Source organism: Chryseobacterium sp. LJ668 (assembly GCF_019613955.1).
Taxonomy (GTDB): domain Bacteria; phylum Bacteroidota; class Bacteroidia; order Flavobacteriales; family Weeksellaceae; genus Chryseobacterium.
Window position 1 is genome coordinate 2,075,977 of sequence record NZ_CP080443.1, and the last position, 57,671, is coordinate 2,133,647.

At 35.4% G+C, this 57,671-nt stretch carries 61 protein-coding genes (2 of these 61 only partly in view); 34 read left to right on the forward strand and 27 right to left on the reverse strand.

The features are described 5' to 3' along the window. A protein-coding gene (sppA, locus tag K0U91_RS09685; RefSeq protein ID WP_220180518.1) for a signal peptide peptidase SppA crosses the window boundary here: on the forward strand, positions 1–401 show its 3' portion. It extends 1,354 nt beyond the left edge of the window; only the last 401 of its 1,755 coding nucleotides appear in the window; its start codon lies beyond the left edge, outside the window; the stop codon is at positions 399–401. 68 nt (positions 402–469) lie between these two features. Here the strand turns inward: sppA and K0U91_RS09690 are convergent, their stop codons facing one another. From K0U91_RS09690 to lnt, 6 genes are all read right to left on the reverse strand, one after another. Then, positions 470–721 (reverse strand): GlsB/YeaQ/YmgE family stress response membrane protein, encoded by a 252-nt coding sequence (locus K0U91_RS09690; protein ID WP_219970503.1) that lies wholly within the window; start codon positions 719–721, stop codon positions 470–472. 56 nt (positions 722–777) lie between these two features. After that, on the reverse strand, positions 778–1,731 hold the full coding sequence (gene ftsY, locus K0U91_RS09695; protein WP_219970504.1) for a signal recognition particle-docking protein FtsY: 954 nt from the start codon (positions 1,729–1,731) through the stop codon (positions 778–780). Positions 1,732–1,917: 186 nt separating this feature from the next. Next, positions 1,918–2,070: a DUF4295 family protein gene (locus K0U91_RS09700; protein WP_082002123.1), complete on the reverse strand. Its 153-nt coding sequence runs from the start codon at positions 2,068–2,070 to the stop codon at positions 1,918–1,920. A gap of 19 nt (positions 2,071–2,089) precedes the next feature. After that, on the reverse strand, positions 2,090–2,272 hold the full coding sequence (rpmG, locus tag K0U91_RS09705) for a 50S ribosomal protein L33 (RefSeq protein ID WP_027373683.1): 183 nt from the start codon (positions 2,270–2,272) through the stop codon (positions 2,090–2,092). A gap of 3 nt (positions 2,273–2,275) precedes the next feature. Further along, positions 2,276–2,518, reverse strand: coding sequence for a 50S ribosomal protein L28 (gene rpmB, locus K0U91_RS09710; protein ID WP_034760742.1), 243 nt, complete (start codon positions 2,516–2,518; stop codon positions 2,276–2,278). A 196-nt stretch (positions 2,519–2,714) separates the two neighbouring features. Next, positions 2,715–4,355, reverse strand: coding sequence for an apolipoprotein N-acyltransferase (lnt, locus tag K0U91_RS09715; RefSeq protein WP_220180517.1), 1,641 nt, complete (start codon positions 4,353–4,355; stop codon positions 2,715–2,717). Between the two features lie 55 nt (positions 4,356–4,410). On the opposite strand from lnt, the gene K0U91_RS09720 reads away from it, so the two are divergent. After that, on the forward strand, positions 4,411–4,824 hold the full coding sequence (locus tag K0U91_RS09720) for a VanZ family protein (protein WP_220180516.1): 414 nt from the start codon (positions 4,411–4,413) through the stop codon (positions 4,822–4,824). Here K0U91_RS09720 and K0U91_RS16260 read toward each other — a convergent pair. The 5 genes from K0U91_RS16260 to K0U91_RS09740 form a co-directional block, all read right to left on the reverse strand. Further along, entirely contained in the window at positions 4,813–5,241 is a 429-nt protein-coding gene (locus K0U91_RS16260) for a pyrroline-5-carboxylate reductase family protein (RefSeq protein ID WP_258561915.1), read from the reverse strand. The two genes, K0U91_RS09720 and K0U91_RS16260, sit on opposite strands and share 12 nt — an antisense overlap. 2 nt (positions 5,242–5,243) lie before the next feature. After that, a complete protein-coding gene (locus K0U91_RS16265; RefSeq protein ID WP_258561914.1) occupies positions 5,244–5,615 on the reverse strand; it encodes a pyrroline-5-carboxylate reductase family protein in 372 nt (123 codons plus the stop codon). A 95-nt stretch (positions 5,616–5,710) separates the two neighbouring features. Beyond that, positions 5,711–6,724, reverse strand: coding sequence for a UDP-N-acetylmuramate dehydrogenase (murB, locus tag K0U91_RS09730; RefSeq protein WP_220180515.1), 1,014 nt, complete (start codon positions 6,722–6,724; stop codon positions 5,711–5,713). 37 nt (positions 6,725–6,761) lie between these two features. After that, positions 6,762–7,244, reverse strand: a complete 483-nt coding sequence (locus K0U91_RS09735; protein WP_220180514.1) for a hypothetical protein — start codon at positions 7,242–7,244, stop codon at positions 6,762–6,764. Between the two features lie 10 nt (positions 7,245–7,254). Beyond that, positions 7,255–8,460: a pyridoxal phosphate-dependent aminotransferase gene (locus K0U91_RS09740; protein ID WP_219970510.1), complete on the reverse strand. Its 1,206-nt coding sequence runs from the start codon at positions 8,458–8,460 to the stop codon at positions 7,255–7,257. 265 nt (positions 8,461–8,725) lie between these two features. Here K0U91_RS09740 and K0U91_RS09745 point away from each other — a divergent pair, with 265 nt between their 5' ends. From K0U91_RS09745 to K0U91_RS09770, 6 genes are all read left to right on the forward strand, one after another. Continuing rightward, a complete protein-coding gene (locus K0U91_RS09745) occupies positions 8,726–11,290 on the forward strand; it encodes a T9SS type A sorting domain-containing protein (protein WP_220180513.1) in 2,565 nt (854 codons plus the stop codon). 98 nt (positions 11,291–11,388) lie between these two features. Beyond that, positions 11,389–11,844, forward strand: coding sequence for a DUF1801 domain-containing protein (locus K0U91_RS09750; RefSeq protein WP_219970512.1), 456 nt, complete (start codon positions 11,389–11,391; stop codon positions 11,842–11,844). After that, complete coding sequence (locus tag K0U91_RS09755) at positions 11,804–12,472, forward strand: YiiX/YebB-like N1pC/P60 family cysteine hydrolase (protein ID WP_220180512.1); 669 nt, start codon at positions 11,804–11,806, stop codon at positions 12,470–12,472. The genes K0U91_RS09750 and K0U91_RS09755 overlap by 41 nt, the downstream gene beginning before the upstream one ends. A 166-nt stretch (positions 12,473–12,638) precedes the next feature. Then, positions 12,639–12,944, forward strand: a complete 306-nt coding sequence (locus K0U91_RS09760) for an NIL domain-containing protein (protein WP_220180511.1) — start codon at positions 12,639–12,641, stop codon at positions 12,942–12,944. A gap of 104 nt (positions 12,945–13,048) precedes the next feature. Next, positions 13,049–13,600, forward strand: a complete 552-nt coding sequence (locus tag K0U91_RS09765) for a LemA family protein (protein WP_220180510.1) — start codon at positions 13,049–13,051, stop codon at positions 13,598–13,600. Positions 13,601–13,603: 3 nt separating this feature from the next. Further along, positions 13,604–15,538, forward strand: coding sequence for a DUF2207 domain-containing protein (locus K0U91_RS09770; RefSeq protein WP_220180509.1), 1,935 nt, complete (start codon positions 13,604–13,606; stop codon positions 15,536–15,538). 96 nt (positions 15,539–15,634) lie between these two features. Here K0U91_RS09770 and murA read toward each other — a convergent pair whose 3' ends face one another. Both murA and K0U91_RS09780 read right to left on the reverse strand, forming a co-directional pair. After that, positions 15,635–16,942 carry a UDP-N-acetylglucosamine 1-carboxyvinyltransferase gene (gene murA / locus K0U91_RS09775; protein ID WP_219970517.1) on the reverse strand — a complete coding sequence of 436 codons (1,308 nt, stop codon included), beginning with the start codon at positions 16,940–16,942 and terminating at the stop codon, positions 15,635–15,637. After that, positions 16,942–17,613 (reverse strand): DUF4290 domain-containing protein, encoded by a 672-nt coding sequence (locus K0U91_RS09780; protein WP_219970518.1) that lies wholly within the window; start codon positions 17,611–17,613, stop codon positions 16,942–16,944. Before K0U91_RS09780 ends, murA begins: the two co-directional genes overlap by 1 nt. A gap of 188 nt (positions 17,614–17,801) precedes the next feature. On the opposite strand from K0U91_RS09780, the gene K0U91_RS09785 reads away from it, so the two are divergent. Next, the gene (locus tag K0U91_RS09785) at positions 17,802–19,238 is read left to right on the forward strand and encodes an alpha-amylase (RefSeq protein ID WP_220180508.1); all 1,437 of its coding nucleotides are present in this window, start codon (positions 17,802–17,804) and stop codon (positions 19,236–19,238) included. A 34-nt stretch (positions 19,239–19,272) separates the two neighbouring features. Here K0U91_RS09785 and K0U91_RS09790 read toward each other — a convergent pair whose 3' ends face one another. Together K0U91_RS09790 and K0U91_RS09795 are read right to left on the reverse strand one after the other, a co-directional pair. Beyond that, complete coding sequence (locus K0U91_RS09790; RefSeq protein WP_219970520.1) at positions 19,273–19,686, reverse strand: thiol-disulfide oxidoreductase DCC family protein; 414 nt, start codon at positions 19,684–19,686, stop codon at positions 19,273–19,275. 7 nt (positions 19,687–19,693) lie between these two features. Beyond that, entirely contained in the window at positions 19,694–20,158 is a 465-nt protein-coding gene (locus K0U91_RS09795; protein ID WP_220180507.1) for a heme-binding domain-containing protein, read from the reverse strand. 222 nt (positions 20,159–20,380) lie between these two features. Between K0U91_RS09795 and der the strand changes: the two genes are divergently transcribed. Both der and upp read left to right on the forward strand, forming a co-directional pair. Next, positions 20,381–21,691, forward strand: coding sequence for a ribosome biogenesis GTPase Der (gene der / locus K0U91_RS09800; RefSeq protein WP_219970522.1), 1,311 nt, complete (start codon positions 20,381–20,383; stop codon positions 21,689–21,691). A 105-nt stretch (positions 21,692–21,796) separates the two neighbouring features. Further along, positions 21,797–22,447: a uracil phosphoribosyltransferase gene (upp, locus tag K0U91_RS09805; protein WP_220180506.1), complete on the forward strand. Its 651-nt coding sequence runs from the start codon at positions 21,797–21,799 to the stop codon at positions 22,445–22,447. A 3-nt stretch (positions 22,448–22,450) separates the two neighbouring features. Here upp and K0U91_RS09810 read toward each other — a convergent pair whose 3' ends face one another. Together K0U91_RS09810 and K0U91_RS09815 are read right to left on the reverse strand one after the other, a co-directional pair. Beyond that, positions 22,451–23,140 carry an alpha/beta fold hydrolase gene (locus K0U91_RS09810; protein WP_220180505.1) on the reverse strand — a complete coding sequence of 230 codons (690 nt, stop codon included), beginning with the start codon at positions 23,138–23,140 and terminating at the stop codon, positions 22,451–22,453. Positions 23,141–23,195: 55 nt separating this feature from the next. Further along, positions 23,196–23,846 carry a ComF family protein gene (locus K0U91_RS09815; RefSeq protein WP_220180504.1) on the reverse strand — a complete coding sequence of 217 codons (651 nt, stop codon included), beginning with the start codon at positions 23,844–23,846 and terminating at the stop codon, positions 23,196–23,198. A gap of 95 nt (positions 23,847–23,941) precedes the next feature. On the opposite strand from K0U91_RS09815, the gene K0U91_RS09820 reads away from it, so the two are divergent. From K0U91_RS09820 to K0U91_RS09835, 4 genes are all read left to right on the forward strand, one after another. Then, positions 23,942–24,388, forward strand: a complete 447-nt coding sequence (locus K0U91_RS09820; protein WP_219970526.1) for a 6-pyruvoyl trahydropterin synthase family protein — start codon at positions 23,942–23,944, stop codon at positions 24,386–24,388. Positions 24,389–24,412: 24 nt separating this feature from the next. Next, entirely contained in the window at positions 24,413–25,186 is a 774-nt protein-coding gene (locus K0U91_RS09825) for a UDP-2,3-diacylglucosamine diphosphatase (RefSeq protein WP_220180503.1), read from the forward strand. 197 nt (positions 25,187–25,383) lie between these two features. Then, a complete protein-coding gene (locus K0U91_RS09830) occupies positions 25,384–26,379 on the forward strand; it encodes a LuxE/PaaK family acyltransferase (protein WP_220180502.1) in 996 nt (331 codons plus the stop codon). 25 nt (positions 26,380–26,404) lie between these two features. Then, the gene (locus K0U91_RS09835; protein ID WP_220180501.1) at positions 26,405–26,950 is read left to right on the forward strand and encodes a hypothetical protein; all 546 of its coding nucleotides are present in this window, start codon (positions 26,405–26,407) and stop codon (positions 26,948–26,950) included. A gap of 46 nt (positions 26,951–26,996) precedes the next feature. Here K0U91_RS09835 and aqpZ read toward each other — a convergent pair whose 3' ends face one another. Beyond that, positions 26,997–27,713, reverse strand: a complete 717-nt coding sequence (gene aqpZ, locus K0U91_RS09840) for an aquaporin Z (protein WP_220180500.1) — start codon at positions 27,711–27,713, stop codon at positions 26,997–26,999. Positions 27,714–27,945: 232 nt separating this feature from the next. On the opposite strand from aqpZ, the gene K0U91_RS09845 reads away from it, so the two are divergent. From K0U91_RS09845 to K0U91_RS09880, 8 genes are all read left to right on the forward strand, one after another. Continuing rightward, positions 27,946–28,563 (forward strand): DUF5715 family protein, encoded by a 618-nt coding sequence (locus K0U91_RS09845; RefSeq protein WP_220180499.1) that lies wholly within the window; start codon positions 27,946–27,948, stop codon positions 28,561–28,563. Positions 28,564–28,643: 80 nt separating this feature from the next. Further along, complete coding sequence (locus K0U91_RS09850) at positions 28,644–30,578, forward strand: ABC-F family ATP-binding cassette domain-containing protein (protein WP_219970531.1); 1,935 nt, start codon at positions 28,644–28,646, stop codon at positions 30,576–30,578. A 296-nt stretch (positions 30,579–30,874) separates the two neighbouring features. Then, positions 30,875–31,207 carry a hypothetical protein gene (locus K0U91_RS09855; RefSeq protein ID WP_258561913.1) on the forward strand — a complete coding sequence of 111 codons (333 nt, stop codon included), beginning with the start codon at positions 30,875–30,877 and terminating at the stop codon, positions 31,205–31,207. A gap of 388 nt (positions 31,208–31,595) precedes the next feature. Then, complete coding sequence (locus K0U91_RS09860; RefSeq protein WP_220180497.1) at positions 31,596–33,980, forward strand: TonB-dependent receptor; 2,385 nt, start codon at positions 31,596–31,598, stop codon at positions 33,978–33,980. 51 nt (positions 33,981–34,031) lie between these two features. After that, positions 34,032–34,604 (forward strand): hypothetical protein, encoded by a 573-nt coding sequence (locus K0U91_RS09865; protein ID WP_220180496.1) that lies wholly within the window; start codon positions 34,032–34,034, stop codon positions 34,602–34,604. Between the two features lie 143 nt (positions 34,605–34,747). Then, the gene (locus tag K0U91_RS09870) at positions 34,748–36,082 is read left to right on the forward strand and encodes a trigger factor (protein ID WP_220180495.1); all 1,335 of its coding nucleotides are present in this window, start codon (positions 34,748–34,750) and stop codon (positions 36,080–36,082) included. Positions 36,083–36,200: 118 nt separating this feature from the next. Beyond that, the gene (locus K0U91_RS09875; protein WP_220180494.1) at positions 36,201–36,887 is read left to right on the forward strand and encodes a hypothetical protein; all 687 of its coding nucleotides are present in this window, start codon (positions 36,201–36,203) and stop codon (positions 36,885–36,887) included. Positions 36,888–37,044: 157 nt separating this feature from the next. Then, complete coding sequence (locus K0U91_RS09880; protein ID WP_220180493.1) at positions 37,045–39,897, forward strand: M16 family metallopeptidase; 2,853 nt, start codon at positions 37,045–37,047, stop codon at positions 39,895–39,897. 91 nt (positions 39,898–39,988) lie between these two features. Here the strand turns inward: K0U91_RS09880 and K0U91_RS09885 are convergent, their stop codons facing one another. Together K0U91_RS09885 and K0U91_RS09890 are read right to left on the reverse strand one after the other, a co-directional pair. After that, positions 39,989–40,573 carry a DUF3109 family protein gene (locus tag K0U91_RS09885; RefSeq protein ID WP_219970538.1) on the reverse strand — a complete coding sequence of 195 codons (585 nt, stop codon included), beginning with the start codon at positions 40,571–40,573 and terminating at the stop codon, positions 39,989–39,991. 10 nt (positions 40,574–40,583) lie between these two features. Beyond that, positions 40,584–41,489, reverse strand: a complete 906-nt coding sequence (locus K0U91_RS09890) for a DUF6427 family protein (protein ID WP_220180492.1) — start codon at positions 41,487–41,489, stop codon at positions 40,584–40,586. Positions 41,490–41,531: 42 nt separating this feature from the next. Here K0U91_RS09890 and K0U91_RS09895 point away from each other — a divergent pair, with 42 nt between their 5' ends. Continuing rightward, complete coding sequence (locus K0U91_RS09895; RefSeq protein WP_219970540.1) at positions 41,532–41,765, forward strand: DUF6341 family protein; 234 nt, start codon at positions 41,532–41,534, stop codon at positions 41,763–41,765. Positions 41,766–41,830: 65 nt separating this feature from the next. Here the strand turns inward: K0U91_RS09895 and K0U91_RS09900 are convergent, their stop codons facing one another. The 5 genes from K0U91_RS09900 to K0U91_RS09920 form a co-directional block, all read right to left on the reverse strand. Beyond that, positions 41,831–42,268 carry a universal stress protein gene (locus K0U91_RS09900; RefSeq protein WP_219970541.1) on the reverse strand — a complete coding sequence of 146 codons (438 nt, stop codon included), beginning with the start codon at positions 42,266–42,268 and terminating at the stop codon, positions 41,831–41,833. Between the two features lie 65 nt (positions 42,269–42,333). Next, positions 42,334–42,939 (reverse strand): fumarylacetoacetate hydrolase family protein, encoded by a 606-nt coding sequence (locus K0U91_RS09905; protein WP_220180491.1) that lies wholly within the window; start codon positions 42,937–42,939, stop codon positions 42,334–42,336. 279 nt (positions 42,940–43,218) lie between these two features. Beyond that, entirely contained in the window at positions 43,219–43,620 is a 402-nt protein-coding gene (locus K0U91_RS09910) for a putative signal transducing protein (protein WP_220180490.1), read from the reverse strand. A gap of 4 nt (positions 43,621–43,624) precedes the next feature. Next, positions 43,625–44,389, reverse strand: coding sequence for a 3'-5' exonuclease (locus K0U91_RS09915; RefSeq protein WP_220180489.1), 765 nt, complete (start codon positions 44,387–44,389; stop codon positions 43,625–43,627). Positions 44,390–44,497: 108 nt separating this feature from the next. Next, positions 44,498–45,217 carry a CDP-alcohol phosphatidyltransferase family protein gene (locus tag K0U91_RS09920; protein WP_220180488.1) on the reverse strand — a complete coding sequence of 240 codons (720 nt, stop codon included), beginning with the start codon at positions 45,215–45,217 and terminating at the stop codon, positions 44,498–44,500. Positions 45,218–45,370: 153 nt separating this feature from the next. On the opposite strand from K0U91_RS09920, the gene K0U91_RS09925 reads away from it, so the two are divergent. The 9 genes from K0U91_RS09925 (at position 45,371) to K0U91_RS09965 (ending at position 56,205) form a co-directional block, all read left to right on the forward strand. Further along, a complete protein-coding gene (locus K0U91_RS09925; protein WP_220180487.1) occupies positions 45,371–47,299 on the forward strand; it encodes an LTA synthase family protein in 1,929 nt (642 codons plus the stop codon). 252 nt (positions 47,300–47,551) lie between these two features. Beyond that, positions 47,552–47,971, forward strand: a complete 420-nt coding sequence (locus K0U91_RS09930; RefSeq protein ID WP_220180486.1) for a DUF2147 domain-containing protein — start codon at positions 47,552–47,554, stop codon at positions 47,969–47,971. A 109-nt stretch (positions 47,972–48,080) separates the two neighbouring features. Continuing rightward, on the forward strand, positions 48,081–49,064 hold the full coding sequence (locus tag K0U91_RS09935) for a pyruvate dehydrogenase complex E1 component subunit beta (RefSeq protein ID WP_219970548.1): 984 nt from the start codon (positions 48,081–48,083) through the stop codon (positions 49,062–49,064). A gap of 108 nt (positions 49,065–49,172) precedes the next feature. Next, positions 49,173–51,164, forward strand: a complete 1,992-nt coding sequence (locus K0U91_RS09940) for a KUP/HAK/KT family potassium transporter (protein WP_219970549.1) — start codon at positions 49,173–49,175, stop codon at positions 51,162–51,164. Positions 51,165–51,240: 76 nt separating this feature from the next. After that, positions 51,241–51,714, forward strand: coding sequence for a Fur family transcriptional regulator (locus tag K0U91_RS09945; protein WP_219970550.1), 474 nt, complete (start codon positions 51,241–51,243; stop codon positions 51,712–51,714). Between the two features lie 3 nt (positions 51,715–51,717). After that, complete coding sequence (locus K0U91_RS09950; RefSeq protein ID WP_219970551.1) at positions 51,718–53,457, forward strand: OstA-like protein; 1,740 nt, start codon at positions 51,718–51,720, stop codon at positions 53,455–53,457. A gap of 96 nt (positions 53,458–53,553) precedes the next feature. Continuing rightward, the gene (locus K0U91_RS09955) at positions 53,554–54,729 is read left to right on the forward strand and encodes an aspartate aminotransferase family protein (protein ID WP_220180485.1); all 1,176 of its coding nucleotides are present in this window, start codon (positions 53,554–53,556) and stop codon (positions 54,727–54,729) included. Between the two features lie 198 nt (positions 54,730–54,927). Then, positions 54,928–55,314 (forward strand): START-like domain-containing protein, encoded by a 387-nt coding sequence (locus tag K0U91_RS09960; RefSeq protein ID WP_047444457.1) that lies wholly within the window; start codon positions 54,928–54,930, stop codon positions 55,312–55,314. Positions 55,315–55,389: 75 nt separating this feature from the next. Next, a complete protein-coding gene (locus K0U91_RS09965; protein ID WP_220180484.1) occupies positions 55,390–56,205 on the forward strand; it encodes an aminotransferase class IV in 816 nt (271 codons plus the stop codon). A 136-nt stretch (positions 56,206–56,341) separates the two neighbouring features. Here the strand turns inward: K0U91_RS09965 and K0U91_RS09970 are convergent, their stop codons facing one another. Continuing rightward, entirely contained in the window at positions 56,342–56,890 is a 549-nt protein-coding gene (locus K0U91_RS09970) for a YqgE/AlgH family protein (RefSeq protein ID WP_220180483.1), read from the reverse strand. Positions 56,891–56,914: 24 nt separating this feature from the next. Between K0U91_RS09970 and pdxH the strand changes: the two genes are divergently transcribed. Beyond that, the gene (pdxH, locus tag K0U91_RS09975) at positions 56,915–57,556 is read left to right on the forward strand and encodes a pyridoxamine 5'-phosphate oxidase (RefSeq protein ID WP_220180482.1); all 642 of its coding nucleotides are present in this window, start codon (positions 56,915–56,917) and stop codon (positions 57,554–57,556) included. A gap of 50 nt (positions 57,557–57,606) precedes the next feature. Here the strand turns inward: pdxH and K0U91_RS09980 are convergent, their stop codons facing one another. Then, positions 57,607–57,671: the final stretch of an HU family DNA-binding protein gene (locus tag K0U91_RS09980; protein ID WP_129536153.1), read on the reverse strand. Its footprint extends 226 nt past the window's final position; only the last 65 of its 291 coding nucleotides appear in the window; the start codon falls outside the window, past its right edge — the gene reads right to left on this strand; the stop codon is at positions 57,607–57,609.

Genomic DNA, 57,671 nt, shown 5'->3' on the forward strand with positions numbered 1-57,671 from the left:
TGACAAAAAGCGTAGAAGGCACATACAAAAGATTCGTGCACTTTGTAACTCAAAATAGGAAGAAATCTTTTGAAGATATTGATGCAATCGGTGGAGGTAGAGTATGGAGTGGTACCCGTGCAAAGCAGATTGGTTTGGTAGATGATTTAGGAAGTTTGGAAGATGCCGTGAAATTTGCAGCGCAAAAAGCAAATTTAAAATCGTATCATGTCTCTTCATATCCTAAAAAGATGACGGCATTTGAGCAGATTTTTGAAGACTTAAATGAAGATGACATCTCTGCAAGAGTGATTAAAAATAAAATAGGTAAGGCAAATTATGAAATTCTGGAGCAGATTACAGACAAGAAACTGAAGTCTGAAGTGAAAATGGAAATGCCATATCAAATTAAAATCAACTAAATTATATTGTTCATAAAAAAGCCCGGATCTGAAATTTCAGATCCGGGCTTTTTATTTCTTAAAGCTTCTTATTTCTTCGTTACCATTCTATAGATAGCAAGTAAAAGTACTGAACCCGCAATTGCTACAAGGAAACTAGATAGATTAAATCCTGATACATCTACTCCGAATATCATTGATCCGATCCATCCTCCAAGAATACTTCCCAAGATACCGATGATGATTGTTACGATCCATCCTCCAGGGTCGTTTCCTGGATGTAATGCTTTAGCGATTGCCCCTGCGATAAGACCGAAAATGATCCACGTTAAAATTCCCATAGCTTAAATTTTTAATGTTAATGAATTTGGTTTATTTTTCAAGAAATAAAGATTACTTATCTCTTCTTGAAGAATGAGTCTACAAACTCTATACCATTAAATAATTGCAGGTCCTGCATTTTTTCACCAACACCAATATATTTCACTGGAATCTGGAACTGATCAGAGATTCCGATCACTACACCACCTTTTGCTGTTCCGTCTAATTTTGTTACCGCCAGAGCGTTTACTTCAGTCGCAGCGGTAAACTGCTTAGCCTGTTCGAAGGCATTCTGACCCGTTGAACCGTCCAAAACCAATAAAATCTCATGAGGTGCATCAGGAATGACTTTTTGCATGACTCTTTTGATTTTGGTAAGCTCATTCATCAGATTTATTTTATTATGAAGTCTTCCTGCTGTATCAATAATCACCACATCGGCATTTTGAGCAACGGCGCTTTGTACAGTGTCAAATGCAACAGAAGCCGGATCAGAGCCCATTTCCTGTTTTACGATCGTTACTCCGGCTCTTTCGCTCCAGATCGTAAGCTGGTCTACTGCTGCCGCACGGAACGTATCTCCCGCTCCCAAAACCACTTTTTTCCCCTCTGCTTTAAACTGATGTGCCAATTTTCCTATCGTAGTGGTTTTACCGACACCATTGACCCCTACTACCATAATGACGTAAGGTTTTTTTGACGTGTCGATGTTTCCTGTGTTTGCCTGTGGGTTTTCTAGCAGTAGTCCTGAGATTTCTTCGCGCAGAATGCGGTCAAGTTCGCTCACGTTCACGTATTTGTCTTTTGCAACACGTTCTTCAATTCTCTGGATGATTTTGATAGTGGTAGATGCGCCAACATCAGAAGCGATAAGTATTTCTTCAAGGTCATCAAGCACCTCATCATCTACTTTGCTTTTGCCGACTACGGCTTTTGTCATTTTTTCAAAGAATCCTTGATTAGATTTTTCCAAACCTTTATCTAATGTTTCTTTTTCTTCTTTTTTAAAAATATTTTTAAACCAACTCATCTTATGAATTATGGAATTTAATTATTGTGGGATGCAGGGATGTTGGAAGATGGATATTTACAATCGTAATAGATATTCAATAAACATCAAGAATCAGACATCCGACACCCAGCGTACTAAAAGCAAAGATAACAAAAAAACTACCCAAAATATGAGTAGTTTCTGTATTGTAAATAAAGTAACTGATTATTTTTTCAAATAAGCATCCACTTCGTCTGCATTCATTACTTTTTCTTCGAAAACGTAAGCTTCTGATTTAGAAGACTTCACCATTTTCACCACTTTAGTCATTTTTTTTGACTGTCCGCTTTGTAGGGTTGCTACTACTTTCTTTGCCATGGTAAATTATATTTATAAATTACTTGATTTCTTTGTGAAGGGTAGATCTCTTAAGAACCGGATTGTATTTTTTCAATTCCAATCTTTCTGTAGTGTTCTTTTTATTTTTTGTAGAAATGTATCTAGACATTCCCGGCATACCGCTTTCTTTGTGCTCTGTACATTCAAGAATTACTTGAACTCTGTTTCCTTTTTTTGCCATGATTTAGTTCTTTTTAATCAATCCTTCTCTGATACCTCTTTCGATAGCCTCTTCGATTCCAATCTTGTTAATGATTCTCAATCCATGAGCTGAAACTTTTAGCGTAACGTGCTTGTCTTGCTCTGGAAGGTAAAATTTCTTTTCCAATAAGTTAATTTCAAAACGACGCTTCGTTTTGTTATTAGCGTGGGAAACGTTGTTACCAACCATTGCACGCTTTCCTGTTATCTGGCAAATTCTTGACATATCTCGATGTTCTTATTTGTATAATATTTGAGGTTGCAAAATAACGAATAATTTTTTAGACAGACAAGTTTTATATAAAATTTTATAATAAATATTTGTCTTTTTATTCTTATGATGAAACCTATTTCTTTTTATAATTGTCTAATAATGCGTTTTCTGATGTATTAAATTTAATAAACCTTATTAGTGAAAATATTTAAACCTTCTTTTTCTGCATTCTGTCCTGAAATTTTTTAATCAGAAAATAAAATAAGAGAAAGCCTAAGGAAAATATGGAAAATCTGGTCAGTAGATCTCCTGCCTTTACATAAAAAGTTTCGTTGTCATAAAGGTTTATTTTAGCAAACAGAGCCGTTTTATCACCATAAAAAGTATCTTCCAAGACTTCACCTTTAGCGTTGATGTGTGCAGAAATTCCGCTGTTGGCAGACCTTGCGATTTCTCTTCTTGTTTCAATAGCTCTTAGTTTTGCATATGATAAAAGCTGTTTGTGACCTTCTGTAACACCCCACCAGGAATCGTTGGTGACAATTGCCAGAAAGTTGGCTCCTTTTTTTACATAATCGGTGACGAATTCTCCATATATGCTTTCATAACAGATGATCGGAGCGATCTTTCCTTTATTATACGGATTTGAAAATGCTACACGTTCTTCGTCTGTTCCCAAAGATGCCACAGTTCCGCCTAAATTGATCATTGCATTACCTAAAAGCGGTTTAAAAACGCTCATGTAGGGAAATATTTCTACTCCGGGAACAAGCTTGCCTTTGTGATAAACCTCAACCTTCTGATTGGGAATAATCTGTACTGCCGAATTGTACCTTTCAACCCACAAATGAGTATTAAGCTGATAAGCTTCTCTGGGTAAATCTTCGCTGTTTGTATAATAACGGTGTGATGAAATTCCGGTTGTAAAAACAGAACCGGGATGTCTGGCTAAAAATCCTTTTACATCATTCAGAAGCGTGCTTTTCTCAAATGCTGTTTCAGAAATAGATCCGCTTCCCGGAATCGCTGTTTCGGGAGCAATATAATAGTCGATTTTTCCTTTTGTATTTTCTTCAGCAAGAGACAGAAGGTCTTTGACGATGGTTGTGCTATCGGTAGAATATTTTTCGGCATAAGGATCGAGAGCAGGCTGCAGCATCAGAACATTGACCTGACCGATCGGCTTTTCATCAAATTGATTAAATTTAACCAGAGAAATAATCATAGGAAGAATAATCAGCAAAGTCACAATTAATGTGTTTCTAATTAAATCTTTTCTTTTTCTTCCGGCCTCAAAAACTCTGATGGTGTAAAATATCAAAACATTAATCAATAAAATCCAGAAACTTCCCCCGGTTGAGCCAAGAGTGTCATACCACTGAATAAATTCAGGATAATCTGAAAAAACATTTCCTAAATTCAGCCATGGCCATGTAAATTCCCAATTCAGATGGAATTTCTCAAAACTCATCCAGATAGCGATGAAAAAAGCGAGTCCCCAGTAACTTCCCTGCGCATTTTTGTACCAGTGATAACATTGAAAAACCAATGAGTATAAAAATGAATTTACCAGAACCGGAAAAACGACTGCCATCATCGAATGGCTGCCGTCAGGATTTTTAGAACCATATAACCAGCCTGTTGTTATAATGTTCCAGATGACAAAACATAAATAGGAAAGCCCGAAAATAACCCAGCCTTTTCTTTTGAACTGAGAAAATTTAGACACACCATGTTCCATCATCAGAAGCGGAACAAGAGCGAAAAATATAAAAAACGGAATTCCGTATGTTGGCCAGGATACGGACAATAGCATCGCTGAAATGAGCGCAAGTAAAACGTATTTCATTCAATTATTTTAGCACACAAATTTAATGTTTTTGAAATGAATAACTTTGCAAATCATGTTAAAGAAATTTTACAGAATAATAATTCTTCCTTACACTGTTTTTCTGCTTTATCTTATGTTTTTCGGCATGGGACGATTCCAGTATGAAGATAATGTGATAAGAATAAAACCCATTGTTTCGACCATTTGGTATATACAGGAAACTGTCAGTTTAAAAGATATTGTAATGATTGTTGTGGGAAATGTTGTGATGTTTATTCCTTTTGGTTTTTTAGGCTGGGTCTTTCCTAAGCTTATAGAGCTGCAGAATCTTATCTTTACTTTTGTTTCAGCAATTACAATTGTAGAGGCGCTTCAGTATTTTTCGAGAATGGGTATTTTTGAGGTAGACGATATCATTCTCAATACTTTTGGAGTGTATCTGGGTTGGCAAATATTTAGATTTATCGAAAATCGATCAGCCGTTTAGCTCTTTAGCTCTTTTTTCTGCATTCAAAATTCCTCTCTGTAAAATTCCCTTTAAATTGTTGTCTTCAAAAGCTTTTAGAGCAGCTTCTGTTGTCCCGCCTTTCGAAGCAACATCGTTGATAAGTTCTTCAAGGTTTTTATCTGAATTATTGATCAGATGATAAGCACCAAGCATGGTTTGCTTGACGAAAAGTTTAGAAAGATTCTCATCGATTCCCATTTCTATTCCGGCTTTTATCATGGCATCAACAATATAATAAAAATATGCTGGTCCGCTTCCTGAAAGTGCGGTTACGCCATCCAGTAAATCTTCATTTTCCAGATAAACAGACCTTCCGGTGCTGTTTAAAAGCCTTTCGATATTCATTAATTCGTTGAAGGCTATTCCTTCTGCAGAAGTATACCCTGTGATTCCCATTCCTAAAAGAGTAGGGGAATTGGCATTGCACGTACGACCAATTGATGATTGAGCAGTTTTTGGATTTTATCGATTTTGATTCCTGCCATAATGGAAAGGACCATCTGGCTTTTATTAAATTTAAATTTAAAATTCTCAGCAACATGCTTGAAATCCTGAGGTTTTACGGCGATAATAATTAAATCTGCATCTAATTCTTTCACATCATCAAAAATTGAAATCTTTGATTTTGGAAATTCTTCCGATATTTTTTGGATTTTCGAATGATTTCTGGTGATGAGCTGCAGGTTTTCAGGCTTTATCAATTCATATTTCAGGAAAGATTTTGAAAAAGATAAGCCCATATTTCCGGCTCCGATGATGGCGATTTTCATTTGTGTATTTTTTGCTTGAAATTATTCACTCTGAATAGTAATTATTTCTAAATGTAGCGAATTCAAAATTTTAAAGGAAATTTTTAGACATTTTTTTAAACAATATTCACCTCTCTCTCCAACTCAATCCCAAACTTCTCCTTCACAGAATCAATAATCATCGCTGAAAAATCAAAAATTTCTTTTCCGGTGGCATTTCCGGTGGCATTGATGATGACCAAAGACTGTAATTGATGAGAAGCAACGTTTCCGATCTGTTTTCCTTTCCAGCCGCATTGCTCGATGAGCCAGCCTGCCGGAACTTTTACAGAATTTCCGTTCGGATACCCTTGAATGGTTGAAAATTTCTGCTTTAAGTCTTCAAATTTTAACAAAGGAATGGTAGGGTTTTTAAAAAAGCTTCCTGCATTTCCGATTACTTTCGGGTCAGGTAATTTGCTTTGTCTGATGTTGATCACAGCTTTTGAAATATCCTGAATGGTAGGATTTTCAATTCCCAAAATTTCGAGTTCAGTTTTGATAGCGCCGTATTCGGTTTTTATCAAATGGTTTTTTCTAGTCAGTCTGAAAGTAACTTCCAATATTACATATTTTCCTTTTCCTTCCTGCTTAAAAATAGAATCTCTGTACCCAAATCTGCACTGTTCGAGATTGAAATTTTCAATTTCTAATGTTTCTAAATTTAAAACTTTACAGTTTGCAAAAACGTCTTTGATTTCTGTTCCATAGGCACCGATATTCTGCATCGGCGAAGTCCCTACATTTCCCGGGATCAGAGAAAGATTTTCTAAACCGCCATAGTTTTTATTTAAACAAAATAGTACCAATTCATGCCAGTTTTCCCCTGCTTTTGCAGTGACTAAAACTTCGTTTTCGTTAATGATCTCTTCTGAAATTCCTTTTAAATGAAGCTGAATTGCCAATCCGTCAAAATCTCTTGTCAGTAAAATATTACTTCCGCCTCCCAAAAATAGAAGTGGAAATGTTTGAGAGTTTGAGCGTTTGAGAGTCTTTATCAATTCTTCCACTGAATTTACTTCTGTGAAATATCTGGCATTGGCATCAACACCAAATGTGTTAAAAGATTTTAGAGAAAAATTTTCGTGCATTGAAGAAAAATTATTTTAAAAATGAGCTTGAAAAAAATTATTGCTTTTGTTTAGGCAGAATGTTTTTTAATTTGATTTTAAATTCTTCAAATTGCCTGTAATGGGTATCGCTGTGTGTATTTACGAAAACGTGAGACTTTTTTGAAGTTTTAATCTGGAAAGTTTCGTCGATGCCATCAAGATGCTGAATGCTTGGTGAGCTTTCAATTAAACTTAAATCTTTAATTTTAAACGAAGAAGCCAGGTTTTTCCAGATCTCGGGAGTTATTGCTTTATGCCATTCGCTATGTTTTCGGCTGGCTGTAGTTCCGGCTTCGAAATGGATGGAGTCTTTGGTGATTCTAATATTGCTGTAGTTTCCGGATTCTCCGCCGACATTAGAAAATCCTATAAAAGTAATCTCTTCAACACCAGTTGATGGTGTTGTGTTTTCTTTGTTTTTTTCTTTGCATGAAAAAAATATCAACAGTAAAAACATTGAGAAGAGCAGTCTCACAACGTTGGTCTTTACTGTTGACATCATATAATATTTAAAAACGAAGATCTGAATTGTAGTTTTCCAGCGCAGCTTTCAGAATGGCAACACTTTTTCTTAAATCTTCCTCTTTAAGTACATAAGCGATTCTTACCTGTTTTTTACCCAGTTCGGGATTGCTGTAAAATCCGCCTGCAGGTGCAACCATAATGGTTTCGTTATTTAAAGAGTATTTTTCTAGTAACCACTGAGCAAATAATTCTGTATCGTCAACAGGAAGTTCGGCTACACAGTAAAATGCACCTCTAGGTTTCGGGCAGATTACCCCAGGAATAGCGTTCAATAAATCTACCAGAACATTTCTTCGGTGGGTATATTCTTCTCTTACTGCTCTGATGTAGGCTCCGTCATTCTGATGAGCGGCTGTTGCAGCAATTTGTCCTAAAAGTACAGGGCTTAGTCTTGCCTGAGCAAAAAGCATTGCTGCATCATGTATTTTTTTAGAACGGGTGATCAGGCATCCGATTCTCACGCCGCACATAGAATAGCGCTTAGATTCTGAATCGATAATGATGCAGTTTTCACTGATCTCAGGGAATGCAAACATTGATATCTGATGCTTGCCATCGTAAACATATTCTCTGTATACCTCATCAGAAATGATGACGATATCATATTTTAAAGCAATGTCAGCCAATTGCTGCAGCTCTTCTCTGGTGTAAAGGTAACCTGTCGGGTTTCCGGGGTTACAGATGATGATCGCTCTTGTTTTTGCGGTAATTTTTTTCTCAAATTCTTCGATTGGAGGAAGCGCAAATCCGGTATCGATTGTTGAAGGTACAGCTACCACATTTACGTTGAAAGTGCTCGTAAAGCCGTTGTAATTTGCGTAATAGGGCTCCGGGATGATAACCTCGTCACCATCATCGCATAGGGTAGAGATAGCAAAGTTTAATGCTTCAGAACCACCATTGGTTACGATAAAATTGTCTGGTGTAAGATCTGTAAAATCAAGTGAATGATAATAGTTGGTAAGTGCCTTCCTATATTCAATATTTCCTTCTGATAGTGCGTATTCCAAAACTTTTAAATCAATGTTTTTTAAAGCATTTAAAGCAGTTTCCGGAGTTTCGATATCAGGCTGTCCGATATTTAAATGGTATACTTTCGTTCCTCTTTGCTTGGCCTGAAGGGCGAAAGGTACAAGTTTTCTAACCGGTGAAGGAGGCATCTGTTGTGCTCTGTTTGAGATGTTAGGCATTGTCTAATATTTGTATGCACAAAAATAGCAAAATATTTCGGCTCATCCAGAAATATTAATAGAAAGACAAGGCTTACTATGTTTAGCATTTTAATTATAATAAAAATGTTAATAAATCTAAAACCTAACCTATTTTTGTTGTGCAACCGATTATTTGTTAGGTATATTTTAGTAATTTTTTTATATTGTTAAAAATAATTTAAAATTAGCATTGCGATTTTAGATTTAATTCATAGTTTTACGGCGAAACTACTAAAAAAGTATTATGAAAAGAAATCAATCAGCTCTTATGCTTGGTGTACTGGGAATTTTTGCCAGTTCGCTTGCATTTGCACAAAACTATCAGAAAATGCCAATTACTTCAGGGCTTAATGCAGATGTAATTGCGAATGGAGTAGGCTCATCATCACTTACTACTAATAATGATGTAGATGGTGTTTCTTATGCATTCGTTGCTAAAGATTTTCTATTAACTGCTGCAAGCACACCTATTACTTACGGTATGCCAGTAGACGGAGTTATCAATTCTATCGTAACAACAACTCCAGGATTGAGTTATCAATTAGGAAGTTTGAGTGCTAATAATTCTTTGAGATTAGCAGCTGTAAATGATTCCGGAATTTTAACTTTTACAACCCCAAAAGCAGCAACCAAGTTGTATATGCTTTCTACCAGTGGTAGTGGAGGATCAACGCTTTCTGTAACTGTGAATTTTTCTGACGGAACAAATCAGCAGTTTACCGGCATTAGTGTTGCAGATTGGTATACAGGTACTAATATTGCCGTTCAAGGGTTTGGAAGAATAAAAAAACCAGGAGCAACTCCTGCTGCGGGTGATGATGTTCCATCGCCAGAAGGCGGAACAAATCCAAGGTTGTATCAAAATGAACTGGCCATCGATGCTGCTAACCAAACAAAATTAATTCAGAGCGTTACGGTTGCCAAAACTGCAGGTACCGGATTGCCGAATGTTTTCGCTTTTTCAGTAGATGCTTACTCAACTTGTGTGCCTCCTATCTTGCAGCCAGTTGGAACAATTACGGCTACTTCCGCTGCAATTTCATGGACTGCTGCTGCGGGTTCTACGCCAGCAAGTTACGATGTGTATTATAGTACATCCAATACAATTCCAGCAGGTACTGCAACTCCAAATTTTCCTGGTGTAACGTCAACTTCTTTGACGATTCCTAGTTTGACCTCAAATACGACTTACTATTATTGGGTAAGATCAAATTGTAGCACAGCAACAAGTCAAAGTGCATGGTCTTTTGGAGGAACGTTTAAAACAGCTTGTTCTATATTTACAGTTCCATACACAGAGAATTTTGATACTACAAGCACGGGTTCTTCTACAAATAATAATGCACCAAGCTGCTGGTCATATTTAGAAACTGCGTCATCTGCGGGTTATGGATATGTCTCAACAACTTCTCCTTTTTCTTCGCCTAATTCTTATTATCTATATAATTCATCTGACAATACGGGTAGCCAAATGCTGGTTTCGCCTCCGACTACGAATCTTTCGAGTGGTACAAAACGAGTGAGGTTCTATGCTAGAAGTAGTTCAACGGGATATACAGTAGTGGTAGGTACTCTATCAAACGCAGCAGACCCTACTACTTTTACACCAATTGGTTCTGCTATTTCATTGACTACAACTCAGACACAATATACCGTTAATATTCCAGCGGGCTCTAATGCACAATTAGCATTTAAGCATGGTTTAGGTGGTACATTTAGAGGTGTTTATTTGGATGATATTACCGTTCAAGAAATTCCTTCTTGTATTGAGCCTACTGCAGTTACATCATCAAACAGCACGATCAATTCAGCAAATATTGGTTGGACCGCTCCTGCAACGGCGCCTTCAAGCGGATATGAAGTATATTATAGTACATCCAATACAGCTCCTACTTCAAGTACAGTTTTAAATGCTACAAACTCTGTAACATCAACGGCTGTATCTGCTTCAGTAAGTGGGCTTGCAAGTGCTACTACTTATTATGCTTGGGTAAGGTCTGTTTGCAGTGCTACAGATAAAAGCGTTTGGAGTGCTTCTCCGACAACATTTACAACAACTTGTACTTCAACTAATGTTCCTTATACACAAGATTTTGAAAGCGTAACAGTACCTTCATTAGCTAATTGTACTACAGCTCAGAATATAGGAACAGGAAATACTTGGACTACTTTTTCTCCAGGTGCTTATGGGTTTACTTCTAAAGTCGCAAGTTATCTGTATAGTACAAGTAGTGCGGCAAATACTTGGTTCTACACTCAAGGCATTAATTTAACGGCAGGTATTCAGTATACCATTAGCTATAAATACGGAAATAATGGTGGGACAACATATGTTGAGAAAATGAAAGTTGCATATGGAACAAGCGCAGATGCTACTGCTATGACAAATCCGATTGCTGATTACCCGAATATTACAAATAATGTGACAGCAATAACAGAAACAATTAATTTTACGCCTACTACAACAGGTACTTATTATTTTGGCTTCAATTGTTATTCTATAGCTGATAGAAACCGTTTGTTTTTAGATGATATTTCAATTACGACATCATCATTGGCAACATCCGAAACTGCTTCAGCTAAAAAAGATATCAAGGTTTATCCTAACCCTTTCAGTGACGTTATTAATGTTTCAGAATTTACAAATATTAAAACAGTTAAAATCACTGATATTTCTGGAAGAACTCTTAAAACAATTGAAAACCCTACAAAGGAAATCAATGTGAGCTCATTAAATTCTGGACTGTATTTGATTACAATGTATTTCAAAGACGGTTCTCAAAATACCGTGAAAGCCATCAAAAAGTAAACTATTTTTGAATTATTTTTTTTTGCAGCTATACAAAAGTATAGCTGCTTTTTTATGTGCATAAATTTTTGTTATTTTGAAGCTTAAAATTTAATGTAATGCAAATTCCCGCGATATCAGTAGAAGAGTATATTTCAAAAATTCCTGAAGAGAGACAGGAAGTTTTTAAAAAACTGTTTGACACTATCACTGAAAATTTACCAAAAGGTTTTAAAAAAGGCGTAAGCTACGGAATGGTCGGCTGGAATGTCCCTTTAGAAACTTTTCCGGCAGGTTATCATTGTACGCCGGGGTCGCCGTTACCATTTATGGGATTGGCTTCGCAGAAAAATTTTATTGCATTATACCACATGGGAATTTATGCAAAACCAGAACTTCTAAACTGGTTTGTGGAAGAGTATCCGAAACATTCTAAAAGAAAACTGGATATGGGAAAATCATGTATCCGTTTTAAAAAAATAGATGAAATTCCTTTTGAATTAATCGCTGAACTAAGCAAAAAAATGACTGTAGATGAATGGATCGCTATTTATGAAACCAACTTTAAAAAATAAATCCTTATTAAAATTAGTTTTCTTTTTTTTAGTTCTCAGCTTCTCAAGTTGTAAAAATTCTCAGACTTCAGGTTTAAAAAATGGAGATCTCCTTTTCGTTAAGGCGAAAGCAACAGGGCTTTCCGGTGCGATCAACAATGTGACCCAAAAACAGAAAGATGCATCTTTCGATCATATCGGGATTTTAGAAAAGCAAGGTACATCTCTATTTGTTCTTCATGCAGCTCCAAAAGGCGGTTCGCAAAGACAAAAGTTCAATGATTTTTTAAAAGATCAGGCAGATGACGGGCAAAAAGTGATCGTTTACAGATTAAAGCCCGAGTTTCAAAAAAGTGTTCCCAATGCAATTGCTAAAGCAAACTTAATGTTGGGGAAACCATATAATTTCAATTATATTTTAGACGAAAATTCCTATTACTGCTCAGATTATATAGAAAGGTCATTCAGAGAAGATCATATTTTTACATTGGAACCTATGACTTTTAAAGATCCTAAAACCGGAAAGACAAATGAGTTTTGGGAAGAATTTTATGCTAAAAAAAATCTCAAGGTTCCGGAAGGTGAGCCAGGCTGTAATCCTAACGGATTGGCTGCTTCAGAGAAAATTGAACGAATTAAAGAACTGTAAAAACTAAAGAGAGGCTAAAAGCTTCTCTTTTTTAATTAAATATTGAAAAAATTACCCTACTAATTTGGTAGACTAATATTTTTTAATATTTTTGTGAAGAATTAATGGGTAAATATTTCAAAATATGTATTCGGTAAGTATAGTTTAATTAAAAATTGTTTCAGGTATGATAACGCCAAATTTGCAGGCTTTGCCAAATAATGTACTTCCTATCAAGAAAGATTTGATCATCGAAGTAGAACTGAATGGAAAAATGAAGTATGATGATCTTTTGAATGCTATTTATCAACAGATGGGGATTTGTTATAAACTGCTGAGTGCAAATGTGGAGTACATGAACGGAGCAAATTTTGGTTCATTTCAATTGAGAATCACCGTAAATACCGAAGAATTTCAGCAGCTTGAATTTTTCCTGAATAAAAATAAACTTATGAATACCTCGGTAGAATATATCTGCAGAAAGTATTCTTAAGCTGTAAGTCCATATAGTTTGATAAGGCGTTCAATTTATTGGGCGCTTTTTTATTCAATTATCCGGGAAAAAGATTATTTTTAGATAAAATAAATTACAAAATTATGGTTGCACTTATTATTCTCGGAGTCCTTGTTCTTACTGTTCTGTACGGCGTTTCGATCTATAATCGTCTCGTAAAGCTCAAAAACCTCGTTCAGGAAGCATGGAGCAGTATCGATGTGATGTTGAAAAAACGTCATGATCTCATCCCTAATCTTGTAGAAACGGTGAAAGGGTATGCCACGCATGAAAGAGAAACTTTAGAAAATGTGACAAAAGCCAGAAATCTTGCAGTAGGAGCAGATTCTGTAGAAGGTAAAGAAATTGCAGAAAAAAATCTAAACCAGGCGATGGTGAATTTATTTGCGGTTGCCGAACAGTATCCGGACTTGAAAGCAAATACCAACTTCCAGCAATTGCAGGCAGAATTGAGCTCTATTGAAAACGATATCGAAAAATCCAGAAGATATTACAACGGGACAGCCAGAGAAAACAATACATTGGTAGAATCTTTCCCAAGCAATGTAGTTGCAAATATGTACAAGTTTGAAAAGGCAAAATTCTTTGAGCTTGACAATATTGCTGAAAGAGAGGTTCCAACGGTAAAATTTTAAAAAATGAGAAGAATAATACTGCTGTTTTATCTTCTTTTCTTTTCCCTAAATTTTGCTCAGGATGATTTGGTACGTACTGATCAGCTTGCAATTGTTGATGGCGGTGAGCGCATCATTTCATTTCATTCAGATATTGTTGTTGATCAAAATTCACGATTAAATATTACCGAAAAAATAAAAGTTCATAGCCTCGGTGATAAAATCAAAAGAGGAATTTTTCGTTCACTTCCACTGACAAGAGATATCAATAATACAACACAGAAAGTTGCATATCATATTATCTCAGTAAAGAAAAATGGAGTACGTGAAGATTATCATGAAGAATATGAAGACGGCTACCTCAAGATCTACTTCGGAAATAAAGACATTATTCTTGATCCCGGAGATTATCAGTATGAAATAAATTATACCACAGAAAAACAAATCGGTTTTTTTGAAAAATATGATGAGCTGTACTGGAATGTCAATGGCAATTTTTGGGATTTTCCGGTGGACAGCATTTCCGCAAAAATCAATCTTCCGGAAGGTGCAGGAATTTTACAGAATTCTTGCTATACAGGCAGGTTGGGAAGTTCTTCTCAGAATTGTGCCGCAAAAATCATTTCAGAATACTCAATCGAATGGAGTGCAGAAGACTTAGGCTCTGGCGAAGGCTTAACAATTGCCGTAGGTTTTAAAAAAGGGGTGATGATTCCACCGCCGCCACCAAGCTTTCTCGAAAGATTTGGGATTCTGATTGCTGGAATTATTGTGTTTTTGGCTCTTGTAATCTATTACATTTCAAGCTGGAGAAAGTATGGTATAGATCCTGAAAAACCTGTTGTCTACCCTCAGTTCAATGCTCCGGATAATCTTTCACCGGCATCTTTAGGATATATTCACAGCGAAATTTTTAAAAATAAATATCTTACTGCGGCTTTGGTGCATTTGGCAGTAAAAGGATATGTGAAAATCATTGAAGGTGAAGATTCGGGTGTTTTAGGTTTATTTAAATCTAAAATATTTACCGTAAAGAAATTAAAAGAAGCAGATCAAAATTTAGCTAAAGAAGAGATCAGTTTGATGAACAATCTTTTTTCAGGTGGTGACAGCATCGTATTCGATGGCAAATATGATTCCCAAATCGAGGGTGCGGTGAGCAGTTTTGATCAGGCTTTGAAACTTCAGCATAACAGATTTTTAAATGAAGGAAATAATACCCGCAAATTATACCTTCCGCTCATTTTGATGACTGTGATCTATGTTATAGGATTGATTTTAAGCTTCAGAATATTTCCGGAATTTGAAAAAGTGATCGTAGGAGGAGTTATTTATGTTTTTCTCCTTGTTTGCTTCCTGATAACCGGTTATCTTTTTAAGCTGTATCCGATTTTATTTAAAATTTTTCTGGTCATTCCAACAGTAATTCTAATCGTTCTGGGAGGTCTGATTTTTAATCACAACGAATTTACAATTGATAATAATTTTAATATTTGTTATATTTTTATTGTATTATGCTTCACATCACTCATTATCTATCAGTTTTTGATCAGAAGACCTTCTGAAGATAAGCTGCGTCAGAAATCTTTAATTGAAGGATTCAAAATGTACATGGGAGCAGCTGAAAACGAGCAGTTAAAATTTCACAATCCACCATCAATGACGCCAGAATCTTTCGAAAAACTTTTGCCTTTTGCGATGGTTTTGGGAGTGGATGAGATCTGGGGTAAGAAATTTGATGCATTGCTAACGAAAATGTCTACCGAATATCACAATAATTGGTATGTCGGTACCTCGATGAATCATTTTGCAATGACCAGCGTACTCAATTCTAGCTTAACAAATTCGATACAATCGGCAGCTACAAAACCTTCCAGTTCAGGAAGCTCTGGTTCCGGATCCGGCGGCGGAGGTTTCTCTGGCGGCGGCGGAGGTGGCGGTGGTGGAGGCGGTTGGTAAATTCGACCTCAAAAAAAAGCGTTCAGATTTTGAACGCTTTTTTTTTGAGGTAATAAATTTTAAACTAATCATTCAAACTCATCATGTATTATAAAATTAAATTCTCTCAATATCAGCTCCGATTGCTTTCAGCCTTCCGTCGATATTTTCGTAGCCTCTGTCAATTTGTTCAATATTGTGAATAATTGATTTTCCTTCTGCAGAAAGAGCGGCGATTAAAAGTGCATTTCCGGCTCTGATATCAGGCGAAACCATTGTTGTGCCGCGAAGTGGGGATTCCTGATTTAAACCGATTACCGTTGCTCTGTGAGGATCACACAGGATAATCTGTGCACCCATGTCGATCAGTTTATCAACGAAAAATAATCTCGATTCAAACATTTTTTGATGAACCAAAATACTTCCTCTTGCCTGGGTTGCTACCACTAAGATAATTGAAAGCAAATCAGGAGTAAATCCTGGCCACGGAGCATCAGAAATGGTTAAGATCGAACCATCAATAAATTTTTGAATTTTATAATGTTCCTGAGACGGAATATAAATATCGTCACCACTTTGCTCCAGCTGTATTCCGAGTTTTTTAAATGTATTTGGGATAACACCGAGCTCATTCCAGTTGACATTTTTGATTGTAATTTCAGATTTTGTCATGGCTGCAAGACCAATCCAAGAGCCAATTTCTACCATATCGGGAAGCATCGTGTGCTCTGTGCCATTAAGGTGCGTCACACCTTCAATTGTTACCAAGTTTGAGCCGATCCCTGAAATTTTGGCTCCCATTCTGTTCAGCATTTTGCAAAGCTGCTGCAGATAAGGTTCACAGGCTGCATTGTAGATTTTGGTCTCGCCTTTTGCCAATGCCGCCGCCATCACAATATTGGCTGTTCCTGTTACGGAAGCTTCTTCAAGAAGGATGAATTTTCCGTTAAGCTCTTTAGCTTTTAGTGAGTAGAAAAATTCCTTTTCATCGTAATTAAATTCAGCACCTAATTCTACAAGTCCTTGAAAATGAGTATCTAGTCTCCTCCTTCCTATTTTGTCACCGCCCGGAGTTGGCATATAAGCTTCACCGTACCGCGCCAACATTGGACCCATCAGCATGATTGAACCTCTCAATTTTGCTCCGTCTTTTTTAAATTCATCAGATTTAATATAATCAAAATTGACGGTGTCTGCTTTGAAAGTAAAGTCTCCATGTCCGTTTTTGGTAATTTTGACTCCAAAATCTCCTAAAATCTCAATCAGTCTGTTGACATCATGAATATCGGGAATGTTTTTTATTCTTACCTCTTCATCTGTTAATAAAACAGCACATAAGATTTGGAGAGCCTCATTTTTTGCCCCTTGTGGAGTGATTTCACCTTGCAGTCTTTTTCCTCCTCTTATTTGAAATGTCCCACTCATTATCTTCTATTCTTATTGTTGTTGTTATTGGTGAACCTCCTTTTGTTAATATTATTGTTAGTATTGCTTTGATTTCTGTTGTTATTGGTGTTCTTGTTCAGATTATTACGATTGGCCGTTGCGTAATAAATCTTACTTTTTTCAAGCGCTTCAATATTGGTAAGATCGAGCCTGTTTGCTGATAATTCTTTTAAATGACGGAAAATCACATCATCCGTCACATGTTCTTTATTATAAACATTGTAAGACTTCTTCATATTGTTTGCAATCACTTCGATCAGAGCTTCTTTTTCATCTCCCGGTTCAAGTTCTATTGCTTTTTCAATAAGTTGCAGAATACTTTTTCCGTAAAATTTAAAATCACCCTGAAGTTTGGGATATTCCATTCTTTTAGGTTTTTCTTCCAGCTCTTCTTTGGTCGGGAAAGGGTAAACAGGATCGATATCCAGATCATGCTTGGCTAAAATATATAAGTGATCCCAAAGTTTATGTTTGTAATTATCTTCATCACGGAGCTGCGGGTTTCTCTGACCCATAAAGTCGATGATGGCCATTGCCATCTCGTTTCTTTCTTCTTTAGTCGAAAGTTCTTTGCAACGCTCCACCAGTTGCTGTATTATCCTGCCGTATTCCGGCATATTAAGCTGTGTTCTTTGAGTGTTGTATTCCATAATATGCAAATATATGGATTAATAAAAAAAATGTCCTGAAAAAGTTAAAAGTTTATGCTTTTTTAAGAAAAACATCAAACAATTTACACACCAAGATTGCAATTAAGATAAAATATGTTCAATGATATGTATTTTATTTCGTAAAAAGTGTAATTTAGTTGCCAGTTTAATAATTAAAAACCTTTTATATGAAAAAAAATCTTTTTTTGGTTGCTGCTATAGCTTTAATGACAATTCATTCCTGTCAGGACAGTGACGAAATTGCCAGTGAAAACCCTCAGAAGTTAGAAGTTCACGACAGAACTGTTAATGTTACTACCCACGATGGTAAACCTTTCAGCACGGGAAAAAACAACTCGTCCAATGGAAAATTTGTTTCCGGTGCAGGCGGCGGAGTGATGATGCAGGGTTTTTACTGGGATGTTCCTGCCGGCGGAACCTGGTGGAATACCGTGACAGGCAAAGTTACAGACTGGTCAAATGCAGGAATAAGTGCTGTTTGGTTACCTCCCGCTTCAAAAGCGCAAAACGGGCAGTATTCTATGGGATACGATCCTACCGATTATTATGATTTTGGAAACTTTAACCAAAATGGAAGCATCGAAACACGTTTTGGGTCAAAAACCGAATTGGAAGCATTGATTACAAAGGCACACACAGAAAATATGCAGGTTTACGCTGATATTGTAATCAATCATAACAGCGGTGGTCAGTCGCAAGTTAATCCGTTTACAGGAACAAGCACATGGACAGATTTTTCCGGTGTCGCTTCAGGTAAATTTCAAAGAAGTTATCATGATTTTTACAAAAACTCTTACGGAAACAATGACGAAGGAGCTTTCGGAGGTTTTCCGGATTTGTGCCATGCCAATCCTTATGTACAAAACTGGCTTTGGGAGCGTGAAGATTCGGTAGGGAAATATTACAAAAACGTTATGAAATTTGACGGTTGGAGATTTGATTATGTTAAAGGTTTCGGACCTTGGGTTGTCAATACCTGGAACAATAATATCGGCGGGTTTTCCGTTGGAGAATTATGGGATTCAAATGTAAATACCCTTGAATGGTGGGCAAACAGCGCAAATAGTTCGGTCTTCGATTTTGCAGCTTACTATAAAATGGATGAAGCTTTTGACAATGGGAATCTCAATGCTCTTAATGATGATATGATGTGGAAAAGAAATCCGTATAAAGCCGTAACCTTCGTTGCCAATCACGATACGGATGTCATCAGCAATAAAATGCTTGCGTATGCTTATATTTTGACTCATGAGGGTTATCCTACCATTTTTTACCGCGATTATGAAGAATGGTTAAACAAAGAGAGATTAAATAACCTGATCTGGATTCACAATAACAAAGCAACAGGGAATACGTCAATTCTGTATACTGATAATGATGAATATATTGCCAGAAGAAATGGCTACAACGGTAATCCGGGATTGGTTGTTTACATCAATAATTCTTCAAACTGGCAGGAAAGGTGGATTCAGACCAACTGGGCGAGTCAGCAGATCAAAGACTTTACGGGCCATTCGTCATGGTATCCTACAACACAGGGTGATAAATGGGTGAAGATTCAATGTGCACCACACAGCTATACAGTTTGGTCATTAAATCAATAATTGAAAAAGGAGAGCATTTTTGCTCTCCTTTATTTTATACCTCAATAAATTTTTTCTTTTGATGCTGATCCGGTAAAAAGCATTTTTGTGCAGAAAGCTTCATTCTGTTTTCTGAGATTTTATCATAAATTTTATCGCTTAAAAAAGCGGGAAGAAGTTTTCCAACTGCAGATAATTTATAAATTCCACCCAATAAATCTGCGATCTTCAGTACTGCCCGAGACTTGATCAGATAATAAGAATCTGGCTTCCAGAGATACATAGTATTGAATTGTTTGGTTTCCAGACCTCTTTCAGAGAGAAATTTCTGCCCAAATTCAGACTGCAGCGAAGCAAACATGAACTGGTCATTTTTATCTCTTTCTAAAATCCACTGCACCCAAAAATTACAGACTCCGCATTCTCCGTCAAAAAAGACAATATGTTTATCATTCCATTTTTCCTGCATAATCCTATTATTTTATTGCATTTTTTATCTTCGTTTCTTCTACCTCTCTTTTAAAGTATCTAATGAGGTCTGCTCTTTGTCTGTCATTGAGTTTAGCGTCCTGATGGCCGATATAATAGGATTCCAGAGGCATTTCTTTCTTTTCTATCATTTCAATGCACTCTTCCATCTTATGAATTTGTCTTTCTGGCTCGTAGGTTGCAAATATGGAGAAATTCAGGTGTTTTCTGCCTTCATCAACATGATTTTTTAAAAACCATGAAGATGGTGCAATGCTAGAATACCAGGGATATTTTGTTTCGTTTGAATGACAATCATAGCATGATGTTGCTATAATTTTAGAAACCGGCACCGGCGTATTTTTAATTTTCAAAAAATCCATTCCGGCATTGACTGGTGGATTAGTTTTGTCAATCGGGAAAAACTGAATCATGATAAACGCAACCAAAAAAACCAGAAGTATTTTTTTCATAAAGTATTTTTAAAGATGATATATAAGTTTAAACATATCTCGTGCCTAAAGTCTAAAATTAGTGAAAAATAATGACTATCTATTTGTAGATAAGCTGTTTAGAATGATTTTAAATCTTAAATTTTAAAACCTTATCTTTGCAAAAAATTGGGCTCCAATAGTTGGAGTAACCCATTGATAATCTGATCCTGAGCATATCTCTAGGATTATTAAACATTTTTTATGTCAAATATTGTTGCAATCGTTGGGCGTCCCAACGTAGGAAAATCCACACTTTTTAATCGTTTGCTTGAAAGAAGAGAAGCTATTGTAGATTCTACTTCTGGGGTAACCAGAGATCGTCATTACGGAAAATCTGACTGGAATGGGGTAGAGTTTACCGTAATCGATACAGGTGGATATGACGTGAATAACGAAGACGTTTTTCAGGAAGAAATTTCAAAACAGGTACAGCTGGCAATTGATGAAGCGACGTCTATCATTTTTATGATGAACGTAGACGAAGGTCTTACAGAAACAGATCATGAGATCAATGAAATGCTGAGAAGATCAAAAAAGCCGGTATATTTTGTTATCAATAAAGTAGATTCTACAAAAGAAGAATTGGCTGCTACAGAATTTTATCAGTTAGGAATTGAGAAATACTACACATTATCCTCTGCTACAGGTTCCGGTACGGGAGAGATCTTAGATGATATCGTCAAAGATTTCCCGACGACAGATTATAAAGACCCGTTTGAAGGTCTTCCGAAAATCACAATTGCAGGCCGTCCGAATGTAGGAAAATCTACTTTAACCAATGCATTGCTTGATACGGAAAGAAATATTGTAACCGATGTTGCAGGTACTACAAGAGATAGTATTCAGACGTTATACAATAAATTCGGACACGAGTTTGTTTTAGTAGATACTGCCGGGATGCGCCGTAAGTCTAAAGTAAATGAAGATCTGGAATTTTATTCTGTAATGAGATCTATTCGTTCCATCGAGTTTTCTGATGTGGTCATTATCATGGTTGATGCAACTTTAGGTTGGGAATCTCAGGATATGAATATTTTTGGTCTTGCTCAGAAAAACAGAAAAGGAATCGTTATTGTAGTAAATAAATGGGATTTGGTTGAAGACAAGCATACCAATACCATCAGAGATTTTGAAAAATCAATCAGAGACAAAATCGGTCAGTTCAGCGATATTCCGATTCTTTTTGTTTCTGCTTTAACAAAGCAGAGAATCTTAAAAGCGGTTGAAATGGCCATGGTTGTTTACGAGGACCGTAAGAAAAAAATCAAAACTTCAAAATTAAATGAAGTGATGCTTCCGATCTTTGAACGTACGCCGCCGCCTGCAAATAAAGGAAAATATATCAAAATCAAATATTGCGTACAGCTCCCAACGCCATCACCACAATTTGTATTCTTCTGTAATTTACCACAGTATGTGAAAGAAGCGTACAAAAGATTTACAGAAAATCAGCTGAGAAAAGAATTTGGCTTTACCGGAGTTCCTATTGAAGTGTATTTCAGACAAAAATAATCGCAGTTACTTACGATTTACAATCATAAAAATAATTCCCTTTCAGCAATTTCTGAGAGGGATTTATTTTATATTTCATAGTTTTGTTATCAGAATAATCAAATTATGACTGTAGAGCTTTCTAAAACTTTTTCTTTAATTAATTCGTGGATTAACGAACTTCGAAATGTAGAAATTCAGAGTGACAGGATGAGATTCCGCAGAAATATGGAACGCATTGGTGAAATAGCCGCTTTTGAAATATCTAAAGATTTAGAAACAAAAGAAATTGAAATTCAGACCCCTTTGGATACTTTAAAAGTTAAGGAAATTGCAGTTCAGCCGGTAATTACAACAATTTTGCGGGCAGGCGTTCCTTTATTTCAGGGCCTTTTGAATTATTTTGATAAAGCAGATTGTGGCTTTGTTGCAGCCTACAGAAAGCATGATGCCAATGATTATTTTTCTATAAAACAGGATTATCTTACGTGTCCGAATATTGATAACAAACCTCTGATCGTTGCAGATCCTATGTTGGCAACCGGCGCTTCTCTTATTGAAGCCATAAAAGATCTTTTAACCAATGGGACACCTTCGCAACTGCACATTGTTGCTGCTATTGCTTCGAAGCAGGGAATTGAAACCATTGAAAAAACATATCCGCAGGCAAAAATCTGGGTTGGAACCATCGATGAAAATTTAACAGCAAAAGGCTATATTACTCCCGGATTGGGTGATGCGGGAGATTTAAGTTACGGTGAAAAGCTTCAGAGATAACTATTAAGACAAATTCCAAAAATCTTTCATCAGGTTAATCAATAACTCAGACCGTACTTTTTCTATCGGATGTTTCGTGTCGGGAAGTATAGCCAATTTTGAGTTAGGTAGAGTTCTAAAAACTTCGACACTTTCCTCAATATTGACCATATTATCCTGATCACCGACCATTATTTGAACAGGGACTTTGATTGCGGCTAGAACCTGACTTTTCAACGGTGGATTTTTACCCAAAGAAATCATCATTTGAGCAATAGCAGGAAGCAATTGTTTCCATTTTGAACCATGTTGAATTTCAAGCTGGTTTGCATACTTTGGGATTTTTTCTGCAATGACATCAGGATTCAGCATTTTACTTTCTTTTAAAGCTTGTTCCTCACTCCAGTTAAATTTTGTCCCCAAAGTCATGATAGAATGTACTTTCTCAGGATTCGCCGAAGCATAGCAAAGCGCAACATAACCACCCATGCTGTGTCCGAAAACATAGGCATCATCAATGTTTTCTTTTTCGATAAATTCTGCCAGTTCACGAGTGTATTTTTCAATCGTAATTCCGTTTTCGTCTAAATCAACGTTACCGTGTCCTGAAAATAAAGGAGTGTAAATGTTGAAATATACTGAAAGCTTTTCCTGATACAATTTAAACAGATCACTGTGACCCAAAGCGCCATGCAGTAATATGAGATTTTTCATAGCCATAGTTTTCCTGGAAAATTAGCAAAAAGATTTCAGATAAGAAAAAATTAAATCATTCATCCATTGCCATAACGAGCACGCTCACCTTATTACCTTTTTGTAGGATTTCCCATGCAATCGTAGAAAGCGTATTTCCGGTAGTGAAAACATCATCAATCAGCAATACATGTTGATTTGAAATACTTTTGGTTAAAGAAAATGTATTTTGGGTTTCAAGACGGTGCTTTTTATCTTTTAATGCCTGAGCTTTAGAGTAATGATTTCTCTTCAACAAGTCATGGTCATAAGGAATATTATAAAATTCAGACAGGGTTTTGGTAAACAGGTGCAATTGATTGTAGCCTCTCTCTTTTTCCTTTTTGGGATGAAGAGGAACGCTTACCAAAAGATCTGGCTTCATATTTTTAAATTCTAACCTTTCCGTTATCCATTCGGCAAGAATCTTTCCTGTTTTTTCACGACCTCGGTATTTAAGTTCATGAATGATTTTTCTGCTTAAATTTTCCTGTTCAAACTGCATCAAAGCATATGCTTGCTCGATAGGAAATAGTAATTTACATTTTTCTTTTAAGCTGTTATCTGAAAAATAATCAAAATGGGTAAAGTGAATTTGTTGAAAACATATAGTACAGACCAGTAAATCACCCTCGATAATTCTATTGCAGCGAATGCACCGGTTTGGGAAAAATAAATCTAAAATCATTTGTGTTGTTTACAGATAAATTTAATAAAAATTTCAATACATAAGCATACCTATTGAAATTCCAATTTTCTGATCAAATTCTCTATCTTTGCACCATGATACGTATTACAAAAATTTTTACATTCGAGACAGCTCATGTATTGTACAATTATGATGGGAAATGTAAAAATATGCACGGGCATTCTTACAAACTTTTCGTTACCGTAAAGGGCAAACCGATCAATGATCTGGATAATCCCAAAAACGGAATGGTGGTAGATTTTGGAGATATCAAAACGATTGTAAAATCTGAAATTGTGGATGTCTGGGATCATTCTGTATTAATCAATGGGGTTTCTCCGCACAGAGAAATGGGTGAAGAATTGGAAGCTAAGGGTCAGAAAGTCATTTATTGCAACTTTCAGCCAACTTGTGAGAATATGTTGTATGCAATAGCCGCAAAAATTAAAACCAAGCTTCCTGCTGACGTTTCTTTAGCTTATCTTAAGCTTCATGAGACTGAAAACTCTTATGGAGAATGGTTTGCAGAAGATAATCAATAATTTTTCTGAATTTAATATAGAAAAGTGCTAAAAACAACCATCAATTTAGAACCCGGAAAAAAAGTATATTTTGCTTCTGATCAGCATTTTGGTGCGCCAGATCCGAAACAAAGTAAAATTCGGGAAGAAAAATTTATCCGTTGGATGAATGAGATCAAAGAAGATGCTCAGGTTTTATTTCTGATGGGTGATCTATTTGATTTTTGGCACGAATGGAAGCACGTCATTCCAAAAGGATATGTGCGGGTTCTCGGCAAAATAGCAGAGTTGAAAGACAGTGGAGTTCACGTTTATTTTTTTGTGGGAAATCATGATCTTTGGATGAAAGATTACCTGGAAGAAGAAATAGGATGTACGGTTTTTTACAAAAAACAATATTTTGAGATTGCCGGAAAACAGTTTTTACTGGCGCATGGTGACGGTTTGGGACCAGGTGACAAAGGATATAAAAGAATGAAAAAAGTCTTTACAAATCCTGTTGCTCAATGGTTTTTCAAATGGCTGCATCCTGATATTGCAATGAAAGTTGCCTTATATATGTCTCAGAAAAATAAAATGATTTCGGGAGATGAAGACAAAGCATTTTTAGGAGAGGATAAAGAGTTTCTGATTATTTATTCAAAAGAAAAACTTAAAACTGAAAAAATAGATTACTTTATCTATGGTCATCGTCATTTGCCCATGGTCTTAAATTTAAATCAAACTTCAAAATATATCAATCTTGGAGACTGGATTTCTTATTTTACTTACGGGGTTTTTCAAAAAGATTTTGAATTGAAAACTTTTGAGCATAAATAAAAAAATTACCTCCTGAGAGGTAATTCCTGTATAACACTTTCTAAGGCTGCTATATATAATCCATATTCCGTAGATTAAATTGTAATAATCTGACCATATTTTAATTCTGTGTTGTGACTACAGCTTTGAAATTAAAATCGGATTTCCTAAATGATTCAAAATGAATCAATAAGGCTTAAAAATTATTTTAAAATAAATTGAAAAGTATATTTGACATAAAGACCGAACAGGAATTTCTGGATGTAGTACTGGCGACTTTTCGGTATCAATACAAAAATATTGAGGTGTACGGGAAATTTGTGGATTACCTGAATATTAATGTTGAGGAAGTTAATTCGCTGGGAAAAATTCCATTCTTACCAATTGAAATGTTCAAAAACCACAAAATTTTAGATCAAAACATTTCAACAGATTTATATTTTCAGAGTTCGGGAACGACGCAGATGAATTTGTCAAAACATTTTATTGCAGACGACAATCTTTATCAGGAAAGTATTTATAAAAGTTTCGAACAGTTTATTGGAAAACCTGAAGATTTCGTATTTTTAGGTCTGCTGCCAAGTTATCTCGAAAAGCAGAATTCATCATTAATTTACATGGTAGATTATTTGATGAAGAAATCCGGCAAACCCGAGAATGGCTATTTTCTATACAATCATCAAGATTTATTGAAGCTTTTAAATGTTTTAAAAGATAAAAAAGTTATTCTTTTCGGAGTATCTTTTGCGCTGTTAGATTTTCTCGACTTTTATCATTCTGAACAAAGTGAAGAATCTCTGACTGCTCGACAGAACTTAATAATCATTGAAACCGGAGGAATGAAAGGCCGCAAAGAAGAAATGACAAAAGATGAGCTCCTTACAATTCTCCAGAAGGGTTTTCAGACCCAGAAAATATATTCAGAATATTCTATGACAGAGCTGCTTTCACAGGCATATTCTTTAGGTGAAAATGTGTACGAATGCCCAAATTGGATGCGGGTTTTAGTAAGAAATGTGGAAGATCCATTCAACTATGAAACTGCCGGAAAAACCGGGGCGATTAATATCATCGACTTGGCAAATATCCATTCATGTTCGTTTATTGCGACACAGGATTTAGGCAAATTACTATCAGAGAATGAGAAAAAATTTCAGGTTTTAGGAAGAATTGATCATTCGGATATTCGCGGATGCAGTTTATTGGTGAGTTAAGTTTAGTTTTAAAAAGAATTACAAAGTGTTAAAGATAGAAGAGCTCGTTCACGCTTACATTCATACAAACTGCGATTTTGAAAAAGAAATTGTGTTGAGCAATCATTTTCATTCAGATTGGGAAGCAGATATGCTGATTATTGATTCGGAAGGTTTCAGTCACGAGATTGAAATTAAGCTTTCAAAAAGTGATTTTAAAAACGATTTTAAAAAGTCATACATCAATACAAAAACCGGTGAAAAATTCCTGAAGCACGACAAAATTTGCTGTGGCGATTACCCATGCAATTCGTTCAGTTTTTTGCTTCCGATGGGAATGATTGAGCATTCGCAAATTCCCGAACACTGCGGAATCATTGAATTTTATCACAATGTCGACAATTGGGAAACAGAATTTTATCTGATACGTCCGGCCAAAAAAGTACACGACGATTCATACTGGAAACTGAATGATAAAGATATTTTTATCCGTAAAATGGCTTTAAATCTATTGCAGAGAAAACTAGAGATCAAAGGAAGACATGAAGAATTGATTTACAAAAATCCTTTCGAAATAAAGAAACTTAAATAGAAAAATCCTGCCGAAAGACAGGATTTGTTTTTATAATGAGCTGTAATTATTTTGCCTGTTCTGGTGTTTCCATCAATAAATTATAAGTGAAGGCTGCTGTAATACCTCCTAAAACCGGTGCAACAATAAACAACCATAATTGTGAAAGTGCTTCACCCTGTGCAAAAATTGCCGGACCGATACTTCTCGCGGGATTCACTGAGACGCCTGTGACTTTAATTCCGACAATATGAATCAAAACCAAAGAAAATCCTATTGCCAAACCTGCAAAACCACCGTTGATATTTTTTGTGGAAGTGGATCCTAAAATCACCATCAAAAAAATAAAGGTGAAAATAAATTCAGCAACGAATGCCGCTGTGGTATTATAGGCGTCTAGATATCCTGTTCCCCAACCGTTAGAACCTAATGCCCAAGGTCCCATAACCGCTCCTGGATGATTGGTAAAGATGACATAAAGAATCCCGGCCCCGATAATCGCTCCGATGATCTGTGCAACAATGTATCGCACGGCTTCGCCTATTTTCATCCTTCCCGCCGCTACCATTGCGATAGAAATAGCCGGATTAATGTGACATCCTGATATGTGACCAATTGCATAAGCCATTGCTACAACACTTAAGCCAAAAGCGAAGGAAATTCCCAAAAGCCCAACACCGGTTGTGCCGTCTGTACCCGCAATTACTGCGCTTCCGCAACCCATGAGAACAAGTACCATTGTGCCGAGCAGTTCAGCAACGAATTTTGAAGTTTTTGAAATCATCTTTTTAATGTTTTAAATTGTTAAGCGAATGTACAAAAATTAATTATTCATAATTATTGTCAATAGAATGAATTATAAGTATTGATTTTATTGTTTTATTGTTATTAGTTTACTTAATTTAACAATATGATATAAAATTTTTATTAATAAATTTTTATGTCATTTTATTAAATTAATATCTTTGGTCGTGATAAAACTTATATTTTTCACGTTCAATGTTAAATTAGTTTCTATGAGGAAGTTTCTGTACATTATACCTTTACTTTTACATCATACTGTTTATTGCCAAGCTTCAAAAAAAACACCCCCCTGTTATGATCTTACGGAAGTTTTAAAAGTTGAGCCTACCCCTCTTTACAAGCCACATTTAGATGCATCCAGGAGTTTTAATGTCAATATTCTAAAAAACACATCTCAGGTTCAGAAATATATAAGTAAAGGTAGATTTCACACGATCAATAAAAAGGGGAAAGGGTACAAAGTTCAGAAGTTGGATTACAGCCGCCCTTATTTGGTGTTAAAAGCAAAGACAACGCTAGAGAAAATTGGGGCAAGATTCAGCAAAGAGACAAAGGGCCATACTTTTACGGTGTCATCCATTACCAGAACGCTGGAAGATCAGTGCAGATTAAGAAAAATTAATACAAATGCATCTTCGGGTTTAAGCTCACACAACTATGGCAATTCTTTCGATATTTCTTATGTGAGATTCAATAATATACTGAAACCAAACCCTAAAATGGAAGCGGCTTTAGAGAAAGTTTTAAAATATTATGCCGATGCAGGGCGTATTTATTACATTAAAGAACGCCAGCAAAGCTGTTTTCATGTCACTGTAAGGAATTATTAAATTTAAAGTCCTTTATTTTGCGTATTTTTGCACCCGAAAAATATTCAGTACACATTATTCATTATTAATTACTTATAAAGATGCTTTCGGTTCAAGGTTTAGGCTTACATCATTCGGGAAACTACTTGTTTCAAAATGTGAATTTCACCATTAAAAAGGATGATAAGATTGGTTTGGTTGGTAAAAATGGGGCGGGAAAATCCACTTTGCTGAAAATGCTTTCCAAAGAAATCACTTTTTATGAAGGTTTGGTCGTTCCGGAAGGAAACATTACCATCGGTTTCTTAAAGCAGGATCTTGATTTTGTGAAGGGAAGAACCGTTTGGAACGAAACCATGCAGGCTTTTGAGCAGATCAATGCCTGGAAAAACGAATTGGAAGAAGTTAATTATCAACTGACAACAAGAACAGACTATGAGAGCGATGCCTACACTGATATCATCAATAAAATGACAGAGCTGAATGATCTTTTGATGCATCATGACGCTTACAATCTTGAAGGTGATGTAGAAAAAGTATTATTTGGATTAGGTTTTAAAGCTGATGATTTTCAAAAAATAACCGATGAATTTTCCGGAGGATGGAGAATGAGAATTGAACTGGCAAAACTTCTTCTTCAAAAGAACGATTTGATGCTTCTCGATGAGCCTACCAACCACCTGGATATGGAATCGATCATCTGGCTGGAAAACTTTTTGAAAGATTATCCCGGTGCAATCGTTTTGGTGAGTCATGATAAGCAGTTTATGACAGCGGTTTGTAACCGGACTTTTGATGTAAATAACAGAAAAGTAGACGATTATAAAACCAATTATACCAAATATTTGGTGATGCGTGAAGAACGACGCGAAAAACTGATTCAGGCAAAAAAGAATCAGGATGCGGAAATCAAACAAATGGAAGATAATATCAATAAGTTCCGTGCGAGTGCTACCAAAGCATCTTTTGCACAGTCGCTTATTAAAAAATTAGATAAAATTGACCGTATTGAAGTGGATAACGAAGACGTTTCTAAATTCAACATTCGTTTTGTGCAGTCTGTAGTTCCCGGAAAAGTAATTTTTGAAGCCGAAAATTTAGGAAAGGCATACGGAAAAAAACAGATTTTTGATGATGTTGATTTTATCGTCCAGCGGGGAGACAGAATTGCTCTTCTTGGACAAAACGGACAGGGTAAAACTACTTTAGCTAAAATTCTTGCCGGAGACATCAAAGATCATTCAGGTTCTTGGACTTTAGGTCACAATGTAAATATCGGATACTTTGCTCAAAATCAGGAAGAAGTTTTAACGCCAAATAAAACCGTTTTAGAAGAAGCGGAAGATTCTGCTACTGAAGAAACCAGACCGAGAGTAAGGGATTTATTAGGATCTTTCCTGTTTCAGGGTGAGGCGGTGAATAAAAAAACAAAAGTACTTTCCGGAGGCGAGAGAAACCGTTTGGCATTGTGTAAACTGTTGCTTCGTCCGTTCAACACGCTGATTATGGATGAGCCTACCAATCACCTGGATATTCAGTCGAAGGAGATTATTAAGCTGGCCTTACAAAAATTTGAAGGAACCTTGATCGTCATTTCTCACGACAGAGAGTTCTTACAAGGTCTTTGTGATAAAATATACGAATTCCGTGACGGGAAGATGAAAGAATTCTTAGGAAGTGTGAATGAATATCTTGAATTCAGACAAAAAGAATCCATCAGGGAGATTTCAGCGGAAAAAGCAAAGCTTCATGATGAGGATATTAAGAGTGTGGAGAAGGCTAAAGCTGAAGAAAAACAGGCAAAAGCTGAAATTAAATCGACTGTAATCGTAAGTAAGGAGCAAAAAAATATTCAGAATAAAATTAAAAAAGTAGAAGAAAGAATTTCTGAGCTGGAAACCACTATCGAAACGATGGAAGCTTCTTTTACCACAGAAAATCCGTCTGAAGAAACTTTAGAAAAATACAATAAGACAAAAGAAGACCTTGATGCAGCTTTGCAGGAATGGGAGTATCTTGGAACGCAGCTTGAGTAATTTTTTTGAAAAATATGATCAAAAGGATGGGTTTGTAACTCATCCTTTTTTATTAAAGTTAAGCCATCTGACAGCTTTATAAAAGCGTCATGTTTGTAAATTATTAACACTGTTACTGCAAGCTCCGTAGGAGCGGCACGTTTGTGGCAAAATATCCTCCGAAAATTCGAGCTCCGTAGGAGCGACACCCGCTATAAAAATTACATTCATTAAATAATCATAATTTATTTTTTATTTAAAATCCGTTAGAATATTATTCTTATTTTTGCTAAATGATTTTTAAAGAAAGCAGAAATATGAAAAGTTTTGTTTCCAAACTACTGTTTGGGATCTATTTCTTTGCGCTGTTTTCTTCGAGTTTTCACAGTCATGATTCTTCTGATGTTTTTAGAGGTTTTAATTTTAAAAAAACAGAAAACAATATTTCAAAAAACATTGCTAAAGAAAAAGCGGGCGACTGTCTGGCTTGTCATTTCTTAGCAAATGGACATACTATAGTTCCTGAAGAATTTAGTTTTCACTTTGAGAAACATACTCATCAGGTAGAACAAATTATTTCTCACCAGGAAAAAATCTGGTCTCAGACCAAATTCACTTTCCAACTTCGTGGTCCACCCACAATTTCTTAGTTACCGATTTACTGACCGGGTTTTTGCTTTAAGTTTTAAAAATTAAATATTTTTTAAAGGCATTTTGTTTTTTAAACGCAAAATTCAAGTATTAAGAAAATGAAAATTTAAAGTTTTTTTAAGCTAAATATCTAAAAGATAGTAATAAGCATTTCGCGTACTTCAAATTTATTTGAAACTTAAAAATCTTTTTCACTTAATAGTTCTTAATAAGTTCAAGATTCAACTCAAGTTTTTTTTTTCATTACTTTTTTAATGAAAAATATTTAAAATATAAATACTTGTGAGTTTTAATTTGAACAAAAAATCCAATCATTTTTTTTTAAACAAACAAAACTTTACAGTGTTGCAATCGCAGCATTGTGTAAAGTCAATCAAGAAATTTACAATGAAACTGATATATAGTTTATTGCTAATCCTTGGCGGATTGGTGATTATAAAAGCACAAAAAATTTTCACTGTTGAAGGTATGGTGCAAGATTTTCACGATAAAACCGCGTTGGAAAATGCGTTGGTAAAAATTGGCGATTTTTCCACAAAAACAGACAAAACCGGAAAGTTTTTGTTCAATAAAATTCCTTCCGGGAATTATAAACTCATTGCAAAACATCCTGATTGTAATGATTATACTGAAAATGTAAGAGTTACAAAAAATTTGCATTTTACAATTGTCTTAGAGCATCATATTCAGGATATTGAGACGGTGACCATCCATGGAAATCATAAGAGCAACGGTTCTTTAATCATAAAAACACTCGACAAATCTGAAATTGAAAGAAATTCTACGGATAATCTGGGGAATTTACTTTCGAAAATTTCAGGAGTGTCAACATTGAAGACCGGAAATAATATTTCGAAACCCATTATTCATGGGCTTTACGGAAGCAGAATTGCTATCTTAAATAACGGAGTAAAGCTTGCCGAGCAGGAATGGGGAATAGAACACGCTCCAAATGTTGATATTAATAATTTTCAACATATTGATATCATCAAAGGTGCTTCAGCATTGAAATATGGAAGTGACGCAATCGGGGGAGTCGTAATAATGGAACCTGAGATTTTCCCTAATAAAGATACAATTAAAGGGTCGATTGGTCTTTCCGGAATTTCTAACGGAAGAGGTTTGGCTCTTGATGCAGATGTTGCCAAAGTCTGGAAAAACGGTTGGGCGGTAAAATCCGGCGGAAGCATCAAGAAATTGGGTGATCAGAGCGCTCCGGATTACAATCTGAAAAATACAGGGATGGATTTCTCATCTTTTAATTTTACGGTGCAGAATAACTCTTATGATAAAGGAATTTCATTTGACTATTATTTAACGAATCAGAATATCGGGATTTTGAGAGATTCTCATGTCGCTAATTCAGGTGATTATTATCGGGCAATGAGCGCAAATCCACCGATCTATTCCGGTCGATTCAGTTATGAAATCGATAATCCGAGACAGCTGGTTGAGCATCATATTGCAAAAGTTTCTGCTTTCAAAAGATTTTCAACGATCGGGAAATTATCAGCAACCTATAGTTACCAGTACAATCACAGACAGGAATATGACATCAGAAGGGGTGAGCTGAAAGACACGCCTTCTCTGGATCTCGAACTAATGACTCATCAATTTAATCTTAACGATTTATTAGAAAGAGAAAAATGGTCTTTGGAAACAGGAATTGACGGTAGCTTTCAGAATAATTATTCAGATCCTGCGACAAAAGCAAGACGTTTGATTCCTAACTATGATAAATATGCCGCAGGAGTTTATTCTGTTTTTAAATATAAAATTTCGAGTCATTTTAATTTTGAAGCCGGAGCAAGATATGATTTTACACGTTATGATGTCACTAAATGGTATGACAAAAGTGACTGGGAAGCAAGATATGCAGATGTTTTCCCGGAATTTTATGTGAAAACTGATCAAAATAGGGTTTTAACGCGTCCACAGTTGAATTATAATAATGTATCCTTTAATGCAGGTCTGGAGTATCGCCCAAGTTCTATGTTTGATCTGAAATTCAATTATGCCAAAGTCGGTAGATCTCCAAATGTTGCAGAATTATTTTCAGACGGGCTGCATCATTCTGCAGGAATCATTGAAACCGGAGATATGGGATTGAAAAACGAACAGGGACATCAGTTTAATCTGACCGTAGATTCAAGATTGAATGTTTTAAAAGGACTGAATATTTCCGTAAACCCTTATTTTTTCATCACTAAAAATTTCATCAATGAACTTCCTGTCGGTATAAAAGGAACGATCAGAGGTGTTTTTCCGGAGTGGCAATATCAACAGATCGATGCCAAAATGTATGGTTTAGATGTAGATGTTAATCTGAAAATTACCGGTGATTTTACGTATGTCGGAAAAGGAAGTTATGTTCACGGAAAGGACGAAACCAACAACGAACCGTTGATTTTAATGATGCCTCCGAATTTCTCCAATGCATTACAATTCAAAAAAGATCAATGGAATGATTTCTATTTCACGGTTGAAAACCAAACTTCTTTAAAGCAAACCAGATTTCCGATCAGAAATGCCGATTTGGAAATTTACGTCGATAGCGAACTGACCAACAAAACAATTGATTTCAGCACTCCGCCAAATGGATATTCACTTTGGAATATTCAAACAGGAGTCAATATTAGTAAAAATCTTTCTGCAGGTCTTATCGTGAATAATCTCTTCAACACTTCGTACAGAGATTATCTGAATCGATTGAGATTCTTCGCAGATGAGGCTGGAAGAAACTTTATTTTAAACTTTAGATACAGATTCTAAAGGTTTACAAAAATTATTTAATCAAAATTTTACAATCTTAAATTTATCAAAATGAACAAATTATTCAATACTAAAGATATTATCAAATTATTAGCTGTCTTATTCATCACAATGACTGTTTTTTCTTGTCAGAGAGACGGTTCAGCAGAAGAAGATGATATTCCACAGGAAGAACTGACCAATATTATCTTATTGGTGAAAGAAGATTCTCCGGGAGCGACTGCAAAAGAATATAACTACAGCATTGGTGCGGGAGGAATACCTACAATTCCGCTTACCAACGGAAAATCATATACGGTTGAAGCAAAATTCAGAAACGGAAACGAAGATGCAACTCAGGAAATCATTGATGCTAAAGATGAGCATTTCCTTATTTTTGATTTCCCGAAATCTAACATCAATATCACAAGATTAGATGGAAACGATCTTAGAAATGATGGAAAAAGAGTTGGATTGAGAACAAAATGGGAAGTTGTAAATGTGGTAAATTCTCCATCGCCATTCCTAAAATTAGATTTAATTCATTCTCCGCAAAGTGTAAACGATGCCCAATCAGGAACAGCTTGGGGAAGTGTAGTAGGAGGAGAAACTGATGCGGAAGCAACATTTAATCTTACTAACTAATAAAAGCTCCTTTAGATTAAAATAAAACCACTGAAATTTTCGGTGGTTTTTTGTTTATAAATATTTGATGACGAAGAATTTATCATTAATGGTTCATTTTAATAAAAAATTCATATTTTTGCAACCTAAAATTTTAATCAATAATGAAGGTTACCGCAAAAAACCATGATGATGTAAGTGCATTGCTTACAGTAACATTGGAGAAATCTGACTACAAAGAAAAAGTAGAAAAGCAATTGATTAATTATGCTAAAAACGCACAGGTTCCTGGTTTCAGAAAAGGAAAAGTGCCTTTGAGTATGGTTAGAAAGCAATATGAAGCAGGGATTGCATTCGAAGAAATCAATAAACAAGTTTCTGATGCTTTGAATAACTATATCAACGAAAACAAACTAAGATTAGTTGGTCAGCCAGTTCCTCAGCCGGTGAATGATTTCAACCACAATGCTGAGAAATTGGAAGTTGCATTTGAAGTAGGTTACGAACCGGAATTTACTATAGATTTGGCTAAATATGAAGCTCCGCATTACAAAGTAGAAGCTTCTGATAAAGAAATCAGCAAAAGCATCGAAAATATGCAAAAACGTTTTGCAGAGCAGGTTCCGCAAGACAAAATCACTAAAGATTCTTACATCAACTTAGAGATTTCTCAGGTTGTGGAAGAAGATGCTGAAGGTGAGCACCACCATCATCCAAAAAATGCCACCATTACTGTTGAAAACAAAGATGCTTTCAAGTTGGTTAAAGGTTTGAAAATGGATGAGTCTGTGAAAATTTCTAAAGAAACTTTGGCTGCTGACGAAAACTTAGCGAAAGAATTAGGATTCACTAAAGAAGAAGCTGAGCATTTACACCACGCTGAAGTTGAAGTGAAAGTAAAAGATTTTTATAGCTTAAACTTAGCAGAACTTAACGAAGAATTGTTTGATAAAGTTTATGGTGAAGGAAACATCAAAACTGAGGAAGAGCTTAAAGAAAAAGTAAAAACTGAGTTAGATGAATACTTCCAGCAAAATGCAGATGTACATTTCGTAAACAAAGTATTGGAGCAGGTTTCTGAAAAAGAAGAAGTAAAGCTTCCTGAATCTTTCCTTACGAAGTGGTTGGTATTCTCAAACCAGAACATCCAGTCTGAAGAGCAGGCAAAAGAAATCTTAGAAGCTGAAAAAACTCAACTGAAATATCAGATCATCGAAGGAAAATTGATGTCTGATAACGATATCAAATTAGACTACGCTGATGTTTTGGCTCAGGCTGAGCAGTTGGTGAGAAATCAATTGGCAATCTACGGAATTCACCATTTAGGAGACGAAGAAGTTCAGAAATATGCTGCTGAAATGTTGAAAGACCAAGAGCAGGTAAGACAGATCTCTTCTGAAGTTGCCATGGCAAAACTAAAAGATGTAATTCTTGAAAAAGCGACTAAAAAAGAAACTGCAATTTCGCACGACGAGTTTTTAGAAGAGCTAAAAAAGTAATCTACTTTTGTATATAAATGAAACCCACTATTTGGTGGGTTTTTTTATGGTTTATAAAACTTTACAATTCCATATCATACAATATCCTTATATTTACATCATTAAATTTAAAGTTATTATGAAAAAAATAATCATTCCTTTTTTCTGTGCTGTGCTTTTTTCTACATCAGCAGTGGCACAAAAAACATCTACGGCAACTGTAAAGTCAGCAGCTTCAACATCACAGCTTACTTCAAAGCAGGTGATAGATAATTATATTACTGCGCTTGGTGGAAAAGCAAAGCTGGAAGCCGTAAACTCTACCATTATTGAAAATGTTATCAGTGCTCAGGGGATGGAGATCAGCTCTACCACAAAAAAGATGGGAAATAAGTTCAAATCTGTACAGTCTGTAATGGGACAGGAGATGACTCAGGTTTTTGATGGTGAAAAAGGATACTCTAATCAGATGGGGACAAAAACTGAATTTCCGGCTGATAAATTACCGGAATTAAAGAAAAGTAAAACCATCGATGCTTTGGGATATGATGCTGCGAGTTTTCAGACCGTGAATATTGAAAAAATAGATGGTAAAGACTATAATGTATTATCATCAGACAAAGGCAAATTTTACTTTGATGCTGCTACAGGATTGCTTTACAAAGCAACAAGTGCTCAAGGTGACGCGATTATGAAAAGCTACATGACAGTAGATGGGATAAAATTTCCTGAATTGATCGAAGCTGAAGGAGGCGGGCAAAAAGCAACCATTAAAACGACAAAAGTAACTTTGAATTCTGGAGTAAGCGAGGCTGATTTCAAATAAAGTAAAAAAAATAGTAAATAAAAAAGACCAGGAATTTTTCTGGTCTTTTTTTTATGTTTGTAAGTTTAACGCAATTTTAACTAAAATCTTATAATTAAAATTTCTTTCAGTTGTGAATAATGTATATTTTTATCCTGCAAAATTTATTATAAACTGTATGAAAAAAATTCTATTATCACTAGGAGTTGTCTTTTTGACATCAGCCAGTGGATTCGCCCAGAATATCCCAATGGATGCTTCTGTAAAAACAGGTACTCTTCCAAATGGAATGAAGTATTATATCAAAAAAAATACATTGCCCGAAAAAAAGGTAGATTTCCGTTTGGCCATCAACGCAGGATCTATTCTTGAAGACGAAAACCAAAGAGGACTTGCTCACTTTATGGAGCATATGAACTTCAACGGAACAAAAAATTTCCCCGACAATAAATTGGTAGACTTTTTACAGTCGATCGGTATCAAATTTGGTCAGCACCTGAATGCCTACACGAGTTTCGACGAAACGGTATATATGCTCCCTGTACCTTTAGATAAGCCGGGAAATCTTGACGCAGGTCTTAAGGTGATGGAGGATTGGGCATTCAATGCCACGCTTACCGACGAGCAGATCAACAAAGAAAGAGGCGTTGTGCTGGAAGAATTGAGATTAGGATTGGGCGCAGACAAAAGAATGTCTGATAAATATTTGCCTAAACTCCTACACAAATCTCAGTACGCTAACAGATTACCGATCGGGACAAAAGAGGTGCTTCAGAACTTCAAACCAGATGTGATCAGACAATTTCATAAAGACTGGTACAGACCAGATTTGATGGCGATCGTTGTAGTGGGAGATATTAATGTAGACGAGGTTGAGAAAAAGATCAAAGATAATTTCAGTAAATATAAAAATCCTTCAAAGCCAAGAGAAAGAAAAACTTTTGATTTGCCAAACCATCAGGAAACTCTAGTGGCGATTGAAACTGATCCGGATGCGACGAGTTCTATGGTTCAGTTTATTATGAAAGATTCAGATGCCTATCAGCCGGATGTTACGGTTGAGCAATACAACCAAAGTCTTGTTGAGAACGTTGCGACGACGATGCTGAATAACAGATTGAGAGAATTAGTGAATTCAAACAATCCGCCATTCACATTCGGGTCTGTATATCACGGCGGAACTTATGCTAGAACTAAAGAAGCTTTCCAGGGATTTGCTATGGTAAAAGACGGTAATCAACTCAGCGCATTAAATGTGCTTTTAGAAGAAACCGAAAGAGCTAAGAGATTTGGTTTTACACAAAGTGAGCTAGACAGAGCAAAGTCTCAGATTATTTCAAATCTTGAAAGATCTTACAATAATCGTGATAAGACAGAAAGTGATATGCTGGTCGACGAATATGTAAGAAATTTTCTGGAGAAAGAACCAATGCCGGGAATTGCATGGGAATATGACGATACCAAGAAATTTTTGCCAACTGTAACATTGGCTCAGACCAATGAGGTCATCAAAAAGATGGTAAAAGAAGACAGCCGGGTAATAATAATTACAGGTCCTAAAAAAGACAACATAACGATGCCTACAGAAGCAATGGTTCTGAAGACTTTCGACAATGTAAAAATGGCCGATCTGAAACCTTACGAAGAGAAAGCTGCGGTGAAAAATCTAGTAAAACCTTTCAAATCGGAAGGTACGATTGCTAAAACAGAAACCGATGCTAAATTAGGCACCACAACCTGGACTTTAGGAAACGGAGCCAAGGTGACATTCAAAAAAACCGACTTTAAAGATGATGAAATTGTTTTCACCGCAAGAAGTTTAGGAGGAAACTCATTATTGAGTGACGCAGATTACAACAAAACGCAGTTTGCTTACAATGCATTAACTGAAGCAGGAGTAAATGGTCTGTCTAAAGCTGATCTTACCAATTATCTTGCAGGAAAACAATTAAGTGTAAATCCTTTTGTGAGCGGTATTGTAGAAGGTGTTTCCGGAAGAACCAGCCAAAAAGATCTGAGCTCTGCCATGGAATTGATGTATGCTTACTTCACAGGTTTAAATTACAATCCGGAAGCGTTTAATGCATTCAAAATGAAGCAGTCAGCCATGTTGGATAACATGATGTCTAATCCTCAGTTTTATTTCTCTAATGAGCATGCTAAATTTACCAATCAGAAAAACCCGAGATTTATAGGTCTGATTCCTATGGAAAAAGACTGGGCAGCAACTGATTATAAGAAAGCATATGATGTTTATAAGGAGAAATTTGCCAACGCAGGCAATTTCCACTTCTATTTTGTAGGAAATATTGATGAAGCTAAATTTAAAAATGAAGTTTTACAGTATATTGCAAGCTTACCATCCACCGGCAAAACGACTAATTTCAAAGATACAGGTTACAGATCAATAACCGGGGACTATACAAAAGTATACAAAAAAGGAAAAGATCCTAAGAGTATGGTGCAGATTGTATATTCCGGCGAGGCGCCATACAATGAAAAAGAAGCATTGGCATTGTCTGCTCTGGGTGAGGTAGCAACCATTAAAGTAATTGAAAAACTGAGAGAAGACGAAAGCGGAATATATGGCGGTGGAGCACGAGGCGGAATGAACAGAGTGCCTTACAGTACCTATAGTTTCAGCTTAAGTTTCCCTTGCGGACCGGAGAATGCAGATAAACTGACAAAAAGTGCAATCGCAGAAATTCAGAAACTCATCGATAAAGGTCCCGAGCAAAAAGATCTTGATAAATACAAAGAAGGAGATCTGAATGACTATAAAACTGATGTGAAAGATAATTCTTACTGGATGAACGCGATCGCTAAAAACCAATTGGATGGAAGTGATAAGTACGAAATTTTAAACTATGAAGAGAAAGTAAAAGCACTGACTGTAAAAGATCTGCAGGATGTTGCCAAAAAATACCTTTCAAAAAACAGAATTGTTGCAACTCTTATGCCGGAAGACGGTTGGGAAAATGCACCTAAGAAAACTGAAACTGCTACTGTTAAAGCTTCATCAGTTAATTAGACAAACTTTTAAATAATTAATAAAAACAACCGCAGAAATTTCTGCGGTTGTTTATTTTTATAAAACAGATAACTTTCTACTAATTTACCATTTATTTACCATATTCTTTTTTCCACTCTTCGGCGACTCCACTCAATGTGCTGTAAAAATCTTCTCCATATTTCCTTATTAGAGGTGTCTTAAGAAACTTATATACCGGAACCTGAAGTTCCTTACCCAACGTACAGGCATCGTTGCAAATGGGCCATTCATGATAATTCAACGCTGTGAATGAAGAATATTCTGTAACCCTTATCGGATACAAATGACATGAGATGGGTTTTTGCCAGTCAATAGCACCATCTTCGTAAGCTTTTTCGATTCCGCATTTTGTAATTCCACGTTCGTCAAAAGTAACGTATGCACATTCTGCATCTTCAATCATTGGCGTGACATACATTCCGTCCATCGGGTCAGTCGTCCATGTTCCCTGTTCTTCAATAGCATTTATTCCGTCTTGGGTGAGATAGGGTTTTATTTTGTCGAAAATATTGTCTAAAATCACCAGTTCGTCTTTATCCAGCGGAGCTCCCACATCACCTTCTACACAGCAGGCGCCTTTGCATTTGGTAAGATTGCATACAAATTCTTCAGAGAAAATATCTTCAGAAATTAATTTATCGTCTATTTGAATCATAATCTTTTTTTTAAAATAAATCGAAATGTGTGCCTGCTTTAAAGCTGATTAAGCTGGCAATAATTAGCCACAAACTTGCTTCCTGCATCCAATATTTCGGCAAAAATTTGAGCATTCTGCTTATAATGATTGTCGTAGGAAAAGCCAGTAATAGCAGGTATTCATAATGATTGTTCATATATAAAACAATACTTACCAATTGTGCGATCGAAAATACGAGCAGAAAAGTATATTTATACCGGCTGATCGGGCTTTTCTTATTATAATGTTTAAAATGATCATATATTGCGTAGATCAGCATCAGTAGAATAGGTATTAGTGGGTAGAGTTCAGTATAATCAGTAACCAATTTTATTTTTCCGAATGGCAGATAATCTGTATTCCAGTTATTGAATCTTAAGAAAAACATCAGTGAGAAATAGCTCAGTGCAATCAGGGATATTCCTAAAATAAATCTGAAGATATTTAAACCTATTCTTTCTGAAGTGACAATCAGGTGAATCAGTACAAAAACGATCATTGGCCAGGTTGTTGGGAGAAAGATGAAATTTAATGCTAAAATGGCTCCTACCAGTACGTAAGATTTTTTCCTGAGATCTTCATCGGTACTTGTCAGAAGAAGCAGTAAAAATGCATTGGTAAGCAAAGCAACGGCAATACCGATATCGAGTGTCCCCGGATATAGCCCGAAAACAAAAAATGTATACAGAAATAACGGCAGATGCGTCTGATAATTCAGCGCAATTGCGTGAAAACAAAAATATCCAAGCGAGATACCAAAAAATGTGATTACGGCGATTATTGCTTCATACGTATTGAAATTCAATATATTAAATATAATTACTACTAAAAGAAGAAAGCCAATATAAACAGGAATTGAAAAAATATTGCTTTCTTTTGAAAGTAATCTAAACATTTTTTATAAATTTGTGCAAAGTTAATTTAAAAAAGGAAAATAATGACGTCTTTCTTTCTGTTCTTAAGTGATGTTTTCAAATGGTCTTTTGGTTTTTTCACAACCTTTGGAAACGTACTCAACTGGATTTTATTCTTTGTTTGTTGCGTACTATTTACATATTGGTGCTATGTCTTGGTGGTAAAACTTGGAGGAGACAAAGACAAAGAGTATTATTCTCCAACTGAGGGTAAACACCCTTATTACGATCCTACGATCTATAAAAAAGAAGGTTAATTAATTGGTTATATAATAAAAGACCGATCAAAGCTTATTTGATCGGTCTTTTTATGATTTATAGCTTAATCATGTATTGGCAAAACCACAACAGGTATTTTAGAGCTTTTGGTAATCCCCTTAGTTAAACTCCCTACAAAAACGTCGTAGATTCCGCTTCTGCCGTGAGAACCCATTACAATAAAATCTGCCATTTTTGTATCGGCGTATTCTAAAATAATATCTTTGGCAATCCCTTGTTTCAGAAGATGCTCACAGTCGATGTTGTGAGAAAGTATTTTCTGATTGATCTTATTGAGCAATACAAGCTCTTCTCTTATTTCGTTTTCTTCAACTTCAGGAAAATACTGATACCCCATATCTCCGATTGCGAAACCGATGTCTGTAGGCGCTACATGTATCAGATTGATCTTTCCGTTTACTTTTTTGGCAAATTCTATCGCACCGTCAACAAGCTGATCTGTTTTTTCGCCAAAATCTACTGGCAATATAATATTAATCATCGTTTCATATTTAAAATTGGTCTTTTAAAGATATGAAATAATTAGAAAAACCGAATGTTAAAAACTTATAATATTCGGATATCCAGAGCTTTTTCTTCCTCAAGATAAGCTTCCAGAACATCTTTCTCAGAAACTTTACCTACCCCTTCCGGAGTTCCTGTAAAGATAAGATCACCTACTCTTAAGGTGAAATATTGTGAAACAAAAGCAATAATATCATCAATCCTGAAGATCATATCTTTTGAATTTCCGTGCTGTACTTCTTGCTTGTTTTTCAATAGTGAAAACTGCAGATTGTCCAGATTATAGTTTTCTTTTCTGAAGAAATTTCCTACCACAGCTGAACCGTCAAATCCTTTTGCCAATTCCCACGGCAATCCTTTTGATTTTAGATCGCTTTGCAGATCTCTCGCTGTAAAATCGATTCCCAGACCAATTTCATCATAATGTTTATTTGCGGTCTCTCTTTGGATGTATTTTCCGCCTTTTGAGATTTTCACTACAATTTCCAATTCGTAATGAACATCGTTAGAAAATTCAGGAATGTAAAAATCATTTCCTTTCAGAACTGCGGTATCAGGTTTCATAAAGATGACAGGCTTGTCAGGAATTGTATTTCCCAATTCTTTTGCGTGCTCGCTGTAATTTCTTCCTATGCAGATTATTTTCATACTTTTTGTCATTGCCAGCCAAAGGCGAAGCAATCTTTTATTTCTAAATTAAATTTAATATCATTACCAAGAATGAGACAATTTTACAATTATTTTTAGGAGCTATTTCACGCTTTCCGTTGCAATCTTTTTTTTCAAAAAAGGATTTCCACTGCAATCGGGGCTAGAAATTTTGTATGTCATTTAAATATTTTTGAATAACCTCCAAGTTTGTCTTCCCGTAGGAATCTAAGCATATATTCAAAACACTTTTTACAAAATGACACAAAAAGGTTTTAGTTATTCATGCGTAAACTCATTTTCACAATAATAACACACAAATTTATGGCTCGAAATTAAAGAAATTCCGAAAAAACTTGTCGAACTGTCGTCTCTATAAATATGGTTTGAGCCACATTTCGGGCAGACAAAATCAAATTTCGGGTCTCCTACAGTATGTTCAACTTCCAGAGAAAATTTATTATTTTCGTGATAATCGGTCAAAATTTTTCCGGCATTTGCGAAATCATCCTCAAAAACCTGCAGTTGAATTCCTCCTAATGCCTGTGACAAGAGCCAATCAGACTGTATCGTCTGCTCGTTGGCAATAAAGCTCTGGATGTTATTTTCAGCTAAGATCTGTTTATCTCTGTTGGCTTCGAGAGCTGTTTCGTAAAATTTGAACTTAACTAAATCACTCATTTTTTTAAAATTTACTTGATAACTGAATTTTTGTAAAAACTTTCTTAGTGTACAACGGGAAATCGGCATTCTGAAGCCATCCGTAATATCCAAGATCTTTTTTGAAAACATCTTTCACACCCTGACCTTTATATTTTCCGAAGTTGAAAACCTCAATATTTTTATCATTAAAACCTATTAAGCCAGCTAAATCTGCATTTTTATTATGAAAGCTGAACTCGCTCAATGTATTAACATCTTTCGGAAGATCATCATATTTTCCAACCTGCGCATCCAAAACTTCAAAAGTTGCCAGAACATCAGCTTCAGCTGAATGTGCATTTTCTAAAGTTTTACCACAATAGAACTGATACGCAGCTCCCAAATTTCTCGGTTCTTTTTTATGATAAATGGTTTGCGCATCGACCAATTTGAACTTACTTAAGTCAAAATCAAAGTCTGCACGAAGCAATTCTTCCGCTAACAAAGGAACATCAAATCGGTTAGAATTAAAGCCACCCAAATCTGCGCCAGAAATCATTTCAACAATTTTCGGAGCGATTTCTCTGAAAGTTGGTGCGTCTTTAATGTCTTCATCATAAATTCCGTGGATCTCGCTGCATTCTTTCGGGATAGCAATTTCAGGATTTACACGCCAGGTTTTGCTTTCTCTTGAAGAGTCTGGATTTATCTTGAGAATACAGATTTCAACAATTCTGTCTTTTCCAACGTTGGTTCCTGTAGTTTCTAGATCAAAGATACAAAGCGGTTTATATAGTTTTAAATTCATTTTTTATTTTGCTTTTAGCGATTGGCAATTGGCTTGTAGCTTTTTTGTTCGCTCATTTTTTATTTGTTTTCAATCAACCTTGACAAGGTCGAGTTTTGTCAGAATCTTTTAATTTAATAGTTTTCGAAATACAATCGAAATAAAAATATAATAGAGAATCACTAATGGAATTCCGAAAGTTTTAAATATAATTAATATCAGAATTGAACCGATTAATAAAGCCAGTTTCGGATAATTATCCTGTAGCTTCATCGATTTGAATTTCATTGCAATCATTTTAATCGGACTAATCAAGAGCCAAGAAGATAAGAATGTTAAAAAAACAAAAGCCGTTTCAAAAATCGCTGAATCAAAAACTCTTGGTGAAGATTCATGTTTGAAAAAATAATAAATTCCAAAAATCAAAATCGTGTTACTTGGTGTATTTAATCCTTTAAAATAATATTTCTGGTCTTCATCCAAATTGAAGATCGCCAATCTCAGGCATGAAAAAAGCGTAATTAGAAATCCAAGATAGTTTATCTCGAACAGAAGGTGTATTCCTAAAAAATCATTTCCGAAAGGTTCAAGCATTTTAAACATTGTCAATCCCGGAATCAACCCGAAACTTACCATATCTGCCAAAGAATCAAGCTGGGTTCCCAAATTGGAATTTGCTTTTAAAGCTCGTGCAACAAATCCGTCAAAAAAATCCAAAACTAAAGAAAGGATGATACAAATTGCAGTTGTTTCATAATCGCCGTTCATCAAATGGACTGCACCCACGCAGCCAGAAAATAAATTTCCGAGTGTGATGGCATTTGCCAGATTGTTTTTAATGAAATTCATGAAGCAAAATTACAGTTTTTAAAAATTTTAACCTTAATTAATATGAACTAAAAATGACATTAATATCAATTTAACTTAAATTTGCACTGCGAAATCACTTCATTTATGGTGAAAAAAGTGATTATATATTTTCATTAAAAGAAAAATTTCAATATGAATTTTTTTAAAGAATTTAGAAAGCAGGAAGTTTTGGTTTTATGTTACAGGATTTTTTTGGCTTTTGTTTTTTATCAGTTTGCCAGATTTCTTTTTTGGTTTTTTAATAAAGATTTGATAAAAATAGATAGTCTCAAAGACTATTTAAGTTTAGCTTATCATGGAATTGCGTTTGATACCACTGCAATTTTATATGTCAATTCGTTATTTATCCTTTTAAGTTTAATTCCTGTAGTTATCAATACTAAAAAAGCCTATCAGAAGGTTCTTTTCTGGCTGTATTTTATTACTAACGGAATTGCGTATTCAATGAATTTCGGGGATTTTATTTATTATAAATTTTCGCAGACAAGATTAACTTCTGCCGCTTTTCAGGTAGCAAAACATGAAACTAATATTTTAAAAGTGTTAACGGTTTCCACCAAAGAACATCCGTTTGTAATTATCTGGTTCATTACATTAATGGCGTTGTGGGTTTTTCTTTATAAAAAAATCAAAATTCAAGAAAGAAAACCGGCTAAATTAATTCCTTATTTTATTCTTTCTGTATTTACAATTTGCATTTCCGCCGTATTGATTGTTGGGGGAATCCGTGGAGATTTTAAGCATAGCACAAGACCGATCAACTTAGTTGATGCGAATAAATTTGTGAAAACGCCGCTCCAGGGAAATGTAGTGCTGAACAGTACTTTTTCGTTTTTCAGAACGTTGGGAAGCAATAATTTTAAAGAAGTTCATTTTGTAGATGAGAAATTTATTGATGAAAATATTCAGCCTTACAAAATCTACGACAGACAAGTTCAGGATAAGCCAAACGTTGTCATTTTTATTGTTGAATCTTTTGGGAGAGAATATTCAGGAGCTTTTAATAAAGACAAAAACATCAAAGATTACGTTTCTTACACCCCTTTTATCGACAGTCTTGCGAATGAAAGTTTAATATTTCCGAATACTTTTGCAAATGGGCGGCAATCTATTCACGGGATGAGCAGCATTTTGGCAGGAATTCCGAGTTTGACGGATGCTTTTACGAGCTCGCCATATTCTAACCAGAAAATACAGTCGATTGTTTCTGTTTGTAATGATATGGGTTACGATACGTCGTTTTATCATGGTGCTCCGAACGGATCGATGGGCTTTCTGGGCTTTGGAAATATTCTCGGTTTTAAACATTATTTTGGGAAAGACGAATACAATCATAATGAAGACTTCGATGGGATGTGGGCAATCTGGGATGAGCCTTTTCTTCAGTATTTTGCAAAAAATACAGGAAAAACAAAGCCTTTTATGGCTACTGTGTTTACCGCTTCGTCGCATCATCCCTTTAAAATTCCTGAAAAATATAACGGGAAATTTAAAAAAGGACATGTAGAAATGCACGAGCCGATGCAATACACAGATTATTCTATCAAAAAATATTTTGAAACCGCAAAAAAACAGCCTTGGTTCAATAATACGATTTTCGTTTTCACCGGAGACCATCCCAATCAGATTTTTTACCCGGAATATGAAAAAGCGATGAATCGTTTTGCTGTTCCTCTAATTTTTTATTCACCAAATCCTAAGTTTAATTTAAAAGGTGTGAATAGTGAAGTTGCACAACAGATTGATATTTATCCGACTTTGACAGATTTAATCGGGTACAATAAAAAAATAAGAAGCTGGGGTAGAAGTTTACTGAGTGAAAAGAAATATCCACCTTTGATTGTGAATTCTGACGGTTCTTCAGAACAGTTTATTATAGGAAATTATATTTATCGCTTTGACGGGAAAAATATTACAGGGATTTATGATAAAAATGATTTGGGCTTCGAAAATAATTTAAATGACAAAATAAAAACTCCCGAAACCGAAAAAGGAAAACTAATCGCAAAAGCATGGTATCAGGATTATATGAATAGAGTGATGAATAGAAAGCTGAACTGATTAATTAAAACCTACATCAGTAACTATAAGCTGGTCGGCAGTCAATTGGTCTCTCTATTGTTATATATGCAAAGGATAATAAAAAGTGTTGCCTATTTAAAATTTATTTCTATTTTTAACTAATCAACAAATTGATGATCTATAAATAAAATCAAACTAAATTAAATATGAAATCGCATGGCTGATTGTTGTTATAAAACCATTAAATTGATGCGATTCCATTATTCAAATAAAAATAAATAAAATTTATATATGAAAAAATTATTAGCAACATCCGTACTTTCTCTATTCAGTGTTATGTCTTTTGCACAGATCGAAGGTAAATGGAAAACAATTGATGATGAAACAAAACAGGCAAAATCTATCGTTGAAATCTGGAAAAAATCTGACGGTAAATATTATGGTAAAGTTTCTCAGCTTTTAATTAAACCCGCAAACCCGAATTGTGTAGGCTGTAAAGATGACCGTAAAGGCAAACCGATTTTAGGTATGGAAATCATCAGAGGTTTGGAAAAAGATGGCGCTGAATTTACAGATGGTACAATTACAGACCCAAAAACAGGAAAAACATACAAATGTACCATCACGAGAACCGGTGATAAACTGAATGTGAGAGGTTACATGGGTGTTTCATTATTAGGCAGAACGCAGGTTTGGCAGAAAGTCAACTAATCTGTTTAAAATAATATTAATTATTGGGCAACTCAGCAATGAGTTGTCTTTTTTGTTATGTAAATAATAAATTATTACTATTTTTGTACTCTAAATTTTTCAAAAAAATATGGCAGAATATACTTTTCGTGAAGTGATTGCGCAGGCAATGAGTGAGGAAATGCGTAAAGACGAATCCATTTTTCTGATGGGAGAAGAAGTAGCAGATTATAATGGTGCATACAAAGCTTCTAAAGGAATGTTGGATGAGTTTGGTGCTAAACGTGTAATCGATACACCTATTGCAGAACTTGGTTTTACAGGTATCGCAGTGGGTGCTGCAATGAATGGTAACAGACCGATTGTAGAATATATGACCTTCAACTTTGCGCTTGTCGGGATCGATCAGATCATCAACAATGCTGCAAAAATCCGTCAGATGAGTGGAGGTCAGTGGAACTGTCCGATTGTGTTCAGAGGTCCTACAGCTTCAGCAGGTCAGCTAGGAGCAACGCACTCGCAGGCTTTTGAAAACTGGTTCGCCAATGTACCGGGCCTTAAAGTGGTCGTACCTTCAAACCCTTATGATGCGAAGGGATTATTAAAAACTGCAATTCAGGATAACGATCCTGTAATTTTCATGGAATCTGAACAGATGTACGGAGACAAAATGGAAATTCCTGAAGAAGAATATTATTTGCCAATAGGAAAAGCTGAGGTAAAAAGAGAAGGCACAGATGTAACATTGGTTTCTTTCGGGAAAATCATGAAATTAGCGATTCAGGCAGCTGAAGACATGGCTAAAGAAGGTATTTCTGTTGAAGTAATCGATCTGAGAACGGTTCGCCCTTTAGATTTTGATACTGTTTTGACATCAGTAAAGAAAACAAACAGACTAGTAATTTTAGAAGAAGCCTGGCCGTTTGGTTCTGTATCTTCAGAAATTACTTATATGGTACAACAGAAAGCATTTGATTATTTAGATGCTCCGATTAAGAGAATTACGACTCCTGATGCTCCTGCGCCTTATTCAGCAGCATTATTTGCAGACTGGTTTCCTAAACTTGAAAAAGTAAAAGAAGAAATCAAAAAAGCAATGTACATTAAATCATAGAAAAAAACTTCCGAAAGGAAGTTTTTTCATTTATACAATGCATGACTATTTGAGCTGAGGGTCATAAATTTAGTATACATTTGCGCTTTCAAAAATTAATTATCTGATATGGCAGACGTTGTAGGTGGAAGTCACCACATAGACCTTAAAAAACTTTCATTTGTGGGAGTTCTTGTTTCACTCGGAATCGTTTTCGGTGATATTGGTACTTCACCGCTTTACGTAATGAAAGCAATTGTAAATGCGCGAGAAGAAGGAGCTACAATGCCTTTTGATCAGTATATTGAAGGTGCATTATCATGTATCATCTGGACGTTAACGCTACAAACAACCCTGAAATATGTGATTATCGCACTTCGGGCAGACAATAAGGGTGAAGGTGGTATTCTGGCTCTTTATTCTTTAGTGAAAAAGCTCAAGAAAAAGTGGCTCTATGTCGTCGCTATTATTGGTGCATCAACTTTGGTTGCCGACAGTGTAATAACGCCGTCACTTACTGTGATGTCAGCCATTGAAGGTCTTAAAATCTACAATCCCGAAACTCCTGTTGTAGTCATCACTATTTTTATCCTATTTATCGTATTTGTTGTTCAGCAATTTGGTACGGCTTCTATTGGTAAGCTCTTTGGACCAATCATGGTGACCTGGTTTCTTGCATTAGGAGCTTTCGGATCGATTCATATCGTTGATAATTTTGAAATTTTAAGAGCATTCAATCCTATTTATGCTTATAATCTGATTACACATTCACCAAGTGCAATAGTAATCATGGGAGCTGTTTTCCTTTGTACAACAGGGGCAGAAGCATTATATTCAGACTTAGGGCATTGTGGTGCAAAAAACATCAGAGTAAGCTGGATTTTTGTCAAATTAATGTTGATCCTTAATTATTTAGGTCAGGGAGCATGGCTTTTAACCAATTACAAACAGGTATTCTCGGGCGTTAATCCTTTTTTCGGAATTATGCCGGAATGGGCAGTTTTACCGGGAGTTATTTTAGCAACTTTAGCAGCAATTATTGCAAGTCAGGCGGTAATTACAGGCTCATTTACCATGTTCTCAGAAGCAATGTCTATTTCATTTTGGCCAAATCAACATATCGAATATCCTTCGGGAATAAAAGGGCAAATGTATATCCCAAGAATTAACTGGGGATTGATGGCTCTATGTTTTGGTGTCGTTATTTTCTTTAAAGAATCGGGTAAGATGGAAGCTGCGTATGGCTTGACGATCACCATAACGATGTTGATGACGACTATTTTATTGATCTATTGGTTGAGCAGAAGCAGGGTGAATAGATTTTTTATCATCGGTTTCGGAATGATTTATATCTTCTTAGAATCAGGATTTTTCTATGCAAATGTCATCAAATTTATGGACGGTGGCTGGCTGACAATGGTATTGGGCGGATTCATAGCAGTCTGTATGTACTCATGGTATAATGGCAGATTAATTAAAGCCAACTTTATTAATTTTGTTAAAATAGATAAATATGTTTCTATTATTAAAGACATGAAGCTGGATGAAACCATCCCGAAATACTGTACGAATTTAGCCTATTTGAGCCGTGCAAAAAGAAATGATGAGATAGAAGCTAAAATTATTTATTCAATTATTAAAAAACAACCGAAAAGAGCCGATCATTATTTCATATTGAGTATCATTAATCAGGAAGATCCCTACACATTCAAATACAGTGTTGATGAGATTTTACCTGGAACGATCTATAAAGTTAATTTTCTTTTAGGATTTAAAGTTGATAGAAGAATCAATGATTATTTCAACATGGTTCTAAAAGATTTGATGGCGGAAGGTACTATTCCTTCACGAAGCAGTCATCCGTCTTTGAGATCACACAACATCCCGCCGGATCTGAAATATGTGATTATTGATAACACCTATATCAACGATATTCTTTTGACGGTAAAGCAGAAAATCACCCTTAGTTTATACAATTTTGTAAAGTATATCGGTAGTGACGATTTTAAAGCGTGGGGGGTTACAATGCACAACGTAGAAGTAGAATCCGCACCTTTGACAGAAGAAACAATCTCTGCCAACCGCATCGAGCAGTCCAATTTTATGCGTCATAATTTTTAGAATATCAGATTGATGCGTTTTGATTGGTGTATTGTATTTAAATAAAAATCGATAAATTTGTACTATAAATTTTTTGATGGATACTTTACAAAAAGAAAAAAATATAACCTTAATAAAAGATGTTTTAAGAAATTACCTTTTAGAGAAAGGCTTTCGTAACACACCTGAACGATACACTATTTTAGAGGAAATCTACAGTATGGATCATCATTTCAACGTAGATGATCTGTATCTTTTGATGATGCAGAAGAAATATCATGTTTCTAAAGCCACGATCTATAATACAATAGAAATCTTTCTTGATGCAGGCTTGATTCGTAAGCACCAGTTTGGTGAGAAAACACTCACTTCGTCGTCTTACGAAAAATCATATTTTGATAAGCAGCATGACCATTTAGTGATCTACAAAAAAGGGTCAGACAAAGAAATTGAAGAGATCATTGAGTTCTGTGACCCTAGAATACAGGGGATTAAAGAATCAATTGAAGAAGCTTTTGGTGTGAAAATCGATTCTCATTCGCTGTATTTTTATGGCAAAAAGAATGACTAGTCAATGAAAGTATTCTTTTTCTTATTCCTTTTATTCTCCACATTCACTTTTGCTCAGGATACACCTAAACCTGTGCAGAGAGATCCGTTTTTACAGAATCCCGTAAAAAATCAGCCGCAGAAATCAAATACCAATAACAAAGTTAAGATCATACATGCTGATGAGATTATAAAAGATCCTAAAAAATATGATGGCAACCAATATTTGAAAGGAAATGTTGTGATTGAACATCAGGGGTCTGTTCTTACAGCAGATGAAGTAGTTCTTTACGATCAGGAAAATTTCGTTAAAGCAATCGGCAATACCAAACTTCAGAATACAGACGGCTCAATAATCACAGCTTCAGAAATGGAGTACGATGGTAATACCCAAAAAGGGGTTGCAAGAAAAAATGTGATTCTTACAGATCCTAAAGGAACGGTGATAAAAACTGAAACCATGTATTATGACAGGGTTTCAAATCTTGCCTATTACAATACAGGCGGAACGATCAACGACGGTAAAAGTACGACTTACTCAAAATCTGCAACATATAACCTTGCGGCCAGAACCATCAGTCTAACAGACAAGGTGAGAATTGAAGATAAAGATTATATTTTGGAAGGTCAGAATGTGGTTCAGAATCAAAATACAAATATTGTTGATATCAATGGTCCCACAGATATTACGAATAGGAAAAATCCAAAGAATCACATTTTTACGGAAAAAGGGACGCATAATTTGAATACCAAAGAATCTTTTCTGAATAAAAACTCAAGGATTTATTATAATGACAAAATTCTTACAGGAGATGCAATGTATTACAACCAGCTTAGCGGCTTCGGTACGGCGACCGGAAATGTAACCTTAGATGATCCTCTGGAAAAAAGATATCTGAAAGGCGGATACGGAGAAATTTTTGAAAAGAAAGATTCTGCAATGATGACCAAAGGTCCTTACGCAGTAAAAATTCTTGAAAAAGATTCAATTTATTTTGCTTCCGAAAAGATACTATCCTATCAAAAGCTCGATTCCTTAAAGATTAAAAAAAGCTATTTGAGAGCTTTTAAAAAAGCGAGAATTTACAAATCAGATGCACAGGGAAGAGCAGATTCTATTGCATTCAACGAAACCGACGGGATCATGCACATGTATACCAACCCAATCTTGTGGAGTGGAGAAAAACAGGTAACCGGTGATAAAATCGAAGCTTACTTTAATACTCAAACTGAAAATATAGATTCCCTTAAAGTGATCGGAAATGGTTTTGCCATCAGTAAAGCAGATTCTCTGAACATGAAAGATGAGTTTAACCAAGTGAAAGGTAAGCTGATGACCGTTTATTACGAAGGTAAAAACATCAAAGAAGTAAAAGTAATCGGAAATGCGCAGGCAATCACCTATGCAGATGATGTCAATGAAAAAACCAAAGAAAAAGAAAGGGTAGGAATTACATTGTCATCATGCGGTATTATCGGTGCATACTTTGAAGAACAGGCTTTGCAGATTGTTTCCTGCAGCATTGGTGCAGTATCTTCCACCTATCCAATGAGTAAAATAGGGCCCGATAAAAAGAAGTTCCCAGACTATAACTGGAATACCAAAGATCGGATCAGGAAATGGCAGGATATTCTCGTCGATTCTCCCAATTATGAAGAGATCAAATACGAATCCGGAGATGCGCTCTTCAATCAGGCTCAGGAAATCATCGATAAACAAAAAGCCGCAGAAGAAGCTAAAAAGCCGAAAAGGGTTAGAAAATAAAACTAAAAGACCAGTTGTAAAGCTGGTCTTTTACTATGCAAAAATTTCAGACTTTACCAAATCTTTTTTAGCTTTGCCTAAATTTCATACATAGAAATGCAAAAAGATTTTTTTAAATATCAGGCACAAACCACACAGTTTGCAGCTGGTTTTGAAGTAGAAAAAGCGCAGGGAAGCTATATTTTCGGAAAAGACGGCAGAAAATACCTTGATTTCGTAGCGGGAGTTTCTGCAAATACTTTAGGTCACTCTCATCCCAAGATCATCAATGCCATCAAACAACAGGCAGACAAATATCTTCACGTAATGGTGTATGGAGAATATGCGCAGGAAAAGCCTGTGGAATTATGCAGACTGTTAGCTGAGGCAACACCCGAACCTTTAGAAATCACCTATCTGGTCAACAGTGGAGCAGAAGCCATAGACGGAAGTTTAAAATTGGCCAAAAGATATACAGGAAGAGAAGAAATCGTTTCCTTTAAAAATTCTTACCACGGAAATACACACGGAGCTTTAAGCGTTTCCGGAAACGAATTCCATAAAAGAGAATTTCGTCCGTTACTACCGATGGTTTCCTTCATTGAATTTAATAACGAAAATGATTTCAGTAAAATTACAGAGAAAACAGCATGCGTAATTCTTGAAACCATTCAGGGAGCTGCAGGATTTTTAGTTCCAAACGATGATTATTTAATTAAATTAAAGAAAAGGTGTGAAGAAGTGGGTACTCTCTTAATTTTGGATGAAATTCAGCCAGGATTTGGAAGAACAGGAAAGCTATTTTCATTTGAACATTTCGGCATCGTTCCTGATATTCTGATTATGGGAAAAGGAATGGGCGGCGGAGTTCCCGTGGGAGCTTTTATGAGTTCAAGAAAAATCATGGAAACTCTTTCGCATTCACCAAAGTTGGGTCATATCACTACTTTTGGCGGAAATCCCTTGATTGCAGCAGCTTCTCATGCAACTTTGAAAGAAGTTTTAGAAAGCGGATTGATGAATGAAGTAGCTGAAAAAGAAGAATTGTTCAGAAAACTCTTAGTACATCCCAAAATTAAAAACATCAACGGCAAAGGTTTGATGTTGGCCGTCAATCTTGGTACTCCCGATTACACATTAGATGTAGCCAAAAGATGTATGGAGAAAGGTTTGATTGTATTCTGGCAACTCTACAGAAACGAATATCTGAGAATATCACCGCCACTGACGATATCAAAAGATGAAATCTCTGAAGGCTGTCAGATTATTCTTAATGTATTAAATGAAAACTGAGATATTTTTTTAGTAGAAACCTCTTACAAAAAAGAGGTTTTTTTATACCATCCCATGAAATTAAAAACAAAAACTCAAACAGAAGATTTTAAATTTATTTTTCTGATAAATATCATTCATATTGCATAAAAATCTATTTAGTTTTTTGTGTAATAAAAAAATTAATTTATATATTGCGTGACGTTAAAAATAAGTTATATGGCGAAACATAAAGTCCATTACGAATTCCCAATGCATTGTCTTTCAGAGATTTTGTATGAATATTTGGCTAGTGCTGAGGGTTTATCCGAGTGGTTTGCAGATGATGTGATAGAAAAAGGTGACGATTTCTATTTTAGTTGGGGTGGAGGTTCTGAAGAAAAAGCGACTTTGATCAGGTATAAGCCTGAAGGTTTCGTCCGCTTCCGATGGGAAGAAGATGAAGGTACCAAAAACTTCTTTGAAATGACCATTACTATTGATGATATTACAGAAGATTTAGCTCTTAATATTACAGATTTTTGTGAAGAAGGCGACGAAGAAGAAAATGCTTTGTATTGGGAAAACCTGATCGAAAACCTTAGAATAAAATTAGGTGCTGCTTAATCTGGGCGGTACTGACTTAATGGTAAAACTGATGGACGATTTATCGTTCATTGTTTTTTTATAAACTATCATATTTTGAATAATACTTATTTTACTTCAGAAGAGCTCAAGCTGCAAAACAGAGCATTTCTTTTCGGAGATGCTGTGAAAGTTTCATTTTTTGTAAGAAATTCTCAATTGATCATGGATGAAGAATGTTATTTCTTCCTGATGGCTTCTATGCGAAAAATGAGAATGAATATTCCTTTAAAATATACCCTGGAATTTTTTCAGAATCTCTTTAATGAAAAAATAATTCGTGAAAAAAATGTAAAAAACGGAATTATCAATTTTCTGGTGTACAGAAATTTTGACGGAATGACATTATCCAAATCTACAATCTCCTACTTCTTTGAAGTTGATGAGACGGATGATATTTTGAATGTGCATCCGCGATTTTTAGAATTAGATATAATTAAAGAAATCAACGTCAATAATAATCTTTTGAGCAACATCAGAGTTCATTGCCCAGAAAATATCTATGCCGGTATTTACGCTCAGGAAAATGATCTGGATGATGTTATTCTTTTAAATCCAAACAAGAGAATCGCCCGTTCTACTTCGGGAAATCTTCTGTTTTTAGAAGGAGATATCATTAAAGTTCCGAAACATTCTGAAGGTGCATACATCTCACCGCTGCTGGAAAATTTTGTCACTTATTTACATAAAAATAATCTGGCAGATATTCAGGAACATGAAATTATTGCTTTTGAATCTCAGAAGGCTGAAGAAATCTTAATGATCTCAGACGAGAAAGGAATTTTCTCAGTAGGAAAGATCAGAAATAAAACATTTGAAAATACACGCTTTCTCACATTGGTACAAGGTTGGAAGAACAGTTTTTCAAACTAAATTGACAAACCCGGTAAACAACAATGACGTCCTTTACCGGGTTTTATTCTGATACTTATTGATTGTGTTTTTTTGATAACGTAAAAATACAGAAAAATAGTATGCGATGAATATTAATTGCTCATAGTTTTGTTATTCAATTTAATGAAATATCCTCCGGAGCATTGGCCCAAAGAAGATATTCACCACCAAGATTCTGCATGATTGATTTCCAGAGCGTTTGATCATTCGGTAAAGTATAATCAAGATTGTAAACGTCCACTACCGTCCACATTTTTCTTTTTACTTCATTATCCAATTGAAGTGCTCCCCAACCAGAATAACCTGAAAATATTTTTACATCTTCAATACGCAATTCGTTACTAAGAACTGAGTTGATAACGGTTTCAATATCTTCCGTAACGTAAAATTCATCATTTATTTCGGTATACGTTTCAGCTACTTTTTTACCTTTGATAATGAAAAATACCTTTTCATTTTCTACAGGTCCTCCATCATACACTTCTATTTTAAAATCAAAGAAATTTTTGAATCGGTTACTCATTTTAGAATTTTTCTTATTCAGGATCAAACCAAAGGCAGCATTCTCATTGTGTTCAATGATAAGCACCACTGATCTTGAAAAAATGTCTCCGGAAATATCAGGTGTGGAAATTAATATTTTACCTTTGTATGAGTAATTCATACTCAAATTTAATAAAAATTATTTATGGAAAACCTTCACGATAAGAGAAAAATTTACGAAAAATCTCAACTTATTGAAAGTGAGATTAAAGAAAATCCGATAGAGCAATTCAGAGACTGGTTTTTGGATGCGTCATCAAATCCGACTGTTTCTGAAGCCAATGCAATGGCGGTCTCTACTCTGGAAGAGGATGGCTGCCCGAGAACGAGAATGGTTTTGCTTAAAGAATATACGTATGAAGGTTTTATTTTTTATACCAATTATAACAGCAGAAAAGGCAGATCAATTGAAAAAACACATAAGGCGTGTCTTCACTTCTTTTGGCCGGGTTTAGAAAGACAGATTATCATTAAAGCTGATCTTGAAAAAATCGCTGAGAACCTCAGTGACGGTTATTTTCATTCCAGGCCGAAAGGAAGTCAGTTGGGAGCTGTTGTTTCTCCGCAAAGTGAAGTAATTCCAAATAGAGAGTTTTTAGAAGTAAAGTTAAAGGAACTGGAGTCTCAGTTTGAAAACTCTGAAATCCCAAGACCCGAAAACTGGGGTGGCTATATTGCAAAACCTTACGAAATAGAATTCTGGCAAGGTAGGCCCAACAGATTGCATGACAGAATTATTTATCAGCTAAATAATCTGGATTGGAAAATTTCACGACTTGCCCCATAAATAAAAAAACCTCACCGAAAGATGAGGTTTACATTTTACAATCAGGTTGATTATTTTTTCTTAACACCTGAAACTGCAGTAGCCAAATCAGCTCCAGCTTTAAATTTAGCAACCG

What these genes read in the sequence shown, in the direction of transcription:
- K0U91_RS09690 (WP_219970503.1), bottom strand. Translation starts at nt 721, where the DNA reads ATGGGAATTTTAACGTGGATCATTTTCGGTCTTATCGCAGGGGCAATC.
- ftsY (WP_219970504.1), bottom strand. Translation starts at nt 1,731, where the DNA reads ATGAGTTGGTTTAAAAATATTTTTAAAAAAGAAGAAAAAGAAACATTA.
- K0U91_RS09700 (WP_082002123.1), bottom strand. Translation starts at nt 2,070, where the DNA reads ATGGCAAAGAAAGTAGTAGCAACCCTACAAAGCGGACAGTCAAAAAAA.
- rpmG (WP_027373683.1), bottom strand. Translation starts at nt 2,272, where the DNA reads ATGGCAAAAAAAGGAAACAGAGTTCAAGTAATTCTTGAATGTACAGAG.
- rpmB (WP_034760742.1), bottom strand. Translation starts at nt 2,518, where the DNA reads ATGTCAAGAATTTGCCAGATAACAGGAAAGCGTGCAATGGTTGGTAAC.
- lnt (WP_220180517.1), bottom strand. Translation starts at nt 4,355, where the DNA reads ATGAAATACGTTTTACTTGCGCTCATTTCAGCGATGCTATTGTCCGTA.
- K0U91_RS09720 (WP_220180516.1), top strand. Translation starts at nt 4,411, where the DNA reads ATGTTAAAGAAATTTTACAGAATAATAATTCTTCCTTACACTGTTTTT.
- K0U91_RS16260 (WP_258561915.1), bottom strand. Translation starts at nt 5,241, where the DNA reads ATGGGAATCACAGGGTATACTTCTGCAGAAGGAATAGCCTTCAACGAA.
- K0U91_RS16265 (WP_258561914.1), bottom strand. Translation starts at nt 5,615, where the DNA reads ATGAAAATCGCCATCATCGGAGCCGGAAATATGGGCTTATCTTTTTCA.
- murB (WP_220180515.1), bottom strand. Translation starts at nt 6,724, where the DNA reads ATGCACGAAAATTTTTCTCTAAAATCTTTTAACACATTTGGTGTTGAT.
- K0U91_RS09735 (WP_220180514.1), bottom strand. Translation starts at nt 7,244, where the DNA reads ATGTCAACAGTAAAGACCAACGTTGTGAGACTGCTCTTCTCAATGTTT.
- K0U91_RS09740 (WP_219970510.1), bottom strand. Translation starts at nt 8,460, where the DNA reads ATGCCTAACATCTCAAACAGAGCACAACAGATGCCTCCTTCACCGGTT.
- K0U91_RS09745 (WP_220180513.1), top strand. Translation starts at nt 8,726, where the DNA reads ATGAAAAGAAATCAATCAGCTCTTATGCTTGGTGTACTGGGAATTTTT.
- K0U91_RS09750 (WP_219970512.1), top strand. Translation starts at nt 11,389, where the DNA reads ATGCAAATTCCCGCGATATCAGTAGAAGAGTATATTTCAAAAATTCCT.
- K0U91_RS09755 (WP_220180512.1), top strand. Translation starts at nt 11,804, where the DNA reads ATGAATGGATCGCTATTTATGAAACCAACTTTAAAAAATAAATCCTTA.
- K0U91_RS09760 (WP_220180511.1), top strand. Translation starts at nt 12,639, where the DNA reads ATGATAACGCCAAATTTGCAGGCTTTGCCAAATAATGTACTTCCTATC.
- K0U91_RS09765 (WP_220180510.1), top strand. Translation starts at nt 13,049, where the DNA reads ATGGTTGCACTTATTATTCTCGGAGTCCTTGTTCTTACTGTTCTGTAC.
- K0U91_RS09770 (WP_220180509.1), top strand. Translation starts at nt 13,604, where the DNA reads ATGAGAAGAATAATACTGCTGTTTTATCTTCTTTTCTTTTCCCTAAAT.
- murA (WP_219970517.1), bottom strand. Translation starts at nt 16,942, where the DNA reads ATGAGTGGGACATTTCAAATAAGAGGAGGAAAAAGACTGCAAGGTGAA.
- K0U91_RS09780 (WP_219970518.1), bottom strand. Translation starts at nt 17,613, where the DNA reads ATGGAATACAACACTCAAAGAACACAGCTTAATATGCCGGAATACGGC.
- K0U91_RS09785 (WP_220180508.1), top strand. Translation starts at nt 17,802, where the DNA reads ATGAAAAAAAATCTTTTTTTGGTTGCTGCTATAGCTTTAATGACAATT.
- K0U91_RS09790 (WP_219970520.1), bottom strand. Translation starts at nt 19,686, where the DNA reads ATGCAGGAAAAATGGAATGATAAACATATTGTCTTTTTTGACGGAGAA.
- K0U91_RS09795 (WP_220180507.1), bottom strand. Translation starts at nt 20,158, where the DNA reads ATGAAAAAAATACTTCTGGTTTTTTTGGTTGCGTTTATCATGATTCAG.
- der (WP_219970522.1), top strand. Translation starts at nt 20,381, where the DNA reads ATGTCAAATATTGTTGCAATCGTTGGGCGTCCCAACGTAGGAAAATCC.
- upp (WP_220180506.1), top strand. Translation starts at nt 21,797, where the DNA reads ATGACTGTAGAGCTTTCTAAAACTTTTTCTTTAATTAATTCGTGGATT.
- K0U91_RS09810 (WP_220180505.1), bottom strand. Translation starts at nt 23,140, where the DNA reads ATGAAAAATCTCATATTACTGCATGGCGCTTTGGGTCACAGTGATCTG.
- K0U91_RS09815 (WP_220180504.1), bottom strand. Translation starts at nt 23,846, where the DNA reads ATGATTTTAGATTTATTTTTCCCAAACCGGTGCATTCGCTGCAATAGA.
- K0U91_RS09820 (WP_219970526.1), top strand. Translation starts at nt 23,942, where the DNA reads ATGATACGTATTACAAAAATTTTTACATTCGAGACAGCTCATGTATTG.
- aqpZ (WP_220180500.1), bottom strand. Translation starts at nt 27,713, where the DNA reads ATGATTTCAAAAACTTCAAAATTCGTTGCTGAACTGCTCGGCACAATG.
- K0U91_RS09845 (WP_220180499.1), top strand. Translation starts at nt 27,946, where the DNA reads ATGAGGAAGTTTCTGTACATTATACCTTTACTTTTACATCATACTGTT.
- K0U91_RS09850 (WP_219970531.1), top strand. Translation starts at nt 28,644, where the DNA reads ATGCTTTCGGTTCAAGGTTTAGGCTTACATCATTCGGGAAACTACTTG.
- K0U91_RS09855 (WP_258561913.1), top strand. Translation starts at nt 30,875, where the DNA reads ATGAAAAGTTTTGTTTCCAAACTACTGTTTGGGATCTATTTCTTTGCG.
- K0U91_RS09860 (WP_220180497.1), top strand. Translation starts at nt 31,596, where the DNA reads ATGAAACTGATATATAGTTTATTGCTAATCCTTGGCGGATTGGTGATT.
- K0U91_RS09865 (WP_220180496.1), top strand. Translation starts at nt 34,032, where the DNA reads ATGAACAAATTATTCAATACTAAAGATATTATCAAATTATTAGCTGTC.
- K0U91_RS09870 (WP_220180495.1), top strand. Translation starts at nt 34,748, where the DNA reads ATGAAGGTTACCGCAAAAAACCATGATGATGTAAGTGCATTGCTTACA.
- K0U91_RS09875 (WP_220180494.1), top strand. Translation starts at nt 36,201, where the DNA reads ATGAAAAAAATAATCATTCCTTTTTTCTGTGCTGTGCTTTTTTCTACA.
- K0U91_RS09880 (WP_220180493.1), top strand. Translation starts at nt 37,045, where the DNA reads ATGAAAAAAATTCTATTATCACTAGGAGTTGTCTTTTTGACATCAGCC.
- K0U91_RS09885 (WP_219970538.1), bottom strand. Translation starts at nt 40,573, where the DNA reads ATGATTCAAATAGACGATAAATTAATTTCTGAAGATATTTTCTCTGAA.
- K0U91_RS09890 (WP_220180492.1), bottom strand. Translation starts at nt 41,489, where the DNA reads ATGTTTAGATTACTTTCAAAAGAAAGCAATATTTTTTCAATTCCTGTT.
- K0U91_RS09895 (WP_219970540.1), top strand. Translation starts at nt 41,532, where the DNA reads ATGACGTCTTTCTTTCTGTTCTTAAGTGATGTTTTCAAATGGTCTTTT.
- K0U91_RS09900 (WP_219970541.1), bottom strand. Translation starts at nt 42,268, where the DNA reads ATGATTAATATTATATTGCCAGTAGATTTTGGCGAAAAAACAGATCAG.
- K0U91_RS09905 (WP_220180491.1), bottom strand. Translation starts at nt 42,939, where the DNA reads ATGAAAATAATCTGCATAGGAAGAAATTACAGCGAGCACGCAAAAGAA.
- K0U91_RS09910 (WP_220180490.1), bottom strand. Translation starts at nt 43,620, where the DNA reads ATGAGTGATTTAGTTAAGTTCAAATTTTACGAAACAGCTCTCGAAGCC.
- K0U91_RS09915 (WP_220180489.1), bottom strand. Translation starts at nt 44,389, where the DNA reads ATGAATTTAAAACTATATAAACCGCTTTGTATCTTTGATCTAGAAACT.
- K0U91_RS09920 (WP_220180488.1), bottom strand. Translation starts at nt 45,217, where the DNA reads ATGAATTTCATTAAAAACAATCTGGCAAATGCCATCACACTCGGAAAT.
- K0U91_RS09925 (WP_220180487.1), top strand. Translation starts at nt 45,371, where the DNA reads ATGAATTTTTTTAAAGAATTTAGAAAGCAGGAAGTTTTGGTTTTATGT.
- K0U91_RS09930 (WP_220180486.1), top strand. Translation starts at nt 47,552, where the DNA reads ATGAAAAAATTATTAGCAACATCCGTACTTTCTCTATTCAGTGTTATG.
- K0U91_RS09935 (WP_219970548.1), top strand. Translation starts at nt 48,081, where the DNA reads ATGGCAGAATATACTTTTCGTGAAGTGATTGCGCAGGCAATGAGTGAG.
- K0U91_RS09940 (WP_219970549.1), top strand. Translation starts at nt 49,173, where the DNA reads ATGGCAGACGTTGTAGGTGGAAGTCACCACATAGACCTTAAAAAACTT.
- K0U91_RS09945 (WP_219970550.1), top strand. Translation starts at nt 51,241, where the DNA reads ATGGATACTTTACAAAAAGAAAAAAATATAACCTTAATAAAAGATGTT.
- K0U91_RS09950 (WP_219970551.1), top strand. Translation starts at nt 51,718, where the DNA reads ATGAAAGTATTCTTTTTCTTATTCCTTTTATTCTCCACATTCACTTTT.
- K0U91_RS09955 (WP_220180485.1), top strand. Translation starts at nt 53,554, where the DNA reads ATGCAAAAAGATTTTTTTAAATATCAGGCACAAACCACACAGTTTGCA.
- K0U91_RS09960 (WP_047444457.1), top strand. Translation starts at nt 54,928, where the DNA reads ATGGCGAAACATAAAGTCCATTACGAATTCCCAATGCATTGTCTTTCA.
- K0U91_RS09970 (WP_220180483.1), bottom strand. Translation starts at nt 56,890, where the DNA reads ATGAATTACTCATACAAAGGTAAAATATTAATTTCCACACCTGATATT.
- pdxH (WP_220180482.1), top strand. Translation starts at nt 56,915, where the DNA reads ATGGAAAACCTTCACGATAAGAGAAAAATTTACGAAAAATCTCAACTT.